40 protein-coding genes and 2 pseudogenes are annotated in these 43,224 nt (G+C 69.3%); 25 read left to right on the forward strand and 17 right to left on the reverse strand.

What is annotated here, in order from left to right; genetic code table 11:
• The 3 genes and pseudogenes from B0W88_RS34640 to B0W88_RS05650 all read right to left on the reverse strand — a co-directional run.
• Positions 1-202 (reverse strand): annotated as a pseudogene (locus tag B0W88_RS34640) (histone); the annotation flags it as partial.
• A gap of 283 nt (positions 203-485) precedes the next feature.
• Positions 486-965 carry a peroxiredoxin gene (locus B0W88_RS05645; RefSeq protein WP_077033684.1) on the reverse strand — a complete coding sequence of 160 codons (480 nt, stop codon included), beginning with the start codon at positions 963-965 and terminating at the stop codon, positions 486-488.
• 118 nt (positions 966-1,083) lie between these two features.
• Positions 1,084-1,488 (reverse strand): Mth938-like domain-containing protein, encoded by a 405-nt coding sequence (locus B0W88_RS05650; RefSeq protein WP_233151632.1) that lies wholly within the window; start codon positions 1,486-1,488, stop codon positions 1,084-1,086.
• A gap of 119 nt (positions 1,489-1,607) precedes the next feature.
• Between B0W88_RS05650 and B0W88_RS05655 the strand changes: the two genes are divergently transcribed.
• The 6 genes from B0W88_RS05655 to B0W88_RS05680 are packed head-to-tail and all read left to right on the forward strand — an operon-like array spanning position 1,608 to position 7,408.
• Positions 1,608-2,834 carry a pyridoxal phosphate-dependent aminotransferase gene (locus B0W88_RS05655; RefSeq protein WP_077033686.1) on the forward strand — a complete coding sequence of 409 codons (1,227 nt, stop codon included), beginning with the start codon at positions 1,608-1,610 and terminating at the stop codon, positions 2,832-2,834.
• Between the two features lie 34 nt (positions 2,835-2,868).
• Complete coding sequence (locus B0W88_RS05660; RefSeq protein WP_077033687.1) at positions 2,869-4,179, forward strand: homoserine dehydrogenase; 1,311 nt, start codon at positions 2,869-2,871, stop codon at positions 4,177-4,179.
• The gene (thrC, locus tag B0W88_RS05665) at positions 4,179-5,570 is read left to right on the forward strand and encodes a threonine synthase (RefSeq protein WP_077033688.1); all 1,392 of its coding nucleotides are present in this window, start codon (positions 4,179-4,181) and stop codon (positions 5,568-5,570) included. The genes B0W88_RS05660 and thrC overlap by 1 nt, the downstream gene beginning before the upstream one ends.
• Entirely contained in the window at positions 5,563-6,777 is a 1,215-nt protein-coding gene (gene glp / locus B0W88_RS05670; protein ID WP_077033689.1) for a gephyrin-like molybdotransferase Glp, read from the forward strand. The genes thrC and glp overlap by 8 nt, the downstream gene beginning before the upstream one ends.
• Positions 6,774-7,025, forward strand: a complete 252-nt coding sequence (locus B0W88_RS05675; protein WP_077033690.1) for a MoaD/ThiS family protein — start codon at positions 6,774-6,776, stop codon at positions 7,023-7,025. The genes glp and B0W88_RS05675 overlap by 4 nt, the downstream gene beginning before the upstream one ends.
• Before the next feature lie 8 nt (positions 7,026-7,033).
• Positions 7,034-7,408 carry an S-adenosylmethionine decarboxylase family protein gene (locus B0W88_RS05680; protein WP_077033691.1) on the forward strand — a complete coding sequence of 125 codons (375 nt, stop codon included), beginning with the start codon at positions 7,034-7,036 and terminating at the stop codon, positions 7,406-7,408.
• Between the two features lies 1 nt (position 7,409).
• On the opposite strand, the gene soxR is transcribed toward B0W88_RS05680, so the two are convergent.
• Positions 7,410-7,880: a redox-sensitive transcriptional activator SoxR gene (gene soxR, locus B0W88_RS05685; protein WP_077033692.1), complete on the reverse strand. Its 471-nt coding sequence runs from the start codon at positions 7,878-7,880 to the stop codon at positions 7,410-7,412.
• Between the two features lie 75 nt (positions 7,881-7,955).
• On the opposite strand from soxR, the gene B0W88_RS05690 reads away from it, so the two are divergent.
• On the forward strand, positions 7,956-8,972 hold the full coding sequence (locus B0W88_RS05690; protein ID WP_077033693.1) for a questin oxidase family protein: 1,017 nt from the start codon (positions 7,956-7,958) through the stop codon (positions 8,970-8,972).
• Here the strand turns inward: B0W88_RS05690 and B0W88_RS05695 are convergent.
• The 5 genes from B0W88_RS05695 to B0W88_RS05715 form a co-directional block, all read right to left on the reverse strand.
• A complete protein-coding gene (locus B0W88_RS05695; protein WP_233151633.1) occupies positions 8,933-10,396 on the reverse strand; it encodes an FAD-dependent oxidoreductase in 1,464 nt (487 codons plus the stop codon). The two genes, B0W88_RS05690 and B0W88_RS05695, sit on opposite strands and share 40 nt — an antisense overlap.
• Positions 10,397-10,500: 104 nt before the next feature.
• On the reverse strand, positions 10,501-12,060 hold the full coding sequence (locus tag B0W88_RS05700; protein ID WP_077033694.1) for a polyamine aminopropyltransferase: 1,560 nt from the start codon (positions 12,058-12,060) through the stop codon (positions 10,501-10,503).
• A gap of 158 nt (positions 12,061-12,218) precedes the next feature.
• Entirely contained in the window at positions 12,219-12,443 is a 225-nt protein-coding gene (locus B0W88_RS05705; RefSeq protein ID WP_077033695.1) for a DUF350 domain-containing protein, read from the reverse strand.
• A 33-nt stretch (positions 12,444-12,476) separates the two neighbouring features.
• Entirely contained in the window at positions 12,477-14,072 is a 1,596-nt protein-coding gene (locus B0W88_RS05710) for a DUF4178 domain-containing protein (RefSeq protein ID WP_077033696.1), read from the reverse strand.
• A gap of 4 nt (positions 14,073-14,076) precedes the next feature.
• Positions 14,077-15,120, reverse strand: a complete 1,044-nt coding sequence (locus B0W88_RS05715) for an SPFH domain-containing protein (RefSeq protein ID WP_077033697.1) — start codon at positions 15,118-15,120, stop codon at positions 14,077-14,079.
• Between the two features lie 153 nt (positions 15,121-15,273).
• On the opposite strand from B0W88_RS05715, the gene B0W88_RS05720 reads away from it, so the two are divergent.
• The 8 genes from B0W88_RS05720 to nadB all read left to right on the forward strand — a co-directional run bounded on the left by B0W88_RS05720 (position 15,274) and on the right by nadB (position 22,001).
• Positions 15,274-15,753, forward strand: a complete 480-nt coding sequence (locus tag B0W88_RS05720) for a molybdenum cofactor biosynthesis protein MoaE (RefSeq protein WP_077033698.1) — start codon at positions 15,274-15,276, stop codon at positions 15,751-15,753.
• Positions 15,750-16,136, forward strand: a complete 387-nt coding sequence (gene crcB, locus B0W88_RS05725; RefSeq protein ID WP_144006624.1) for a fluoride efflux transporter CrcB — start codon at positions 15,750-15,752, stop codon at positions 16,134-16,136. Before B0W88_RS05720 ends, crcB begins: the two co-directional genes overlap by 4 nt.
• Positions 16,133-16,489, forward strand: coding sequence for a hypothetical protein (locus B0W88_RS05730; RefSeq protein WP_077033699.1), 357 nt, complete (start codon positions 16,133-16,135; stop codon positions 16,487-16,489). The genes crcB and B0W88_RS05730 overlap by 4 nt, the downstream gene beginning before the upstream one ends.
• A gap of 93 nt (positions 16,490-16,582) precedes the next feature.
• Entirely contained in the window at positions 16,583-19,180 is a 2,598-nt protein-coding gene (gene clpB, locus B0W88_RS05735; RefSeq protein WP_077033700.1) for an ATP-dependent chaperone ClpB, read from the forward strand.
• A gap of 4 nt (positions 19,181-19,184) precedes the next feature.
• Positions 19,185-19,553 carry a glyoxalase superfamily protein gene (locus B0W88_RS05740; protein WP_077033701.1) on the forward strand — a complete coding sequence of 123 codons (369 nt, stop codon included), beginning with the start codon at positions 19,185-19,187 and terminating at the stop codon, positions 19,551-19,553.
• 41 nt (positions 19,554-19,594) lie between these two features.
• Positions 19,595-19,831 carry a hypothetical protein gene (locus B0W88_RS05745; protein WP_077033702.1) on the forward strand — a complete coding sequence of 79 codons (237 nt, stop codon included), beginning with the start codon at positions 19,595-19,597 and terminating at the stop codon, positions 19,829-19,831.
• A complete protein-coding gene (locus B0W88_RS05750) occupies positions 19,828-20,331 on the forward strand; it encodes a TA system VapC family ribonuclease toxin (protein ID WP_077033703.1) in 504 nt (167 codons plus the stop codon). The genes B0W88_RS05745 and B0W88_RS05750 overlap by 4 nt, the downstream gene beginning before the upstream one ends.
• A 14-nt stretch (positions 20,332-20,345) precedes the next feature.
• A complete protein-coding gene (gene nadB, locus B0W88_RS05755; protein WP_077033704.1) occupies positions 20,346-22,001 on the forward strand; it encodes an L-aspartate oxidase in 1,656 nt (551 codons plus the stop codon).
• Here nadB and B0W88_RS05760 read toward each other — a convergent pair.
• Genes B0W88_RS05760 through B0W88_RS05775 form a run of 4 tightly spaced genes read right to left on the reverse strand, consistent with a single transcriptional unit; the run spans position 21,947 to position 25,211 of the window.
• Positions 21,947-22,243: a late competence development ComFB family protein gene (locus tag B0W88_RS05760; RefSeq protein WP_077033705.1), complete on the reverse strand. Its 297-nt coding sequence runs from the start codon at positions 22,241-22,243 to the stop codon at positions 21,947-21,949. The genes nadB and B0W88_RS05760 overlap by 55 nt on opposite strands.
• 49 nt (positions 22,244-22,292) lie before the next feature.
• Positions 22,293-23,396 (reverse strand): quinolinate synthase NadA, encoded by a 1,104-nt coding sequence (gene nadA / locus B0W88_RS05765; RefSeq protein ID WP_077033706.1) that lies wholly within the window; start codon positions 23,394-23,396, stop codon positions 22,293-22,295.
• 25 nt (positions 23,397-23,421) lie between these two features.
• Positions 23,422-24,156 carry a LytTR family DNA-binding domain-containing protein gene (locus B0W88_RS05770; RefSeq protein ID WP_077033707.1) on the reverse strand — a complete coding sequence of 245 codons (735 nt, stop codon included), beginning with the start codon at positions 24,154-24,156 and terminating at the stop codon, positions 23,422-23,424.
• Positions 24,153-25,211, reverse strand: coding sequence for a sensor histidine kinase (locus tag B0W88_RS05775; protein WP_083748606.1), 1,059 nt, complete (start codon positions 25,209-25,211; stop codon positions 24,153-24,155). Before B0W88_RS05775 ends, B0W88_RS05770 begins: the two co-directional genes overlap by 4 nt.
• 77 nt (positions 25,212-25,288) lie before the next feature.
• Here B0W88_RS05775 and B0W88_RS05780 point away from each other — a divergent pair, with 77 nt between their 5' ends.
• The 8 genes from B0W88_RS05780 (at position 25,289) to B0W88_RS05815 (ending at position 33,702) form a co-directional block, all read left to right on the forward strand.
• The gene (locus tag B0W88_RS05780) at positions 25,289-25,687 is read left to right on the forward strand and encodes a DUF1761 domain-containing protein (protein WP_077033708.1); all 399 of its coding nucleotides are present in this window, start codon (positions 25,289-25,291) and stop codon (positions 25,685-25,687) included.
• Positions 25,688-25,716: 29 nt separating this feature from the next.
• Positions 25,717-26,970, forward strand: a complete 1,254-nt coding sequence (locus B0W88_RS05785; RefSeq protein WP_077033709.1) for an MFS transporter — start codon at positions 25,717-25,719, stop codon at positions 26,968-26,970.
• Positions 26,967-27,749 carry a SapC family protein gene (locus tag B0W88_RS05790; protein WP_077033710.1) on the forward strand — a complete coding sequence of 261 codons (783 nt, stop codon included), beginning with the start codon at positions 26,967-26,969 and terminating at the stop codon, positions 27,747-27,749. The genes B0W88_RS05785 and B0W88_RS05790 overlap by 4 nt, the downstream gene beginning before the upstream one ends.
• Before the next feature lie 231 nt (positions 27,750-27,980).
• The gene (locus tag B0W88_RS05795) at positions 27,981-29,204 is read left to right on the forward strand and encodes a cyclopropane-fatty-acyl-phospholipid synthase family protein (RefSeq protein ID WP_144006625.1); all 1,224 of its coding nucleotides are present in this window, start codon (positions 27,981-27,983) and stop codon (positions 29,202-29,204) included.
• A gap of 97 nt (positions 29,205-29,301) precedes the next feature.
• On the forward strand, positions 29,302-30,543 hold the full coding sequence (locus B0W88_RS05800) for a sorbosone dehydrogenase family protein (protein WP_083748607.1): 1,242 nt from the start codon (positions 29,302-29,304) through the stop codon (positions 30,541-30,543).
• A 26-nt stretch (positions 30,544-30,569) separates the two neighbouring features.
• The gene (locus B0W88_RS05805; protein WP_077033713.1) at positions 30,570-31,796 is read left to right on the forward strand and encodes a cation:proton antiporter; all 1,227 of its coding nucleotides are present in this window, start codon (positions 30,570-30,572) and stop codon (positions 31,794-31,796) included.
• Entirely contained in the window at positions 31,793-32,917 is a 1,125-nt protein-coding gene (locus tag B0W88_RS05810; protein WP_077033714.1) for a YbdK family carboxylate-amine ligase, read from the forward strand. The genes B0W88_RS05805 and B0W88_RS05810 overlap by 4 nt, the downstream gene beginning before the upstream one ends.
• A gap of 44 nt (positions 32,918-32,961) precedes the next feature.
• Positions 32,962-33,702, forward strand: coding sequence for a gamma-glutamyl-gamma-aminobutyrate hydrolase family protein (locus B0W88_RS05815; protein ID WP_233151634.1), 741 nt, complete (start codon positions 32,962-32,964; stop codon positions 33,700-33,702).
• On the opposite strand, the gene B0W88_RS05820 is transcribed toward B0W88_RS05815, so the two are convergent.
• Complete coding sequence (locus B0W88_RS05820) at positions 33,691-34,983, reverse strand: MFS transporter (RefSeq protein ID WP_077033715.1); 1,293 nt, start codon at positions 34,981-34,983, stop codon at positions 33,691-33,693. The two genes, B0W88_RS05815 and B0W88_RS05820, sit on opposite strands and share 12 nt — an antisense overlap.
• A 41-nt stretch (positions 34,984-35,024) precedes the next feature.
• Positions 35,025-36,251 carry an alanine--glyoxylate aminotransferase family protein gene (locus B0W88_RS05825; protein WP_077033716.1) on the reverse strand — a complete coding sequence of 409 codons (1,227 nt, stop codon included), beginning with the start codon at positions 36,249-36,251 and terminating at the stop codon, positions 35,025-35,027.
• 140 nt (positions 36,252-36,391) lie between these two features.
• Between B0W88_RS05825 and B0W88_RS05830 the strand changes: the two genes are divergently transcribed.
• Together B0W88_RS05830 and B0W88_RS05835 are read left to right on the forward strand one after the other, a co-directional pair.
• A complete protein-coding gene (locus tag B0W88_RS05830; protein ID WP_077033717.1) occupies positions 36,392-39,463 on the forward strand; it encodes an FAD-binding and (Fe-S)-binding domain-containing protein in 3,072 nt (1,023 codons plus the stop codon).
• Between the two features lie 35 nt (positions 39,464-39,498).
• Positions 39,499-40,188, forward strand: a complete 690-nt coding sequence (locus B0W88_RS05835; protein ID WP_077033718.1) for a GntR family transcriptional regulator — start codon at positions 39,499-39,501, stop codon at positions 40,186-40,188.
• 4 nt (positions 40,189-40,192) lie between these two features.
• Here the strand turns inward: B0W88_RS05835 and B0W88_RS05840 are convergent, their stop codons facing one another.
• On the reverse strand, positions 40,193-41,590 hold the full coding sequence (locus B0W88_RS05840; RefSeq protein WP_077033719.1) for a caspase family protein: 1,398 nt from the start codon (positions 41,588-41,590) through the stop codon (positions 40,193-40,195).
• A 31-nt stretch (positions 41,591-41,621) separates the two neighbouring features.
• A pseudogene (locus B0W88_RS33480) lies at positions 41,622-43,224 on the reverse strand (hypothetical protein); the annotation flags it as partial.

Genomic DNA, 43,224 nt, shown 5'->3' on the forward strand with positions numbered 1-43,224 from the left:
GGGCGGGGGGCTGCGGCGCCGGGACTGCTGCGGGCTGCACGGCCAGTTTCAGGACCGGGGCTGGCTTGGCCTCGGGGCTGGCGGCGACTGCGGAGACCGGTTTTCGGGCGGCGGGGTCCGGTTTGCTGACCGCCAGATTGGTTTCAAAGGCGGTGGCTTCGAGGCGGCTGGCGCGTTTGGTCGGGGCTTTTGGCAGTGGCATGTGTGGGGTCGAAGCGGTCGGTGACAGCGAAGGCCTGCCCGGGCGCCTGAAAGCAAAGAGCCGCACAGTCGCCTGTGCGGCTCTTTGGGGCGATCAGGTTTCCAGCAACTGCGTGGGGCTCGGGCATGAAACCCATTATGCACACCGCGGCGGGGGCCAAATTGCCCGCGGTGCCGACACAACAAAGCCGGCGTGAAATCCTTCAGCGCCGGCTTTTGGAGGATACTGGACGGCTGACGTCGAGATTCGACGTTAGGGCCCTATCCGAGAGGGATCCGGATGGTCAGGCCGCGGCCTTCTGCAGGCCCTTGACGGCCTTCAGCACTTCCTCGACGTGGCCGGCGACCTTGATGCCGCGCCATTCTTCGCGCAGCACGCCGCTGGCGTCGATCAGGAAGGTGGAGCGCTCGATGCCCTTGACCTTCTTGCCGTACATGATCTTGTTCTTGACCACGCCGAACATGTGGCAGAGCTTCTCTTCGGTGTCGGCGATCAGTTCGAAGGGCAGTTCCAGGTTCTGCTTGAACTTGTCGTGCGAGGCCATGTTGTCGCGGGACACGCCCAGGACGACGGCGCCGGCCTTGACGAATTCCTTGTGATGGTCGCGGAACTGCATCGCTTCGGTCGTGCAACCGGGCGTGTTGTCCTTCGGGTAGAAATACAGGACGACGGCGCGGCCGAGGTAGGTGCTGGGCGTGAACTTCACGCCGCCGGTTGCAAGGGCTTCAATTTCCGGGAGGGGTTTGTTGAGCGCTGGCGTCATGTGTCGTTCTGAGATATGTTGTAACCAGGGGACCCCTGGTAAGCAATAGCCTGCAATTATACGTGGATCGGCGCCCGGTCGCCCGAAGGGGTGCTCGGATCCCCCTTGCTTGGCCGTCTCATTCACATTCCAGCAACAAGGCGGCCAGCACGGCACGCCCCTCGCTTGCCAGGACGTTGTAGGTGCGGCAGGCCGCCGCCAGGTCCATCGTCTCGATGCCGATGCGGGCTTCGATGAGGCTCCGGTACAGCGCGGGGCGGGGGAAGCGGATCTTCGCGCCGCTGCCGAAGATCACCAGTTCCGGCTTGAGCGCCAGGATCTGCGCGAAATGGGCCTCGGTCAAGTCCTCAAAACGCGCCACCGGCCAGGCCTGCACCACCCCGGCCCAGGGCACCAGCAGGCTCTGCTTGTGCGGCTCGCCGTTGACCCAGACACACTGGCCGTCGTGCCGGGAAATCGTGTTGCCGCCCTGCGGCTGATCGAGTTGGAACTTCATGGATTCGCTTGGTTCGTGAAACGCCATGGCCCGCTTCGCGGACCGGCGAGGCTGGGGCCTGCGTCGCCTCAGATTGGGTGCTAACCCTGTGTTTAAATGCCAGATCCTGCCTGACGCCCCCGCATTTTCTCCAGAGGAGTTGCCTGTTGAAGCCGATCGCCAAGTCCAGCAAGCTGGCCAATGTCTCCTACGACATCCGTGGACCCGTGCTCGACAAGGCGCGAGCGATGGAGGAGGAAGGCCAGAAGATCATCAAGCTGAACATCGGCAACGTGGCCGCGTTCGGGCTGGAGCCGCCGGACGAGATTGTGCAGGACATGATCCGCAATCTGTCCTCGGCCTCGGGCTATACCGACTCCAAGGGCCTGTTCGCCCCGCGCAAGGCGGTCGTCCACTACTGCCAGGAGAAGGGCATCAAGGGCGTCAGCGTCGATGACGTCTACCTCGGCAACGGCGCCTCGGAGCTGATCCAGATGGCGATCAACGCGCTGGTCAACGACGGCGACGAGATCCTGATCCCGGCGCCCGACTTCCCGCTGTACACGGCGGTCGTGGGCCTCTCCGGCGGCCGCCCGGTGCACTACATCTGCGACGAGCAATCCGGCTGGCTGCCCGACATCGAGGACATCCGCGCCAAGATCACGCCGCGGACGCGCGGGATCATGGTTTGCAACCCGAACAACCCGACCGGCGCGCTGTACCCCACGCCGCTGCTGCTCGAGATCATCGAGCTGGCCCGCCAGCACCAGCTGATCGTCTTCGCCGACGAGATCTACGACAAGACGCTGTACGACGGCAACGTCCACACCAGCATGGCCTCGCTGGCCGACGACGTGCTGTTCGTGACCTTCAACGGCCTGTCCAAGAACTACCGCAGCTGCGGCTACCGCGCCGGCTGGATGATCGTTTCCGGCGAGAAACGCCATGCCCGCGACTACATCGAGGGCCTGAACATGCTGGCCTCGCTGCGCCTGTGCTCGAACACGCCGGGCCAGCTCGCGATCCAGACCGCGCTGGGCGGCTACCAGAGCATCAAGGATCTTGTCGCGCCGAGCGGCCGCCTGTGCCGCCAGCGCGACCTGGCCTACGAGCTGCTGACGCAGATCCCGGGCGTGTCGGTGGTCAAGCCCAAGGCCGCGCTGTACATGTTCCCGCGCCTGGATCCCAAGATCTACCCGATCGAGGACGACCAGCAGTTCGCCTACGAGCTGCTGGCCGAGGAGAAGGTGCTGATCGTCCAGGGCACCGGCTTCAACTGGATCGCGCCGGACCATTTCCGCCTGGTCTTCCTGCCCAATGTCGACGACCTGACCGAAGCGGTCGGCCGCATCGACCGCTTCCTCTCGCACTACCGCCGGCGCTTCAGCCGCTGAACGAATCCATCCTGTTGTCTCAAGAGAAACTCCCATGAAAGCGATCAAAGTCGGCCTGCTCGGCATCGGCACCGTCGGCGGCGGCACCTTCCAGGTGCTGCGCCGCAACCAGGAGGAGATCCGCGGCCGCGCGGGCCGCGGCATCGAGATTGCGATGGTGGCCGACCTGGACGTCGAACGCGCCCGCGGCATCGTCGGCGACAGCGTGCCGGTGGTGAACGATGCCCGCCAGGTGATCGCCAACCCGGAGATCGACATCGTCGTCGAGCTGATCGGCGGCTACGGCATCGCCCGCGCGCTGGTGCTGGAGGCGATCGCCGCCGGCAAGCATGTGGTCACTGCAAACAAGGCCTTGCTTGCGGTGCATGGCACCGAGATCTTTGCTGCGGCGCGCGAGAAGGGCGTCGTCGTCGCCTTCGAGGCGGCGGTGGCCGGCGGCATCCCGATCATCAAGGCGCTGCGCGAGGGCCTGACCGCCAACCGCATCGAATGGATCGCCGGCATCATCAACGGCACCACCAACTTCATCCTCTCGGAGATGCGTGGCAAGGGCCTGGACTTCGCCACCGTGCTGAAGGAAGCCCAGCGCCTGGGCTATGCCGAGGCCGACCCGACCTTCGACATCGAGGGCGTGGACGCCGCCCACAAGCTGACGCTGATGAGCGCCATCGCCTTCGGCGTGCCGGTGCAGTTCGACAAGGCCCATGTCGAGGGCATCACCCAGCTGCAGGCCGCCGACATCAAGTACGCCGAACAGCTCGGCTACCGCATCAAGCTGCTGGGCGTGACCCGCCGCCGTGACAAGGGCATCGAGCTGCGCGTACATCCGACGCTGATCCCTGCAGCCCGGCTGATCGCCAACGTCGAAGGCGCGATGAACGCGGTCGTCGTCCAGGGCGACGCCGTCGGCACCACGCTCTACTACGGCAAGGGCGCGGGCGCCGAGCCCACGGCCTCGGCCGTCATCGCCGACCTGGTGGACATCACCCGCCTGGCCACCGCCGACCCCGACCACCGCGTGCCCCACCTGGCCTTCCAGCCGGAGGCGATGAGCAGCACGCCGATCCTGCCGATCGCCGAGGTGCAGACCTCCTTCTACCTGCGCCTGCGCGTGGCCGACCAGGCCGGCGTGCTGTCGCGCGTGACGACCATCCTGGCCGAGCACGACATCTCGATCGACGCGATGCTGCAGCGCGAAGCCGCCGAGGGCGAGAGCCAGACCGACCTGGTCATCCTGACGCACCAGACCAGCGAAGGCCGCATGAACACCGCGCTGGCGCAGATGCAGGCGCTGCCGACCGTGCTGGCCAACATCGTCAAGCTGCGCAAGGAAGAGCTGGCCTGATGCGTTACGTTTCCACCCGCGGCGATCGGACCGAACGCCGCTTCTGCGACATCCTGCTCGAGGGCCTCGCGCCGGACGGCGGCCTCTACATGCCCGTCAGCTACCCGCAGGTCGACGACGCGACGCTGACGAAGTGGCGCGGCCTCAGCTACGCCGAGCTGGCCTTCGAGATCCTGTCGCTGTACATCGACGACATCCCGGCCGAGGACCTGCGCGCGCTGGTGAACCGCACCTACACAGAGAAGGTGTTCGGCACGCCCGAGATCACGCCGCTGAAGACGCTTGAGCCCGGCCTGGCTCTGGAAGCCCTGTCCAACGGCCCGACGCTGGCCTTCAAGGACATGGCGATGCAGCTGCTCGGTGGCCTGTTCGAGTACGAGCTGGGCCGCCGCGGCGAGACGCTGAACATTCTCGGCGCTACCTCGGGCGATACCGGCAGCGCCGCCGAGTACGCGATGCGCGGCAAGGCCGGCGTCAACGTCTTCATGCTGAGCCCGCACGGCCGCATGAGCCCCTTCCAGCAGGCGCAGATGTTCAGCCTGCAGGACGCCAACATCCACAACATCGCCGTCACCGGGGTGTTCGACGACTGCCAGGACATCGTCAAGGCCGTCTCCAACGATCTCGACTTCAAGCGCAAGTACAAGATCGGCACCGTCAACTCGATCAACTGGGCACGCCTGCTGGCCCAGGTCGTCTACTACTTCGCCGGCTGGCTGCAGGCCACGAAGACCAACGACGAGAAGGTCGCCTTCACCGTGCCCTCGGGCAATTTCGGCAATGTCTGCGCCGGCCACGTGGCGCGGATGATGGGCCTGCCGATCGAGAAGCTGGTCGTCGCCACCAACGAGAACGACGTGCTCGACGAGTTCTTCCGCACCGGCCACTACCGGGTGCGCGGTGCGGCGGACACCTTCGAGACGTCCAGCCCTTCGATGGACATCTCCAAGGCCAGCAACTTCGAGCGCTTCGTGTTCGACCTGCTGGGGCGGGATGGCGCGCGAGTCAAGGCGCTGTTCGGCAACGCCGAATTCAAGCTGACCGAGGCCGAGCATGCGCACATCGCGCAATTCGGCTTCGTCTCGGGCGCCAGCACTCACGCCGACCGCGTGTCGACGATCCGCTGGTGCTACGAGGCCTTCGGCCAGCTCATCGACACCCACACGGCCGACGGCCTGAAAGTGGCCTTGCAGTACCGGCAAGCGGATGTGCCGATGCTGGTGCTGGAGACCGCACTGCCTGCCAAGTTCGCATCGACCATCGTCGAGGCGCTGGGCATCGAGCCGCCGCGGCCCGCGGGGCTGGAGCACATCGAGTCGCTGCCCAAGCGGGTCACCGTGATGCCGGTGGATGCCGGCGCGATCAAGGACTTCATCGCCAGCCATGTCTGAGCCCCGCAAGCCGCTGCTGAGCCTGGACGACGCGCTGGCTGCGCTGCTGGCGGCCGTGGGGCCGCTGGGTCGCGGTGAGAGCGTCTCGACCTTCGATGCGCTGGGCCGCGTGCTGGCGGCCGACGTCGTCTCGCAACTCGACGTGCCGCCCGCCGACAACACCGCGATGGACGGCTATGCGCTGCGTGCCGCCGACGTGGCGCCGGGCCGCGTGCTGAGCGTCAGCCAGCGCATCCCGGCCGGCAGCGTGCCCGTCGCGCTCGTCCCCGGGACGGCTGCGCGGATCTTCACCGGCGCACAGATTCCCGCCGGTGCCGACAGCGTCGTGATGCAGGAGGACTGCGAAGCGGTCGACGGTGGCGGCGTGCGCGTCAAGGGCGAGGTCCGGCTGGGCCAGCACATCCGCCGCCGCGGCGAGGACGTGCAGCAGGGCGCCACCGTGCTGGCCGCCGGCGCGCGGCTGAATGCCGCCTCGCTGGGCCTGGCCGCCTCGGTCGGCGCCGCCTGGCTGCAGGTGGCCGTTCGGCCGCGGGTGGCGCTGTTCTCCACCGGCGACGAACTGGTGATGCCCGGCGAGCCGCTGAAGCCCGGCGCCATCTACAACTCCAACCGCTTCACGCTGCGCGGCCTGCTGCAGGCGCTGGGCTGCGAGGTGGTGGACCTGGGCATCGTGCCCGACAAGCTCGACGCCACCCGTGCCGCGCTGCGCGAGGCTGCCGCGCGGGCCGACCTGATCGTCACCAGCGGCGGCGTGTCCGTCGGCGAGGAGGATCACCTGCGCCCCGCCGTGCAAGCCGAGGGCCGGCTGGACCTGTGGCAGATCGCGCTCAAGCCCGGCAAGCCGCTCGCCTTCGGGCAGGTGGCCGAGGCCTTCTTCATCGGCCTGCCGGGCAACCCGGTGTCCAGCCTCGTGACCTTCCTGATGCTGGTGCGGCCGGTGATCCTGCGCCTGCAGGGCGCGGCGGTGCTGGCGCCGAGACGCTACGGCATGCGCGCCGATTTCCACTGGCCGAAGCCGGACCGCCGCCGCGAGTTCCTGCGCGCGCGCATCAACGAGGCCGGCGGCCTGGATCTGTTCCCGAACCAGAGCTCCGGCGTGCTGACCTCGGCCGTCTGGGGCGACGGGCTGGTGGACAACCCGCCCGGCCAGGCGATTGCCGCAGGCGATGTCGTGCAGTTCATTCCGTTCACCGAGTTGCTGGCATGAGCGTCACCATCCGCTATTTCGCCTCGCTGCGCGAGGCGCTCGGCAGCAGCGAAACCTTCGACTGGACGCCGGGCCTGACCGTGGGCAGCGTGCGCGATCGCCTGCTGGCCCGCGGCGAGCCCCACGCCTCGGCGCTGGCGCGCACGCGCGCGGTCCGCTGCGCGCTGAACCAGCAACTGGCCCGCGAGGAAGCGGCCGTCGCGGACGGCGCCGAGCTGGCCTTCTTCCCGCCCGTCACCGGCGGCTGAAGCCTGCCATGCAGGGCCTGCTGCTGACGGCCGATCTCAGCGGAGTCGATCCCGCGCTGCCCGCGATGCGCGATGTGCAGGCGCTGCGTGCGCTGTGTGTCGACGCCGTCGCTGCCGCGGGCCTGGCTGGCGTGGCGGAACTCTTCCATCGCTTCACCCCGGCGCCGGGCTTCGAGCAGAGCGGCGTCACCGGCGTCGTGCTGCTGGCCGAGTCGCACCTCGCGGTGCACACCTGGCCCGAACTCGGCGGGGTGACCCTGGACGTCCACGTCTGCAATTTCGGGCAGGACAACAGCGCCAGGGCCGAGGCCTTGATGGCCCGCCTGGTGGCCGCTTTCGCGCCTGCCAGCGTCTCCACGCAGCGGGTGGCGCGGGGCGCTTAGGCTAGTCCTGGGTCTGCGGCTTGTCGCCCAGCAGGTAGCGCGGCCCGCTGCCCTTGGCGGCGGCCTGGTCGCCGGCGTTGTAAAGCGCGCATTTGGTGAGCGAGAGGCAGCCGCAGCCGATGCAGGAGCCCAGCCGGTCACGCAGCCGCGTCAGCGCGGCGATGCGCTCGTCCAGCAGCGGCTGCCAGCCGCGCGCCAGGCGCTGCCAGTCGGCCTGGGTGGGCGTGCGCGCGTCGGGCAGGGTGGCCAGCGCGGCGCGGATCTCGTCCAGTGTCAGCCCTACGGCCTGGGCCGCGCGGATGAAGGCCACGCGCCGCAGTACGCTGCGTGGATAGCGGCGCCGGCCCGAGTCGCTGCGGCCGCTGGTCAGCAGGCCAGCTTCCTCGTAGAAGCGCAGCGCGCTGGCGGCCACGCCGCTGCGGGTGGCCAGCTCGCCGATGGCGATCCAGGGGTCCGCGTTCCTTGCCGGCATGCTCGATCTCCTGTTGACATCAAGTTAGGTTTAACTTGAATTATGCGGGCTCGAACAACGAACGAGAGGAACCCGATGATCGCCGCCACCCTCGACCGCGACCCGCAAACCCTTGCCGCCCATGATGCGGTGCTGCACCACCTGCTGGACGAACGCCTGCCGCCCGAGTTCGGCGGCGGCCTGACCACCCATCTGCCGATGGCCCTGCACGCGCTGCATGCGCTGGGCGCCAGCGAGGCGCAGATGCGGGGCTTCCGTGCCCGCTATGTCCTTCGCTACGAGAGCCGGGCGGCGCTCGAGGCCGCGCCGGCCGAGGACTGGCTGGCGTTGCGTGGCAGCGGGGGCGAGGACACCCATGCGGCCCTGGCCGCCCGTTTCGCGGCGGACCTGGCGCGTGAAGGCCGGACGGCCGTGCTGCGCCGCGTGCTGCCCGACCTGCTGACCGGCGTGGCCGCTGGCGCCTTCCACGGCGTGATCCGGGTCGCCCACGCCGTGCAGGCCGGGCACGACGGCGAACTGGCCGAAGGACTGGCCTACTGGGCCTGGCGCTGGCAGCCGCTGCCCAGGGCCAAGGCGCCGCCGGTGCTGCTGGACGTGCAGGCCTGGTCGCGGCAGCTGATCGAGGCGGCCGAGGGGGCGCTCTTCGTGGCGCCGCTGATCTCGCAACGGATCGAACTGGCATCGCAATCGCCCGCCTATCAGCACCTCGCCGCCGCGCTGGCGCCGCAACCGCGCCTGCTGCCGCAACTGGCCGGCCTGGCGCTGACGCTCTACCTGCAGACCCGCAACCTGACGGCGTTGCACATGATCACCAGCCTGCGTGCGCTGCGGGTGCTGCAGCCCTTCATCGTCACCGGGGCGTCGGTGCAGCCGCTGCTGGTGGCGGCGTTCACGGCCGCCTTCCTGGCCAGCCAGCGGCGCATGCCGCCGCGCACCGTGCCGCGGCTCGACTGGGTGCAGGCGATGGCCGCGGCCTGCGAGGCCGACGACGACCATGCGATCAAGCTCGTCCATGCCTGCCTGGAGGAGTTCGCCGCCTATGGCGACCGGCGCTACCTGGATGCTGCGTGCCTGGCCTTGGCCAGCAACTGAGCCGCCGCCCGCGTGCCCTGCGTGTAGGCCTCCTCGAACACCGAGTAGGCCGACAGGTCCGCGTGGGCGAACAGGAGCCGCCCCGGCAACTGCTGCTGCAGGGCAGCCAGCGCAGGCGACGAGCGGCGGCCGGGCACCGGGATGCTCATGCCGTGGCCCCAGCGCATCAGGTCCGCGCGCTGCAGTTGCTCCGGCAGGTCGGGATGCACCGGCTGCAACTCGGCCAGCACGCGCTGCAGCCAGGCGCGCCAGTCCTCGCGCAGCAGGCCGGCGCGCTGCTTGCGCGGCACCGCACGGTAGGCGCTCAGCACCCGGGCGCCGTCGAGCGGCGCCAGCCCCTGGTGGCCCGCATCCACGTAGCCCAGCGCACTGCCGCCGAAGACGACGTTGTCCCAGGACAGCGGAGCGCCCAGCCGCTGCAACAGCGGGCCGCGCAGTTGCAGGTTGGCGACCAGCCAGGGCGCGTACTGGGCGCCCGCGGCGGCCTCGTGCAGCGCGGGCAGGGCGCCGCCGGTCAGCCGGTCTGCGATGAACAGCGGCGTGGCCATCACCACCTGGCTGGCGATCCAGCGCTCCGGCGCATCGGCGCGCTCGTTCCAGGCCTGCACCGTCACCTCGTGCCGGCCTTCGTCCACGCGCAGCACGGTGCGTGCCGCGTGGATGCGGGCCGGGTCGGCCAGGCGCCGGGCCAGCCAGGCATTGCCCTCGGGCCAGGTCAGCACCGCCTCGCGCTCGCCTGAATCGGCGCCGGGCGGGTGGAAGCCGTGGCGGCTGGCGAAGTAGTGCAGGCCGGCCCAGGCCGAAACCTCGGCTGCGCCGGCGCCGTAGTCGTCGCGGCAGCAGTAGTCGAGATACCAGCGCAGGCGCGGGTCGGTGAGCTGGTGGCCGTCGAGCCAGGCGGCGAAGGTCTGCGCGTCCAGCGCGGCGTGGGCGGGCGTCCAGACGGCGCGCGACGTGGGCATCGCGAAGCCGAGCTCGCGCTGGGCCTCGTCGACGGCGGCGGCCAGCCGCAGGTACTGTCGCGCGGCGGTCGCATCGGCGGGCGCGGGCAGCAGGCCGTCCTGCCATTGGCCATCGATGAAGAGGCGTTCCTGCGGGCTGTGGCAGAGATGCCGCTCGTCGTAGACGGCGCGGCCGAACTGCTGGCGCACCAGGCCCAATTCTTCCAGCAACTGGTAGATCTCGGGCGCGGCCAGGCCCGGCAGCGGCAGGTAGTGGGCGCCCAGCGGGCAGGCCATGCCGCCCATCGAATGGCCGCGGCTGTTGCCGCCGGCCTCGTCTTCCAGTTCCAGCAGGGCGAAGTCGTCCAGGCCGGCCCGCCCCAGCGCCCGCGCGCAGGCCAGGCCGGCGATGCCGCCGCCGACGATCAGCACGCCGGTGCGTCGCAGGGCGCCGGCGGTGCGCTCGGGTAATGCGTTACGCAAGCGGTGTCCGCGCCCGTGGCTGGTGCCGACCCAGCCCCCCGTCACCTCCCGTGTGCTGCAGCCGGCGAGCGCCAGAGGGCTCAGCAGCAGCTCGCGCCGCCCGATCAATGCACCTTGCCCCATTCGGCCTCGAACTCGTGCACCAGCACCTGGTTGGAGAGGCGGTTCACCTCGGTCGGTACCCGCGCCATGTCCAGCGGGAAGTCGAACAGCGCCGGCAGGGTGGCCGGGCTCAGGAAGCGCAGGCCCGCCGGCAGCGCCTGCGGCAGGTGCCAGGGCCGGCGGCTGGCCAGCACGAAGCCCCATTCGCCGAAGCTGGGCACATGGGCGTGGTAGGGCGTGGCGGTGAGGCCGGTGGACTCGATCGTCGTCACCACGGTCCAGAAGCTGCGCCGCGCGATCAGCGGCGAGGTGGTCTGCACGACCGCGTAGCCCGAGGCTGCCAGATGCTGGTCCACCAGCGCGTAGAAGCTGGCGGTGTAGAGCTTGCCGAGCGCGAAGTTGCTGGGGTCGGGGAAGTCGATGACGATCACGTCGAACATCTCGGCCGGGTGCTGCTCCAGCCAGCCGAAGGCGTCGGCGTTGACGATCCGCAGCTTGGGGCTGAGCAAGGCGTCGTGGTTGAGCCCGCGCAGCAGCGGCAGCGTCGAGAACAGCGTGCTCATGTGCGGGTCCAGCTCGACCAGCGTGACCTGTTCGACCGAGGGGTGGCGCAGGATCTCGCGCACCGCCATGCCGTCGCCGCCGCCCAGTACCAGCACCCGCTTCGGCGCGCCCTGCGCCGCCATGGCGGGCTGCACCAGGGCCTCGTGGTAGCGGTACTCGTCGCGCGAGTCGAACTGCAGGTTGCCGTTGAGGAACAGCCGCGTGCCGGCATGCCCCGACGTGACCACGACCCGCTGGTAGGCGCTGCTCTCGCGCACGATGATGTTCTCGCCGTAGAAGCGGTCTTCGGCCCAGGTGCTGAGGCGGTCGGCACCGGCCAGCGCGGCGGCCAGCGCGGCCAGCGTGAGCCCGCAGGCCCACGCGTGCCGCTGCCAGGCGCGCAGCTCGGCGCGGAACATGAACAGCGCCCACACGGCCACCAGCGCGTTCAGCAGGCCGAAGACGATGCCGGTGCGCACCAGGCCCAGCTGCGGCACCAGCAGCAGCGGGAAGGCCAGCGCCACGACCAGGGCGCCCAGGTAGTCGAAGGTGAGCACCTGCGAGACCAGGTCTTTCAATCCCAGACGCTGGTACTTCTTCAGAATCCGCATCACCAGCGGGATCTCCAGGCCCACCAGCGCGCCGACCAGCAGCACCAGGCCGTACAGCAGCGCGCGGAACGGCACCAGCTGTCCCGGCGGCAGCAGGCTGTGCGAGAGGAAAAGCGCCGCCGGCATCAGCCCGCCGACCAGGCCCACCAGCAGCTCCACCGTCAGGAACTGCGCCACCAACTGCCGCTCGACGAAGCGCGACAGCCAGGAACCCAGGCCCATCGCGAACAGGTAGGTGCCGATGACGGTGGAGAACTGCAGCACCGAGTCGCCCAGCAGGTAGCTGGCCAGCGCGCCTGCGGCGAGCTCGTAGACCAGCCCGCAGGCGGCTACGACGAAGACGCTGGCCAGCAGCAGCAGCTCGGCTGGCGCGATGCGGGTGTCGGTGTGTTCTGTGGCGCCGTCCATGTCAGGCGCGGCGTCTGCGGGCCGAGCGCCGGGCCGCCCCAAGCCGGCCCTGCTGGCGATGTGCTCGCGGCTCGATGCCGCGAGCATCGCCGTCCCCTTGGGGGACCGCCCAGTCCCGCCCGCGTTCAGCGCGGCGGGACTGGGCGAGGGGCTCCATTTCACCCATGGATGGCGGCGGAGACGATCATCCCGATCGAGATGCACATGGCGGCCACGACGACCGCCAGCGCCAGGTTCTTCTTTTCGACGATCTCGTCCCAGAGCTTGTAGGGCGTGATCCAGTCGATCAGCACGAAGCAGATCCAGAAGATCGCCACGCCGATCAGCGCGTAGAGGATGGAGCCGGCGACGATCGCGGGCTTGAGCCATTCGATGCCGTTCATGGGTGATGTCTCCCGGTCAGATCAGGTCATGCGTTACTTGTGGCCGCCGCCGCCGCTGCTGTAGCCGCCGTAGGAGCCGCCGCTGCCGCCGCCGTAGTAGGCACCGCCGCCACTGCTGCGGCGGCACTGCAGGTATTCGGCGCTATTGGAGCCGAAGCTGTCGGCATAGGCCTGGCAATCATCGCGGCTGCAGGCCCGCACCAGCACCAGCAGCAGGGGCAACACGACGAAGATCACGATCATCCAGCGCAGGATGCGGCCGGGGCTCAGCGTCGGTGCGGCGTCGCGCTGCAGCGCGGGGATGCGATCGACGGCCAGGCCGAAAGCCCGCGCCACGTCAGCCGCGTCCAGCGCGCCGCCCTGGCTCCAGGTCACCTCCTGCGCGGTCTGCTCGCGGCTGAGCAGCAGCTTGCGGCCGCCGCCGGTGGATTCGTAGTCGACCACCTGGGCGCGTTCGTCGCGCTGCAGCTGCCAGTAGAACTCGCCCAGCACATAGGTCGTCTTCGCCGCGTAGGCGTACTTGCGCCGGTAGCTGCGGGCCTGCCACTGCACCGTGGCACCGCTGCCGGTGGGCGCGCCGGTCAGCGGGCGCACGAGGCTCCAGCCGTCCTCGGCATCGACCAGGAAGACGAAGCCCTCGCTGGCGTTGTAGAGCAGGTACTCGCGCCAGAAGGTGGTCTCCTCGTCGTCGCCGGGCGCGGGGATGTCGCAGCGCTCCTGGTAGCCGACCACCTGCCAGGCAAGGGCGGCGCCGCCGCCATAGGCCAGCGAGCCGATGCTGCCCAGCGCGATCTGCGGCTCGCCGCCATGGGCCTGGGCGAAGTGCTTCAGCTCCGCGCCGACGCCCTGGCTCAGGTCGACGACATGCTGGCATTGCGGGCAGACGATGCTGACGGTGGTGCCGAGGCGCGGCTCCAGCGAGGCGCCGCAGTTGGGGCAGGAGAGGGCGCGCGAGCCGGCCACCGCCTTGGCGCCGCCCGCCTCGCGCAGGCCGCTCATGCGCAGGTCGGCGATGTGCACGGGGCGGCCGATGGACCATTGCGGCGACTGCGGCTGGCTGTAGTCCAGCGTGCCGACCTCGTCGCGCTCGTTGCGCAGCTCGGCGACCAGGAATTCCTGGCCCAGCGCGGGTGGGCGCGGCAGCTCGCCTTGCGCGGCGGCCAGCGAGGCGGTGGTCAGCGCAGCCACGCTCCAATTGCTGCCGGCCAGGGCCAGGCCGGCGCCCAGGCGCAGGCTCTCGGGCGAGGGCGCCGCCTGCCCCAGCGGCGCATCGAAGGCCATCACGAAGCTGCCGTTGTCCTCCGACAGCCAGGCGCTGCGCCCGCCAGCATCGAACAGGGCATGCCACTCGTTCCAACCGCCGTCCGCATAGCGGTACTGCAGCCGGCCGACGATGGTGAAGGCCTCGCCGGCGTAGTGGCCTGCGGCGCCGAGCTGCAGCGGCGAGTAGTCCTCGATCAGCTCGGCGGAGTTGCCGATCTTGCGCAGCGACTCACCGTCGCGCAGCAGCGTGCTGCGGCAGAAGCTGCAGACGGCGCAGGCCGAGGCGGCCGAGGCGAACTCGACCGGGGCTCCGCAGTTGGGGCACAGCGCCTGCCAGCGGCGCTGCGGCGCTGGCGTGGTGGCCAAGTGCTCAGGCCAGCTTCTTCAGCAGCTCGGTCTTCTTGGCGCTGAATTCCTCGTCGGTGAGGATGCCCTTGGCCTTGAGGTCGCCGAGGCGTTCGAGCAGGGCCATGATGGAGTCGGAGGTTTCGGTCGGCGCGCCGGTGACGGCGGCTGCAGGCGCAGCCTGCGCCGGATGGGCGAGGCCCTGGCCCAGTTGCTGCGCCAGCACTTGGCCCAGCGCCACGCCGGCGCCCAGGCCCATCGCGTCGCCGGCGATGCCGCCGCCCTGGCCCACACCCTGGGCCAGCTGCGGGATCGCCTGGGCCGTCTGGTACTGCATGAACTGGCCCATGTTCTGGCCGATCATGCCCATGCCGATGCGCTGGTCCAGGATCTTCTGCAATTCCTCGGGCAGCGAGACGTTCTGCAGCGTGACCGCCTCCAGCTTCAGGCCCAGCTTCTCGAACGAGGGCGAGGTGGCTGCCTGCAGCTGCGCGGCGAACTCAACCTGGTTGGCGGCCAAGTCCAGGAAGGCCAGGCCGGAGCCCGCCACCGCATCGCTGATGTGCTGCAGCATCAGGCCGCGCAGCTGGCCGTCCAGGTCCTGCGTGGTGTAGCGCTCGCGGGTGCCGGAGACTTCCTTGTGAAAGGTCTTGGCGTCGGCGATGCGGTAGCTGAAGTTGCCGAAGCCGCGCAGGCGCACGGCGCCGAAGTCCTTGTCGCGGATGGTGACCGGCTGGGCCGTGCCCCAGCGCTGGTCGACCTGCTGGCGGGTGCTGAAGAAGTAGACGTCGCTCTTGAACGGGGACTCGAATAGCTTGTCCCAGTTCTTCAGGTAGGTGAGGACGGGCAGGGTCTGCGTCGTGAGCTTGTAGGTGCCGGGGGCGAAGACGTCGGCCACGGTGCCTTCGTTGACAAACACGGCGACCTGGGACTCGCGCACCGTCAGCGAGGCGCCGTTCTGGATTTCCATCTCGGCCATCGGGAAGCGCCAGGCCAGGGTGCCGTCGCCGTCCTCGGTCCATTGGATGATGTCAATGAACTGTTTCTTGATGAAGTCCATCAGTCCCATGTCTCAACTCCTGCATGTGGTGCGGCGTCGTGGCCGCAGGGGCGCAGTATCCGACAGTTGACTTAAAGCGGGCTTGGGTCGAGGGGTGAAGATTTCCGGCCCGTGACAAGGTGTCATCCCGAGCCTTGGGGACGCGATGCCACAATGCCGGACATGAGTCGCGTGAGCATCCAGACCCAGGATTTCGACCTCGCCGCCGAGAGCGCCGCGCTGCGCGCCGAGGACGGTGGCATCGGTGCGGTGGTGGCCTTCGTGGGCACCGTGAGGGAAGTGGCCGGCGAGGGGCAGGATGTCTCCGCGATGGAGCTGGAGCACTACCCGGGCATGACCGAGAGCGCCATCGAGGCGATGGTGGACGCGACCTTCGCCCGCTTCGACATCCGCGCCGCCCGCGTGGTCCACCGGGTGGGCCTGCTGCAGGCGCGCGAGCAGATCGTGCTGGTGCTGGTGGCATCCCGGCATCGTGGCCAGGCCTTCCAGGCCTGCGAGTTCCTGATGGACTACCTGAAGACGCAGGCGCCGTTCTGGAAGAAGGAATACACGCCGGATGGTGCGCACTGGGTGGATGCCCGCGTGACCGACGACGAGGCGCTGGCCCGCTGGGGCATCGAGGCAACGGGGAACGCGGGATGATGATGGTGCTGATGCAGGTGCTGGCGGTCTCGGTCGGCGCCTCGATGGGGGCCTTGTCGCGCTGGGGCGCGGGCCTGTGGCTCAACACGAGCTGGCGGGGCTTTCCGCTGGGGACCCTGCTGGTCAATGTGGTCGGCGGGCTGCTGATCGGCATGGCGCTCGAATGGTTCGGCCGCCAGCCCAACGAGTTGCTCAAGCTGCTGCTGGTGACCGGTTTCCTGGGCGGGCTGACGACGTTTTCGTCCTTTTCCGGCGAGTCGCTGTCGCTGCTGCAGCGCGGTGAATTCGGGCTGGCGCTGGCGCACACGACGGTCCATGTGGTGGGCTCGCTGGCCGCGGCCGCGCTGGGCCTGCGGCTGATGCGCCTGGCGCTCGGCGAATGACCGCCCGGCAACTGCGCCGCACCGGCATCGGCATCCTGCTCGCCGGCCTGCTGGCGGCGGGGCTGGTGGCATGGCGGGCTTCGGGCGAGAGCGATCTCTCGCATGGCTATGAGATCGTTGGCGGCCAGGTGTTCGCGAGCGAGCAGTCCGATGCCGCACGCCAGCAGCAGCTGGAGCACATCGGCGGCAAGGCGGCGGTCTGGGCGGTCGAGTTCAACGAATGGATGGGCTCGCTCTGGCATGGCAAGCGGCTTGCCGCGACGGTGGCGGTGCTGGCCGCGGTGGCGATGCTCGCCTGCTTCCATGTGGCCGGCCTGATGGACGATCACCCTGAGGGCGACGCGGACTCTTGAAATTGCCGCGGCGGTGCCTAACTGACGTGGAATCAAGGAGTTAGCAAGATGCGCCCGGAGCACGAAGTGCCGGGGCCTAGCTGAGGTAGCCATATGCGTCCCGACAAGTTCACCACCCGCCTTCAAGAAGCCATCGCCGAGGCCCAGAGCCTGGCCATCGCGCGCGACAACCCGTACATCGAACCGGCCCATCTGCTGGCGGCGATGCTCGTGCAGGAAGACGGGCCCAAGGCGCTGCTCGAGCGTGCGGGCGTCAAGGTCGCCGCGCTGAAGACAGCGGCCGACACCATCATCGCCGGCCTGCCCAGCGTACAGGGCCAGGGCCAGCAGGTGATGCCCGGCCGCGACCTGATCAGCCTGCTGCAGGCGGCCGAGAAGGAAGCCGGCAAGCGCGGCGACCAGTTCATCGCCAGCGAGATGTTCCTGCTCGCCCTGGCCGACGCCAAGACCGACCTGGCCGGCGTGGCCCGCGGCCACGGGCTGACCCGCAAGGCACTGGAGGCCGCGATCGAGGCGGTGCGCGGCGGCGAGAAGGTGGACTCCGCCGATTCCGAAGGCCAGCGCGAGGCGCTGAAGAAATACACGCTGGACCTGACCGAGCGCGCCAGGAGCGGCAAGCTCGATCCGGTGATCGGTCGCGACGACGAGATCCGCCGGACCATCCAGGTGCTGCAGCGCCGCAGCAAGAACAACCCGGTGCTGATCGGCGAGCCGGGTGTCGGCAAGACGGCCATCGTCGAAGGCCTGGCGCAGCGCATCGTCAACGGCGAGGTGCCCGACAGCCTGAAGAACAAGCGCGTGCTGGTGCTGGACATGGCCCTGCTGCTGGCCGGCGCCAAGTTCCGCGGCGAGTTCGAGGAGCGGCTCAAGGGCGTGCTGAAGGAAGTGGCCAAGGACGAAGGCCAGACCATCATCTTCATCGACGAGATCCACACGATGGTCGGCGCCGGCAAGGCCGATGGCGCCATCGACGCCGGCAATATGCTCAAGCCCGCGCTGGCGCGCGGCGAGCTGCACTGCATCGGCGCGACGACGCTGGACGAATACCGCAAGTACGTTGAGAAGGATGCCGCGCTGGAGCGGCGCTTCCAGAAGGTGCTGGTCGACGAGCCGACGGTGGAGGCCACCATCGCCATCCTGCGCGGCCTGCAGGAGAAGTACGAGGTGCACCACGGGGTGGAGATCACCGACCCGGCGATCATCGCCGCGGCCGAGCTGAGCCACCGCTACATCACCGACCGCTTCCTGCCCGACAAGGCGATCGACCTGATCGACGAGGCGGCGGCCAAGATCAAGATCGAGATCGATTCCAAGCCTGAGGTGATGGACCGGCTCGACCGCCGCATGATCCAGCTGAAGATCGAGCGCGAGGCGGTGCGCCGCGAGAAGGACGAGGCTTCGCTGAAGCGCTTCGAGCTGATCGAGGAAGAGCTGCTGCGCCTGCAGCGCGAGTACGAGGACCTGGAGGAGATCTGGCTGTCCGAGAAGGCCCAGGCCCAGGGCTCGGCCCACGTCAAGGAAGAGATCGATCGCATCCGCCAGCAGATCGAGGACCTGAAGCGCAAGGGCGATTTCAACAAGGTCGCCGAGCTGCAGTACGGCAAGCTGCCGGAGCTGGAGAAGAGCCTCAAGGAGGCGCAGGCCAAGGAAGCCGGCAAGGCCGGCGGCACGGCCGCGCGCCCGCAACTGCTCCGCACGCTGGTCGGCGCCGAGGAGATCGCCGAGGTCGTGGCGCGCGCCACCGGCATCCCGGTCGCCAAGCTGATGCAGGGCGAGCGCGACAAGCTGCTGCAGATGGAAGCGAAGCTGCACGAGCGCGTGGTCGGCCAGGACGAGGCGATCACCGCCGTGGCCGACGCGATCCGTCGCTCGCGCGCGGGCCTGTCGGACCCGAACCGCCCGACCGGCTCCTTCCTGTTCCTGGGCCCCACCGGCGTCGGCAAGACCGAGCTGTGCAAGGCGCTGGCCGGCTTCCTGTTCGACAGCGCCGACCACATGATCCGCATCGACATGAGCGAGTTCATGGAGAAGCATTCGGTGAGCCGCCTGATCGGGGCGCCGCCGGGCTACGTGGGCTACGAGGAAGGCGGCGTGCTGACCGAGGCCGTGCGGCGCAAGCCCTACAGCGTGATCCTGCTGGACGAGGTCGAGAAGGCGCATCCGGACGTGTTCAACGTGCTGCTGCAGGTGCTGGACGACGGCCGCCTGACCGACGGCCAGGGCCGCACCGTGGACTTCAAGAACACGGTGATCGTGATGACCTCCAACCTCGGCTCGCAGCAGATCATGGCGCTGGCCGGCGAGCCGTCCTCGGTGATCAAGGACGCGGTGTGGGGCGAGATCAAGACCCACTTCCGGCCCGAGTTCCTGAACCGCATCGACGAGGTGGTCGTGTTCCACGCGCTGGACAACAAGAACATCGCGTCGATCGCGAAGATCCAGCTGCACACGCTGGAGCAGCGGCTCGAGAAGCTGGACATGAAGCTGGACGTCTCGGATGCGGCGCTGGCCGAGCTGGCCAAGGTGGGCTTCGACCCGGCCTTCGGTGCGCGGCCGCTGAAGCGGGCGATCCAGCAGCGGGTGGAGAACCCGCTGTCCAGGCTGATCCTGGAAGGGAAGTTCGGCCCGAAGGACGTGATCCCGGTGGACGTGGCGGAGGGTGAATTCACCTTCGGTCGTGTGGTCCACTGAGGGCATGAACCTTCAAGCCCCGACGCCCGTGCTTCGCATCTTCGACGAGGCGCTGGCACGGGCGTTCTACGTCGACTTCCTTGGCTTCAGCGTGGACTGGGAGCATCGCTTCGGCGACAACTTCCCGCTGTACATGCAGGTCTCGCAGGGCGCGTGCTCCCTGCACCTGACCGGCCATCACGGCGACTGCTGCCCGGGCGCCTCGCTGCGTATCGCCACGCCGCAGCTCGACGCACTGCATCAGCGGCTCGTCGGGGCCGACTACAAGCACGCCAAGCCTGGCATCGAGCTGAAGCCCTGGGGCAGCCGCGAGATGACGGTGACCGACCCCTTCGGCAACCGGCTGACATTCGTCGAGGGGACGGATGCGTAGGTCGCTACGCACATTGATGCATTTGTGCTACTGTGCGCCTCATGAGAACCACGCTGGACCTCCCCGACGAGTTGCTGCGGCACCTCAAGGCCCGCGCGGCCCTGGAAGGTCGCAGCCTGAGGGACCTGACGCTGCAGTTGATCGAGCGCGGCTTGCAGGTGTCTCTCGCGCCGCCGGCGCCTGCCGCCGAACTGCCGACACTTGCCTTCGGTCGGAATATCCCGGCCAAGTACCTGTCCAACGCAGGCCTGTTTGAGCTTCTCGACGAGGAAGAATGAGCCGTGCGGGTCTGCGCGTGGCCGAGCCACCGGCCACCTGGCTGGCCAGCGGCGATCTGGTCGACCTGAACGTCTGGATCGCGCTGCTCGGCAGGCACCATATCCACCACGCGGCGGCGCGGCGCTACTGGGACGCCTGCGCGCCGATCCGTGCCAAGGGCCTTGCCCATTTTTTCTGCCGCAGCACCATGCTCGGCTTGCTGCGCATGCTTTGCCAGCCAGCGCTGATGGGCGAGGCTGTACTGAAGCCACCACAGGCCCATGCCCTCTATCGCAGCCTGCGCACGACCCCGGGCGTCGGCTTCCAGGTCGACCATGAAACGGCCGACGCCTTGCTGGATCAGTGGTTGGCCGGCGACCTCGCCTCACTTCCTGCGAAGCACCTCACCGACGCCTGGCTGGCCGCAGTCGCCGAGACGTCCGGCCGCCGCCTCGTCACTTTCGACAATGACTTCAAGCGCTTCCCCCTGACGCGCCTCCTGCTGCTCGACGCAGCCTAGAGAGAATCCACCGTATGCCTTCCACCGCTCCCGTCGTCATCGTCGGCGCCGGCCTCGCCGGGCTCACCGTCGCCCTCCACCTCGCCGACACCGTCCCCGTGGTGGTCCTCGCCAAGCGCGAACTGAACGAGGCTGCCACGGCCTGGGCGCAGGGCGGCATCGTCGGCGTGCTGGGGCAGGACGACAGCATCGAGAGCCACGTCCGCGACACGCAGGACGCCGGCGCCGGCCTGGTGGACGAGGCCACCGCCCGCTTCATCGCCGAGCGCAGCGCGGCGGCGGTCGAATGGCTGGTGCAGCAGGGCGTGCCCTTCACGCCCGACGACGACGGCCCGCTGGGCCTGCACCTCACGCGCGAAGGCGGCCACGCGGTGCGCCGCATCGCCCATGCGGCCGACGCCACCGGCAAGGCCATCCACGACCAGTTGCTGGACGCCGCGCGCAAGCACCCGAACATCACGCTGCGCGAGCGCTCGATGGCGCTGGACCTGATCACCTCGCGCCACCTGCAGCGCGACGAACTGCCGCGCTGCTACGGCATCTACGCGCTGGACATCGACGCCCAGAAGGTCGAGACGCTCCCGGCCCGCGCGGTGGTGATGGCCACCGGCGGCGCCGGCAAGGTCTACCGCTACACGACCAACCCCGACACCTCCACCGGCGACGGGATCGCGATGGCCTGGCGCGCCGGCTGCCGCGTGGCGAACATGGAGTTCATCCAGTTCCACCCGACCTGCCTCTACCACCCGCAGGAACGCAGCTTCCTGATCACCGAGGCGCTGCGCGGCGAGGGCGGGCATCTCAAGCTGCCGGACGGCACCCGCTTCATGGCCGCACATGACGCTCGCATGGAACTGGCGCCGCGCGACATCGTCGCCCGCGCGATCGACTTCGAGATGAAGAAGCACGGCCTGGATCACGTCTGGCTGGACGCCACCCATCTCGGCGAGGCCTTCCTGAAGGAACACTTCCCGACCATCCATGCCCGCTGCCTGGCGCTGGGCATCGACATCGCGAAGGACCCGATCCCGGTGGTGCCGGCGGTGCACTTCACCTGCGGTGGCGTGGTGACCGACCTGAGCGGCAAGTGCGACCTGCCGGGCCTGTACGCGGTGGGCGAGACCACCTACACCGGCCTGCACGGCGCCAATCGCCTGGCCAGCAACTCGCTGCTGGAATGCGTGGTGCTGGGCCAGACCTGCGCCACCGACATCCTGGCCCTGCCGGAGCCGGCGGCCGAGCCGCTGCCCGACTGGGACGAGAGCCAGGTCGAGAACGCCGACGAGCAGGTCGTCATCGCCCACAACTGGGACGAGTTGCGCCTCTTGATGTGGAACTACGTCGGCATCGTGCGCACCACCAAGCGGCTGGAGCGCGCGCTGCACCGGATCGAGCTGCTGCGCACCGAGATCGACGACTACTACGCCAACTTCCGCGTCAACCGCGACCTGCTGGAACTGCGCAACCTGGTCGAGTGCGCGGAGCTGATCGTGCGCTCCGCGCTGCTGCGCCACGAAAGCCGCGGCCTGCACTTCAGCCGCGACTACCCGCGCACGCTGCCGGCCAGCTTCCCGACGATCCTGATCGCCGATTCGGACGCCGCCAACAAATGGCGTTATGAGTTGCGCGAGCGCAGGGCCGTTCGGGCCTCGACGAAGTTGAACGCGTAGGTGACGGCCTCGTGGACCGCGGCGCTGATTTCCTGGCGCTCGCGCTCGGTGAGGTAGAAGGAGAAGTCCACCTCGTGGCGGATGTAGCGCGGCGGCAGCCGGTTCAGCGCCACGCAGGCGACGTCGCACAGCGTGTCGGCGTCCAGGGCGATATTGCCCTCGTACTGGGGCGCCATCGCCATCACGGTGGCGAAGACCTCGCGTTCGTGATGATTGAAAAGCGAGCTGAAGTCTTGCGCCATGGTCCGTCCTCCGGTGTTGTTCTGTCTCAGCCCGCTGTTATAGCCCCAATCAGGCGGCGCCGATCCCGGGCGTCATGCCGGATTTCACACCGGCCTTCAGTGCCGCGGTGAAGTCCAGCATGCGCTCGATGCAGCCGGCCGCCTGCGTGCGGATCGGCTCCTCCACGAAGATCTCGCCGCTGCCGGTCTCCAGGCAGTCGACCAGGTTCTGCAGGCCGTTCATGGCCATCCAGGGGCAGTGCGCGCAGCTCTTGCAGGTGGCGCTGTTGCCGGCGGTGGGCGCCTCGATCAGCGTCTTGCCGGGCGCCAGCTGGCGCATGCGGTGCAGGATGCCGTTGTCGGTGGCGACGATGTACTCCTGCGCCGCGCCCTCGACCACCGCCTTGATCAGCGCCGAGGTGGAGCCGACCACGTCGGCCATCTCCACGACCTTCTTCGGCGATTCGGGGTGGACCAGGATCATCGCGTCCGGATGCTGCTCGCGCAGCAGCTCCAGCTCCAGGCCCTTGAACTCGTCGTGGACGATGCAGGCGCCGTTCCACATCAGCATGTCGGCGCCGGTCTGTTCCTGAATGTAGCGGCCGAGGTGTCGGTCGGGCGCCCACAGGATCTTCTCGCCGCGTGCGTGCATGGCCGAGACGATGTCCAGCGCGCAGGAGCTGGTGACCATCCAGTCGGCGCGGGCCTTCACCGCGGCGCTGGTGTTGGCGTAGACGACGACCTTGCGGTCGGGGTGTGCGTCGCAGAAGGCGGCGAATTCGTCGGCCGGGCAGCCCAGGTCGAGCGAGCAGGTGGCGTCGAGATCCGGCATCAGCACCCGCTTCTCGGGCGACAGGATCTTGGCCGATTCGCCCATGAAGCGAACACCGGCGACGACCAGCGTCTGCGCCGCGTGGTCGCGCCCGAAGCGGGCCATCTCGAGCGAATCCGACACGATGCCGCCGGTCTCCAGCGCCAGGTCCTGCAGGTCGCCGTCCACGTAGTAGTGGGCCACCAGCACGGCGTTCTTGGCCTTCAGCAGCGCGGCGGCGCGTGCCTTCAGCGCGGTGCGCTCATCCTGCTTCAGCGGCGCCGGCACCTTGGCCCAGGCGTGGGCGGTGCAGCTCTGGCCCTCGGCGTCCTGCCTGGTGTAGTCGAAGAGAACTTGTTCCATGGATGAATTGTCGCCCAGTGCGCGATCAGCCTTCGAGCCAGGCGCGGAAGGCCCCAGCCCGTTCCTGGCTGATCGTCAGCTCGCCGTCCAGCGCGGGATGCATCAGCTCCAGCTTCAGCCGGCCCTTGCCCGCGGGCGCGAAGCGGCGTACCGCCTCGGCGGCCACGATCAGCTGCCGGTTGGCGCGGAAGAAGCGGCGCGGGTCCAGCGTGGCCTCCAGCTCGGCCAGCGTGGTCTCGAGCTGGTAGCGCTGGCCCTCGCGGTCGATCGCGTAGGCCAGCTTGTCCACCGAGACGAAGCAGGCAATAACGCCCAGTTCAAGCGCATGGAACTGCGCCCCTCGCCGGCCGACCAGGCGCTGGCGCGGGGCGGACAGGCGTCGCAGCAGCTGCTCGGCCAGGTCGCCCTGGCACCAGGCGGCCTTGTCCAGCGCGCGGGCCAGCGCGGCATCCGAGACCGGCTTGAGCAGGTAGTCCACGGCCAGCGCGTCGAAGGCCTGCAGCGCGAACTGGTCGTAGGCGGTGGTGAAGATCGTCGGCAACTGCAGGCGGCGCCCGCGGAAGAGCTCCAGCGAGAGCCCGTCGGCCAGCTGGATGTCCATCAGCAGCAGCTGCGGCGCGGGGTTGGCCGCCAGCCAGGCGAGCGTGCCCTGCACGGTGTCGCTGTGGCCCACGACGCGGGCCAGCGGCGCCACGCGGGCGAGGGCCTCGACCAGGCGTTCGCGGGCTGGCGGTTCGTCTTCGGCAATGAAGAGGTTCATGGCTTGAGAAGGGGGATGAGGATCTCGAAGCGGCCGTCGCCTTCGTGGCGCTCGAGGCCGCGGCCGGACAGCAGCCGCAGCCGCTCGTCCAGGTTCAGCAGGCCGAGACCGGAGGAGGGCAGGGCGCTGCGACGCGGCTGCAGCGGGTTGGTGACGCGGATCGCGTCGCCGTCGAGCTTGACCGTTATGGCCAGCGGCAGCGCTGCGCTGGCTTCGTTGTGCTTGACCGCGTTCTCCAGCAGGGCCTGCAGCGCGGTGGGCGGCAGCAGGCCGGACCTTGCGGCCAGCGCGGGGTCCAGTTCCAGGCGGATCGCCGCCGCGCCGAAGCGCAGCGCCAGCAGGCGGTGATAGCTTGCCAGGAAGGCCAGTTCGTCGGACAGCGGCACCAGGTCGCGCGCCGCCAGCAGGTAGCGGTAGACCTCGGCCAGCGTGTCGTTGAATTCGCGGGCCCGCGCGGCATCGCTGCCGATCAGGTGGCCCAGTGCGTTGAGGCTGTTGAACAGGAAGTGCGGGTCCACCTGGGCCTTCAGCGCGGCCAGCTCGGCCTGCGCGCGGGCGCGCTGCAGGCGCTCCACCTGCAGCATGTCGGATTCGCGCTCGCGGATCAGGAACATGGTTTCGTAGGCGTGGGTCACGAACAGCACGCAGATCACGTTGGTGGCGATCACCAGCTTCAGCGCATCGGCATCCACCGGCAGCCCGGCCGAGCGGAACCAGGCCCACAGCACCAGCGCGGTCAGCGGCGCGGTGTAGAGCACGTTGGCGCTGACCAGCATCACCAGCTTGCGCAGCGGCTGGCCGAACCAGCTCCACTGCTCGCGCTGGCGGAACAGCAGCCAGCGGTTGCCGAGCCAGATCGCGGCGGCCAGCGCGACGACGAGCACGAAGCCGAGCCAGAACATCGGCCGGGCCGGCGTCAGCGGCCCGTACAGGCCGGTCAGGAAGGGGATGGCAATGCCGAAGGCGGGAATGCCGCAGGCCATCAGCGCCCGGTCGTCGAAACGCACGGCCGCCGGGTTCGGCAGCGTGGCGTCGGCGTTCGGCAGGCTGGGCATGGGTTTCGGTCGAGTGCGGCTTGTCGTTGGGGGCGCGGATGACGAACATCGCGGCACCCGACAAAGAGAGGCTCGCGATGGACGACATGCACCTGAACATTCCCGCCGTCATTGTGGCGGCGCTCCTGAACTTCGCCATCGGCGGCGTCTGGTATTCGCCGCTGCTGTTCGCCAAGGCCTGGGCGCGCGAGGCCGGCGTCGATGAATCGCGGGTGCCGAACCTGGCGCGCACCTTCGGCCTCTCGGCGCTGGCGCAGCTGGTGATGGCCTTCAACCTGGCTGCCTTCCTCGGGGCCAAGGCGACGCTGCAGTTCGGCCTGTTCGCCGGCTTCGCCACGGGCCTGGGCTGGGTGGCGATGAGCCTGGGCGTGATCTACCTGTTCGAGCAGCGCTCGCTGAAGCTGTGGCTGATCAATGCCGGCTACCAGGTGGTCGCGTACACGGTGATGGGCGCCGTGCTCGGCGCGTGGCATTGAGCCGGCCCGAATGAGTACAGTCGGAGCCCATGAATGGCACCGACACCTCGACCCCGGCGAGCAGGGACTTCGCCACCATCGGCCTGATCGGCCTGGCCCACGGCTGCTCGCACTTCTTCCACATGCTGCTGCCGCCGCTGTTCCCGGCCTTCATCCGGGACTTCGGGCTCAGCTACTCGGAGCTGGGCCTGCTGGTGACGGTGTTCTTCCTGGTGTCGGGCATCGGGCAGGCGCTGGCCGGCTTCGTGGTGGACCGCACCGGGGCGCGGCCGGTGTTGTTCGCCTCGATGGCCTGCTTCATCGCGGCCTCGGCGGCAGCGGGAATGGCCCAGGGCATGAACGGCCTGGTGCTGGCGGCGATGCTGGCGGGCCTGGGCAACTGCGCCTTCCATCCGGTGGACTTCACGATCCTGAACCAGCGCGTCTCGGCGCCGCGGCTGGGCCATGCCTTCTCGGTGCACGGCGTCAGCGGTAACCTGGGCTGGGCGGCGGCGCCGGTGCTGACGATCGCCATCGCCGAGTCCACGGGGAACTGGCGTTATGCCTATCTCGGCACCGGCCTGGTGGCGGCCGTGGTGCTGGCCATGCTGGTGTGGCAGCGCGCACATCTCGATGACCGCCAGGGTGCGCGCCGGCAGCAGCGCGAAGTGGCCGCGGCCACGGCCCACCCGCTGGCCTTCCTGCGACTGCCCAGCATCTGGCTGTGCTTCTCCTTCTTCTTTTTCAGCACCGCGGCGCTGGCGGCGATGCAGAGCTTCGCCAGCCCCGCCCTGGGCCGCATGTACGGCCTGCCGCTGGCGGTGACCGCCTCGGTGGTGACGGGCTTCCTGCTCTGCGGCGCAGCCGGCACCTTCGTCGGTGGCTTCCTGGTGGCGCGGGTGCAGCGGCTGGAGCGCACGATCGCGCTGGCGATGGCGCTGGCCGCCGGCGCACTGCTGCTGACCGCCAGCGGCTGGCTGCCAGCCCAGGCCGCGGCGGTGGTGGCTGCGCTGGCCGGCTTCGGCACGGGCCTGGCCGGGCCCTCGCGCGACATGCTGATCAAGCGCGCCGCTCCGCCCGGCGCCACCGGCCGGGTCTACGGCACCGTCTACTCGGGGCTGGATGCCGGCTTCGCCGTCGCCGCGCCGGTCTTCGGCGCGCTGCTGGACCAGGGCCGGCCCGCCGCCATCTTCAGCGGCGCAGCGCTGGCGCTGCTGCTGGGCATCGCCTCGGCCGGCATCGTCGGGCTGAAGCTGGGCCGTCCGGAATCGCAACTACCCACGCCGCAAGGAGGCCGAGCATGAGCAAGACCCTGCTGATCTACGACAAGCTCGTCGCGCTGCACCGCGAGCGCCACCGCAAGCTGCGGCTCAAGGGCGGCGAGCACCGCTTCGGCTTCGCCCGCGAGACCAACTCGGTGCTGCTGGCCGCCAGCGAGCTGCCGCAGGCCTGCCTGGACTATCCCTGCGTGTTCATCACCACGGCGCAGGGTCATGCGATGGCGGCGCTGGTGGGCCTGCGCGACCGCGAGAACCTGTTCGTCGATGCGCAGGGGCACTGGGCGACGAACCACTACGTGCCGGCCTTCATCCGCCGCTATCCCTTCGTGCTGTCCGAGAACGGGCCGCACGACTCCCAGTACACCGTCTGCGTGGACGAGAGCTATGCGGGCCTCAACGAGACCGAGGGCGAGCCGCTGTTCGCCGAGGACGGCAGCGACAGCGCCTGGCTGAAGAACGCGCAGGACTTCCTGCTGCAGTTCCGCCAGCAGATGGCGGCCAGCCACCAGTTCGCCGAGCGCCTGCATGCGCTGGGCCTGCTGGTCGAGCGCCAGATCAACTACGAGCTGCAGGGTCGGCCCTACAAGCTCAGCGGCTTCAAGCTGATCGACGAGCAGAAGCTGCTGGCGCTGCCGCCCGACGTGGTGCAGGAGCTGTTTGCCACCGGCTGGTTGGGCCTGGCCTACGCGAGCCTGCTGTCGCAGGCGCAGGTGCCACGTCTTGCCGCCCGGCTGACGGCTGAACTGGAGGCCCAGGCCGCGGCGGCGGCGGCGCAGATCCCGCCGGTGCAGGTGGTTCACTGATCGCACGCTTTACCTGGGGAAACGTGCGAAAAACCCACATGGCGGCATATGGCTTGCCAGTGTGTTTTCATGGACCAAGAATCAAGCTTCTTCACCACTTCGCCCCTGCGTACCGTGGACTCCAGCCGCTCGATTGCTTCCTCCGCCGATGCCGCTGTCCGGCCCGTCGATCCGGGTCTGGGTGACTGGGCCGATCTGGCCCGCCGTCTGTTCGAACCTTATCCCGGCACCATGGGCCTGCGCATCGGCCACGGGCAGGGCAGCGTGGGTGGCGTCTTCGGCCGCGGCGCGGCCCAGGGTCGCAGCCCCGACTTCACGCTGACGCTGGCCGACGGCGAGGTGCTGCGCCGGCTGATCGTCGGTCGTGATCCGCTGCGTTTTGCCGACTCCTACTTCCGCGGCGACGTCGATATCGAGGGCGACTTCTTCGCCGCGCTGACGCTCAAGGACCACCTGCGCGAGTTGCACCTGCCGCCGATGCAGCGGGTCAAGGTGCTGATGCGCATCCTGGGCCTGTCCGGCGCGCTGCCGGGCAGCCATTCGGTGCTGCCGCAGCTGGCCGTGCGCGAGCACAGCCGCCAGGAGAACCGCCAGGCGATCGCCTTCCACTACGACGTCTCCAACGACTTCTATGCGCTGTGGCTGGACGCGAAGATGGTCTATTCCTGCGCCTACTTCGAGACCGAGGACACGGCGCTGGCCGATGCCCAGACCGCCAAGCTGGAGCACATCTGCCGCAAGCTGCGCCTGAAGCCCGGCGAGCGCTTCCTGGACATCGGCTGCGGCTGGGGCGCACTGGCGATCCATGCGGCGAAGCACCACGGCGTGCAGGCCCACGGCATCACGCTGAGCCAGCGGCAGCTGGCGCTGGCCCAGGAGCGCATCGCCGCGGCGGGCCTGGGCGATCGCATCACCGTCGAGCTGCGCGACTACCGTGACATGCAGGGCCAGTTCGACAAGGTCTCCAGCGTCGGCATGTTCGAGCACGTCGGGCTGAAGAACCTGCCGCAATATTTCGCCAAGGTGCACGAGCTGCTGAAGCCCGGCGGCCTGTTCCTGAACCACGGCATCACGCACGACGAGGAGGGCTGGGGTCAGGCCTTGTCCTCGGTCTTCATCAACCGCTATGTGTTCCCCGACGGCGAGCTGGACCTGCTCAGCAACGTGCAGCGCCAGATGGAGTTCAAGCGCTTCGAGATCCTCGACGTCGAGTGCCTGCGCGCCCACTACGCGAAGACCCTGCGCCATTGGGTGGACGGGCTGGAGCGCCACCACGACGAGGCGGTGGCGCATGTCGGCGAGGCGACCTACCGCGTCTGGCGCCTGTACATGGCGGCCTGCGCACTGGAGTTCGAATCGGGCGAGCTGGGCATCTACCAGATCCTCGGCAGCCGCCGCCCCGAGCGGGGCGGCCCGGCCGACCAGCCGCTGACGCGGCGCTACATGTATCCGTAGGCGTTCTCCTACAAGCCGCCGCGTTCCCGGCCTGCATGGGCCGGGCGTGCCCTGCGCGTACCGTCAGCGCATGTAAAGCCAACCTCGGAGACAAGCCATGATGCCGACGCGTCCGTCACGCCTGGCAGCCTTGCTGCTGGCGGCGTTCTCCACCGTCCCGGCCCTGGCCATCGACGCCACCGTGGTCACGAGCGGCCTGGATGTGCCCTTGATGCTGACCGCGCCGGCCGGCGACAGCCGCTCCTTCATCGTGGAGAAGGGCGGCCTGGTGAAGGTGCTGGTGGGCGGCGTGGTGCAGCCGACGCCCTTCCTGGACCTGTCCGCCCAGGTGGCCACCGACGGCGAGCGCGGGCTGCTGGGCCTGAGCTTCGACCCCAACTACGCCACCAACGGCCGCTTCTACGTGGACTACGTGGACAAGACGACGCTGAACACCGTGATCGCCCGCTACCAGGTGGCCTCGCCGGGCGCGAGCGTGGCCGATGCCGGCTCGGCCCAGCAGATCATGACGATCGCGCAGCCCGCGGGCCGCAACAACCACAAGGCCGGCTGGATCGGCTTCCGGCCCGGCGACACGAACAACCTCTACATCGCCACCGGCGACGGCGGCTCCGGCTACGACCCCGACAACAACGCGCAGAACCCGCAGAGCCTGCTTGGCAAGATCCTGCGGGTGGACGTCAGCGGCACCGGCGCCGGCTATGCAGTCCCGGCGGACAACCCCTTCTCGGCCAGCGCGACCACGCGCCCCGAGATCTGGGCGCTGGGCCTGCGCAACCCCTTCCGCGCCAGCTTCGACCGGGCCAGCGGGGCCTTCTGGATCGGCGACGTCGGCCAGTCGACCCGCGAGGAACTGGACCTCGAGCTCGCCGGCGATCCAGGCGGCCACAACTACGGCTGGCGCCTGCGCGAGGGCACGATCCAGTCGCCCACCAACGGCGGCAATGCCCCCGGGCTCACCGGCCCGGTCTACGACTACGGCCGCGACATGGGCGGCACGGTCATCGGCGGCTTCGTCTATCGCGGCCCGTCCATCGCCGATGCCGATGGCCGCTACTTCTTCGGCGACTACGTCGCCAACAAGGTCTGGTCCTTCGCCGTCGGTGCCGGCGGCGCCTTGAGCGACCTGCGCGACGACACCGCGGCCCTGCTGGGCGGCACCGGCCTCAGCGGCCTGGATGCCTTCGGCGAGGACAGCCAGGGCCGGCTCTATGCGATGGGAACCAACGGCGTGCTGGTCGTCGTCGTCGATGAGCCGGCCACCGCGATGAGCCTGGCCGGCGGCCTGGCCGTGCTGGCGGGCTTTCTTTTCAGGCGACGCGGTCGCGGCAGGGCCTGAACGGCCAGGAGATTAATATCGTACAAATGGAGTCCCTTGCCGCTTATTTCCACTTCGCCCACTGGCCCCCTCGACCTGACCTGCTGTTCTGGATCGCGCTGATCCTGCTGGCCGGCGCACTGCTCGGCGGCGTGGTCCAGGGGCGCCTGCAACTGCCCCGCATCGTCGGCTATGCCGGCGCCGGCATGCTGGTGGCCGGCTTCGGCAAGGGCATCGGCGATGGCCTGCTGCTGGGCACCGACCGGCTGCTGGTCGACCTGGCGCTGGGCCTGCTGCTGTTCGAGCTCGGCGCCCGCGTCTCGCTGCGCTGGCTGCGCGCCAACCCGAGCCTGCTGCTGACCAGCCTGCTGGAGTCGCTGCTGGGCTTCTGGGCGGTGTTCGCGGTGCTGAGCGGGTTCGGGCTGGAGCCGCGGGTGGCGCTGGCCGGTTCGGCGCTGCTGGGCGTGAGTGCCGCCGCCGTGATCGGCCGCGTGGCCACCGAGCTGAAGTCGGCCGGCCAGGTCACCGAGCGGATGCTGGTGCTCAGCGCGCTGAACACGCTCTACGCCGTCCTGCTGCTGAAGCTGGTGGCCGGCTGGCTGCACCTGGACTCGCGGGGCGACTGGATCCAGGGCGTCGCCCAGCCGCTCTACACCTTCGCCGGTTCGCTGGGCGTGGCGGCGCTGCTGGCCGGCGCGGTGGCCCTCGTGCTGCGCCGCTTCGAGCTGCGCGACGAGAACACCGTGCTGCTGCTGCTGGGCCTGGTGCTGCTGGCGGTCACGCTGGCGCGGCTGTTGATGCTGTCCACGCTGCTGGTGCCGCTGCTGGCCGGCGTGCTGCTGCGCAACACCAGCGAGCGGCCGTGCATCTGGCCGCGCCACTTCGGCACCGCCGGCGGCGTGCTGGTGCTGATGCTGTTCGTGATCGCCGGGGCGGCCTGGTCGGCGGCGGCGCTGAGCGCGGGCGTCGTGATCGCCGGCGTGGCGCTGGCGGCGCGGGCGCTGGTGCGCGGCGCGGTGCTGACCGGCATGGCGCACTACAGCGGCATCAGCCTGCGCCAGGGCCTGGGGCTGGCGATGACGGCGCTGCCGATCTCGGCGACCTCGCTGGTGCTGCTGGCGGAGCTGCGCCAGTCGCACCCGGCGCTGGCGCAAGACCTGACCCCCATCGTGCTGTCGGCGATGGCCATCATGGCGCTGCCGGGGCCCGCGCTGGTCCAGGCCGGCCTGTGGATTGCCGGTGAATACCACCGGCGTGCGGAGAAGAACCGATGAGCCTCGAACCCTTTGCCGACTCGCGCTCGCTGACGTTGGGCGTCGAGCTGGAGCTGCAGATCGTGAACCATCACGACTACGACCTCGCCCCGTCCTCGCGCGACCTGCTGCGGCTGATGGAGAAGGTCAAGCTGCCCGGCAACGTCATGCCCGAGATCACCGAGAGCATGATCGAGCTGTGCACCGGCGTCTGCGTGGACCATGCCGAGGTACTGGCCCAACTGACCGAGACGCGCGACGCGCTGGTAGCCGCGGCCGATCGGCTCAACGTGGGCCTTTGCGGCGGCGGCACGCACCCGTTCCAGGACTGGAGCCAGCGCCGCATCTTCGACAAGCCGCGCTTCCACGAGATCTCGGCGCTGTACGGCTACCTGTCCAAGCAGTTCACGATCTTCGGCCAGCATGTGCACGTCGGCTGCGCCGGGCCGGACCAGGCGCTGGTGCTGCTGCACGGGCTCTCGCGCTTCATCCCGCACCTGATCGCGCTGTCGGCCTCCTCACCCTTCGTTCAGGGCACGGACACCGGCTTCGACTCGGCGCGGCTGAACTCGGTGTTCGCCTTCCCGCTGTCGGGCCGGGCGCCCTTCGTGACGCGCTGGGAGGACTTCGGCACCTACTTCGACAAGATGGCCCGCACGGGGGTCGTCAAGAGCATGAAGGACTTCTACTGGGACATCCGGCCCAAGCCGGAGTACGGGACCATCGAGGTGCGGGTGCTGGACACGCCGCTGACGATCGAGAAGGCCGCCGCGCTGGCCGCCTATGTGCAGTGCCTGGCCCGCTGGCTGCGCATCGAGCGGCCTTTCGAGCCCGCCGAGGACGATTACCTGCCCTACACCTTCAATCGCTTTCAGGCTTGCCGCTTCGGGCTGGACGGCACCTTCGTCGACCCGAAGAGTGGCGTGCACCGCACGCTGCGCGAGGATATCGAGGCCACCTTCGCCGCCATCGAGATCCATGCGATGGAGCTGAAGGCGGAGGACGGCATCCGGCTGCTGCGCGGGGAACTGGCCGGCACCGGCAACGACGCGAGCTGGCTGCGCGGCCTGCATGACAGGGAGCGGCTGCTGCCGGAAGTGGTGCGGCGCCAATGCCTGCGATGGGCGGGGCGGCCTGCATGAGTCCCGAGACAGCGCCATTGCGGATTGGCCTCTCGGCGCGGCTGATGCACAAGCCGCCGGCCGAGCTGGGCTTTCGCAACAAGACGCTGCAGTACCTGGAACAGGCGATCGCCCACTGGATCATGGCCCACGGCGCGATGGCGCTGATGCTGCCCACGCTGGGTTTCGACGCCGAGGTGGACCGCCGCCGCGTCACCGTGCGGCACTACGTCGACGCGCTGGACGGCCTGGTGATGCAGGGCGGGGCGGACGTGTCGCCCACCAGCTACGGCCAGCAGCCGCTGAAGCCCGAGTGGGGCGGCGACATCGTGCGCGACCGCTACGAGATGGAGCTGCTGGAGGGCTTCCTGGCCCAGGGAAAGCCGGTGCTGGGCATCTGCCGCGGCTGCCAGTTGATCAACGTGGCCTACGGCGGCACGCTGTACCAGGACATCGCCACCCAGCTGGCCGAGGCCAAGGCCCATGTGGACGCCGAGCTCTACGACCAGCACCACCACGACATCGTCTTCGATCCCGAGTCGCGGCTGGCCAAGCTCTATGAAGGCCACAAGGGCGGCCTTGTCACCAGCATCCACCACCAGGCGGTGGACCGCCTCGGTGGCGACCTGATCGTCGAGGCCCGGGCCGTCGAGGACGGCATGGTGGAGGCGATCCGGGCCAAGGGCTCCTGCTTCGTCGCCGGCGTCCAGTGGCACCCCGAGTTCCATGCGATCAATCCGGAACTGCTCAGCGGGGAGCCCTTGATGAACGGCTTCCTCGATTGCGCGGCCGCTTCACGCGGCTGAGGAGCTGACCTCCTTGGCGCGGGCCGGCGCCTGTGGCGCGCGAGCTTCCTCGAACTTCGTCTCCGGCCGCATCCGGAACGACAGCGCGACGCCCACCGCCATCAGCAGCATGCTGCCGACGAAGGGCAGCTCCCAGCTGCCGAAGCGGTCGATCAGCCAGCCCGAGATCACCGGCGAGACGATGGCCGCGAAGGCCGAACCGGTGTTCATCATGCCGCTGGCGGTGCCGGAGTGCTCCGGCGCGATGTCCATCGGGATCGCCCACATCGGGCCGATCGTCATCTCCGCGAAGAAGAAGCCGGCGGCGAGGCTCGCCATCGACACGTAGAGGTTGTGCGTCAGCATCAGCGGAATCAGCGAGAGCAGGGTCAGCGCCATGCACACGGCCACCATCCAGCTGCGTGCCTTCTGCAGGCTGCCGGTGCGCTCGTAGAGCTTGTCGGTGACGATGCCGCCCAGCGTGTCGCCGACGACGCCGGCGAAGAACACGGCGGAGGCGAACAGGGCCGACTTCTTCAGGTCCAGGTCGTAGCTGTGCAGGAAGTACTGCGGGATCCAGCTGAGGAACAGCCACAGCGTCCAGCCGTAGCAGAAGTACACCAGCGTCACCGGCCACATGCGGCGGAACAGCTTGCCCCAGGGTACGTTCGAGACCTTGGACTTCAGCGGCGGCAGCGCGGCCAGTTCCTCCTGCGTGATGCGCGGATGGTCCTTGGGCTGCTCGGTGAACACCCGGGCCCACAGCGCGACCCAGACGAAGCTGATGCCGGCGCAGACGTAGAACGATTCGCGCCAGCCATGCGTGGCCATCACCGCCACGATCGCCGCCGGCGCCACCGCATTGCCGACCCGCGCCGCCGCATGGGTGATGCCCTGCGCGAAGCCGCGCTTCTCCTTGGCCACCCAGCGCGACATCGCCGAGGTCGCCGCCGGGAAGGTCGCTCCTTCGCCCAGGCCCAGCAGCACACGGGCCACCAGCATCGAGGCCAGGCCGCCGGCCATGCCGGTCAGCACGGTGGCGCCGGCCCACACGGCGCCGCAGAACAGCAGCGTGCGCTTGGCCCCGAAACGGTCGCTGACCCAGCCCCCGATGATCTGGAACACGAGGTACGGATAGGCGAAGGCCGAGAACACCAGGCCGATCTGCGTCTTGCTGAGCCCGAACTCGGGCCCGAAGCCGGCCGCGGCCGTGCTGACGTTGACCCGGTCCAGGTAGGTGATGAAATACATCGCGCACAGCATGGCGATGACCACGTTGGTGGCGCGGAAGATCTTCTTCATGGCTCGTTGTCTCCTTGTATGGCGAGCTCGGGAACGATCGATCAGGCTTGTTGCTGCTTGTTGGTGGCGAAGTGCTCCATCGCGGCCTGCACGCCGCTGCCCTTGAGCTTCACGCCGGCCAGCTTCAGGCCCATCTCGCAGCCGGCCACGGTGCCCAGCAGCGTCAGGTCGTTGCTGTCGCCCAGGTGGCCGATGCGGAACATGCGGCCCTTCACCTTGGACAGGCCCGTGCCCAGCGACATGTCGAAGCGCTCGTAGATCAGCTTGCGCACCGCGTCGGCATCGACCCCTTCGGGCATCAGCACGCCGGTCAGCACCGGCGAGTACACGGCCGGGTCCGCGCACTGGATCTCCAGGCCCCAGGCGTTCACCGCGGCGCGCACGCCGGCGGCCCAGCGCTGATGGCGCGCGAAGACCTGGTCCAGCCCTTCGCCCAGCAGCATGTCCAGCGCCTCCGAGAGGCCGTACAGCAGGTTGGTGTTGGGCGTATACGGCCAGTAGCCGGTGGCGTTCATCTCGACGATCTCGTCCCAGGCGAAGAAGGACTTGGGCATCTTCGAGCGCTTGCTGGCCTCGATCGCCTTCGGCGACAGCGCGTTGAAGCTGATGCCGGGCGGCAGCATCAGGCCCTTCTGCGAGCCGCTGACGGTGACGTCCACGCCCCATTCGTCATGCCGGTAGTCGGCGCTGGCCAGGCCGGAGATCGTGTCCACCAGCAGCAGGGCCGGGTGGCGCGCGGCATCGATCGCGCGGCGCACCGCGGCGATATCGCTGGTGACGCCGGTGGAGGTCTCGTTGTGGACCACGCAGACGGCCTTGATCGCATGCTGCGTGTCCTTGCGCAGGCGCTCCTCGATCAGGTCCGCCTGCACGCCGCGGCGCCAGCTCGGCGCGTGGGGCAGGGCGGCGTCGCTGCCCTGCCGGGCCAGCACCTCGGGCTCCAGCCCCAGCTTGCGGGCCATCTGCTGCCACAGCCAGGCGAAGTGGCCGGTCTCGTACATCAGCACCTGGTCGCCGGGGGAGAGCGTGTTCATCAGCGCCGCTTCCCAGGCGCCGGTGCCGGAAGCCGGGTAGATGGCGACCGGGTGCTCGGTCTTGAAGATCTGCTTGATGCCCTTGAGCACCTGCAGGCCTAAAGCGCCGAACTCGGGGCCGCGGTGGTCGATGGTCGGCAGGCTCATCGCGCGCAGGATCCGGTCGGGCACCGGGCTTGGGCCGGGGATCTGCAGGAAATGGCGGCCGGTGGGGTGGAAGTCGAGGTTCAGCATCGGCAATGTCTCCGTCGTTGGATGAATCTAGTTTTGCATGCAAAACACAATACAACACTCGCGTTTACCCTTGTATTGCTGGGTTGTTGTCCGTATTTTTTGCATGCAAAATGTTTACAACGCACAAAAGGAGACAAGCGATGAAGATCGAAGACGCCAGCCGCCTGAGCCCGGCCCGCGCCCTCGGCACCGAGCTGCCGCCCAACGAGACCTGCGAGGCGCTGGCCCGCCGGCTGCGCGCCCACACGCAGGGCGAGGTGCTGTTCGACCTGCCTTCGCGCGGCCGCTACGCCACCGACGCGTCGATCTACCAGATCGTTCCCGCCGGTGTCTTCGTGCCCCGCACCGAGGACGACATCCAGGCCGCCATCGACATCGCCCGCGAGCTGCAGGTGCCGGTGCTGCCGCGCGGCGGCGGCACCAGCCAGTGCGGCCAGACCACCGGCGCCGCGCTGGTGATCGACAACAGCAAGCACTTCCGCCGCGTGATCGAGGTCGATGCGGAGCAGCGCCGCGCGGTGGTGGAGCCCGGCCTGGTGCTGGACCACCTGAACCAGCAACTGAAGGCCCACGGCCTGTGGTTCCCGGTCGACGTGTCCACCAGCGCGCAGGCCACGCTGGGCGGCATGGCCGGCAACAACTCCTGTGGCTCGCGCTCGATCGCCTACGGCAATATGGTGCACAACGTGCTGGGCGTCGATGCGTGGCTGTCCGACGGCCAGCGCGTGGGCTTCGGGCCGGTGTCAGGTCTTGCCGGGCGGGCGGTGGAGATCGCGAACTTCGTCCGCGACCTGGCCGCGCAGCATCGCGGCGCGATCGAGGCGAACTGGCCCAAGGTGATGCGCCGCGTTGCCGGCTACAACCTCGACATCTTCCACAACCAGAGCGAGCGGCCCTACACCGGCGACGGCGGCGTCAACCTCGCCCACCTGCTGATCGGCGCCGAGGGCACGCTGGCGTACACGCGGCGGCTCACCTTGCAACTGGCCGAATTGCCGCGCGCCAAGGTGCTGGGCGTCGTCAACTTTCCGACCTTCCGCGCGGCGATGGACGCGGCCCAGCACATCGTCAAGCTGCAGCCGACGGCGGTGGAGCTGGTCGACCGCATCATGATCGAGCTGAGCCTGACCAACCCGGCCTTCCGCCCGACGATCGAGACCGCGCTGATCGGCAAGCCGGATGCGATCCTGCTGGTCGAGTTCTCCGGTGCGAACCGGGCGGAGTTGCTGCCGAAATTGAAGCAGCTTGGTGAGCTGATGGGCGACCTGGGCCTGCCCGGCTCCGTCGTCGAGATGAGCGAGGACGCGCCGCAGAAGGCGCTGTGGGAAGTGCGCAAGGCTGGCCTCAACATCATGATGAGCTTGAAGGGCGACGGCAAGCCGGTCAGCTTCATCGAGGACTGCGCGGTGCCGCTGGAGCACCTGGCCGAGTACACCGACGGGCTGACCGAGGTGTTCGCCAGGCACGGCACCCACGGTACCTGGTACGCCCACGCCTCGGTCGGCACGCTGCATGTGCGGCCCATCCTCGACATGCGGCGCGACGGTCCGGAGGGAGGCGCTGCACGCATGCGCGCCATCGCCGAGGACGCCGCAGCGCTGGTGCGCAAGTACAAGGGGGCCTTCAGCGGCGAGCATGGCGACGGTCTGTGCCGCGGCGAGTGGATCGAGTGGCAGTTCGGTTCGGAGATCAACAAGGCCTTCCGCGCGATCAAGCAGCAGCTCGATCCGATCAATCTCTTCAACCCCGGCAAGATCATCGACACGCCGCGGATGGACGACGTCTCGCTGATGCGCTTCCCGCCGCCCAGTGCGCCGCGGCCCTACAAGCGCATCGAGATCAAGCCGGCGCTGGATTGGTCCGCCTGGAACGTGCAGAACGATCCGGTCACCGAGGCCACCACCGCGCCCGGCACCGGCGGCGACAGCACCGGCGGCTTCGCCAAGGCCGTCGAGATGTGCAACAACAACGGCCACTGCCGCAAGTTCGACGCCGGCACCATGTGCCCCAGCTACCGCGTGACCCGCGACGAGCAGCACCTGACCCGTGGCCGCGCCAACACGCTGCGGCTGGCCGTCTCCGGGCAGCTCGGGCCTGATGCCTTTACCAGCGAGGCGATGCACGAGACCATGGACCTCTGCGTCGGCTGCAAAGGTTGCAAGCGCGACTGCCCGACCGGCGTGGACATGGCCAAGATGAAGATCGAATTCCTGTCGCACTACAAGGCGCGGCACGGCCACACGCTGAAGGACCGGCTGGTCGCCCGGCTGCCCGACTATGCGGCGCTGGCCAGCCGCTTCGCCTGGCTGCCCAATCTGCGCGACACGCTGCCCGGCGCCGCCTGGCTCAGCGAGAAGCTGCTGGGCTTCTCGGCCAAGCGAAGCCTCCCGAAGTGGCGCGCCGACACCTTCTGGCGCCAGCCGCGGATGGGCCTGGCCGACGGCGCGATGGCGCTGGCCGCGGCCAAAGCCGGCCAGAAGGTCGCCGTGCTCTTCGTCGACACCTTCAACGGCACCTTCGAGAGCGAGAACGCCTGGGCCGCCGCCCGCGTGCTGATCGCCGCGGGCTATGTCGTCCATGCGCTCGAACCGCAGGCCGACGGCAAGCACCATTGCTGTGGCCGCACCTTCCTCTCGTCCGGCATGGTCGATGAAGCGAAGGCGCGCGCCGGTGCGCTGGTCGACGCGCTGCTGCCCTTTGCCGAGGCGGGCATCGCTGTCGTCGGCCTGGAACCCTCATGCCTGCTGACCCTGCGCGACGAGGCCTTGGTGATGGGCCTCGGCGACAAGGCGCAGAAAGTGGCCGGCCAGGCCCTGCTGTTCGAGGAGTTCGCCGCCCGCGAAGCCAAGGCCGGCCGCTTCGCGCCGAAGCTGAAGGCCGCGGCCCAGCCGATCCTGCTGCACGGCCACTGCCACCAGAAGGCCTTCGGCGCCGTAACGCCGATCCTCGACGTGCTCAAGCTGATCCCCGACGCGAAGCCCGAGCTGATCGAAAGCTCCTGCTGCGGCATGGCAGGCAGCTTCGGCTACGAGGCTTCGCACCACGAGGTGTCGATGGCGATGGCCGAGGCCAGCCTGCTGCCGGCGGTACGCGCGAGGCCCGAGGCCATCGTCGTGGCCGATGGCACCAGCTGCCGCCACCAGATCGCCGACGGCGCCGCCCGCGAGGCCATCCATGTGGCCCGCCTGCTGGAGCAACAGCTCGCCTCGTGAATCGCATGCAAAAATCCGGCCCCGAGAGGAACCGGATGTCCACCACGACGAACAATGTGATCGAGATCTCGCGCATGGCGCTGCACGAGCAGGTCGCCGCGCGGCTGCGCACGATGCTCATCGAGGGCCGCATCAAGCCCGGCGCCAAGCTGAACGAGCGCGAGCTCTCGGAGCTGCTGCAGGTCTCGCGCACGCCGCTGCGCGAGGCGATCAAGCTGCTCGGCGCGGAGGGCCTCGTCGACCTGCTGCCCAACCGCGGCGCCGTTGCCGTCAAGCTGACCGAGACGGACGTGGTCTGCGCCTTCGAGGTGATTGCCGGCCTCGAGGCGCTGTCCGGCGAGCTGGCCGCCCAGCGCATCACCGACAAGGAGCTGGCCGAGCTGCGCGCGCTGCACTACGAGATGCTGGCCTGCTACACCCGCGAGGACCTGTCCGGCTACTACCGCATCAACGCGCAGATCCACGACCTGATCAACGAGGCGGCCAAGAACCCGCTGCTGACGAAGACCTTCCGCTCGATCAACGCCCGCATCCAGAACCTGCGCTTCCGCACCAACCAGGACGGCGCGAAATGGAAGCAGGCGGTCAAGGAGCACGAGCAGATGATCGCGGCGCTGGAAGCGCGCGATTCGGCCGCGATGCGCGCGCTGATGCTGGAGCACCTGGCCCACAAGCGCGACACCGTCCTGGCCCTGATGCGTCAGGGCCAGGTGGCGATGAAGTAAGCCGTTATTTGCGGACGTTGTCCAGGCTCGGCGGCGGGGTGTAGCCCTGCTCGCGTGCCCGGCTTTCCCACTGGCTCGACAGCAGCGGCTGGTTCTGGCTGCGGTAGTGCAGGGCCAGGTCGTAGCTCGCGATGCCGTTGCCCAGCGCCGAGGCCAGTTGCAGCCAGCCTTCGTAGCGGTTCATCCAGTTGGCGGTGTCGCGGCGGTTGCGCTGGATCTGGGCGATGCGGGCGGCGGCGTCCTTGTCGCCGCGGCCGGCGCGGTGCAGGTCGCGCTGCATGTCCTCGTCGGTGGCCAGGGCCGCCGGCAGGTCGAAGGCGGTCTTGAACAGGCGCACCTCGCGGCGGCGCAGCGCCTTCAGCGCCTCGGCGCCGCCATTCTTGGCCACCATCGCGGCGGGGGCGTGAGCGCTCTTCGGATGGGCCTTCAGGAAGGCGTCGGCGCGCTCGACCACGTCGGCCGGCCAGACCGCGTCGGTCAGCGCCTGGAAGTCCTGCTCCTCCTGCTCGGCATCGGGCAGGGCAGGGCCCGCCGCGGTGGCGATGCCGCGCGGCGCCAGCGTGCAGCTGGCGCGCGTGCTGTCGGCGATGAAGGAGTCCTGGGCCAGCCTGCGGATCGCCTCGACCGGGTGGTGCAGCATGGTCTCGCGCACATCGGTACGCACCAGCTGGAACAGGTCGCGGAACTGGGTCTGGTCGGAGGTGCTCTCCATCAGCTTGACCAGCGAGGCGGTGTAGAAGGTGCTGCGGTCGGCCACCGCCGGCGCCACGGCCGGGCGGCCCGCGCCGGTGGAGAAAGCGATCAGGCAGTCGGCCGGGGCCACCACCTGGTTCAGGCCGCCGTCGGCGCCGGCCTTCAGGCTGGTGCGGCAGGCGTCGACGATCGCGACGATGGTGCCGCCCTTGCGAGGCGGGATCTTCAGGATCACGTCGTCGATCAGCTTGACGCTGCCGCCGCGCAGCGTGTCGGGCTTGCCGGACGGGTCCAGCCCGGCGGGCAGCAGCAGGTTGCTGGCATCGACCTGGATGCCGTGGCCGGAGAAGTAGAACAGCAGCGTCGCGTCGGCCGGCGCGGCGGCGGCTTTCGCAATGAAGTCGTCCAGCGTCTTGCGCGAGGCCGGCAGGTTGCCGTTCAGCGCGTCGCTGACCACGAAGCCGCGCTGTTCCAGCACGTAGCGCAGGTCGTGCACGTTCTTCGGGATCGGGGGAAGGTCGAAGGGCGCCGGATATTCGCTGTTGCCCATGAGCAAGGCCAGGCGCACCTCACTCTGGGCCTGCAGCAGGTCGCCGGACTCCGCTGGGGCGGCGGCGCGCGCCGGAGGCAGCGCGGCCAGCAGGCTGCCGAGGCCGGCGGCCTGCAGCAGCTGGCGGCGGCCAGGATGGGAGCTGTCAGTCTTGCTCATGATGGTTCCGATCCTACAGCTTAGGGATTGCTCATGGTTGGCAATCGGCACTATCGCAGCTCGGCGGCGATTGCACACCGCCTGATCCGGTGGTGGCGGCGCGGCCGGGGCCAACCTCCGCGATCACGCCGGCACGCAGGCGCACGGTGACGTTCTCGGTGCGCACCGCCTCCTCGAAGCGGTCGCGCCGCGCCGACTCGGACACCGCCGTCACCGAGGACAAGGCGCTGGTCAGCTGCGGCACGGCCGGCAGCACGTTGTTGTAGAAGACCGGGATCTCGCCGGACTTGCCCGCGCCGTCGTGGAACAGGCTGTAGCCGGCCCCCGCGGCCAGCGACACCGGGCCGACCAGGTAGATCGCGGTGCTGCCCTGGGCGCCCAGCAGCGGGCGCACGGTCAGGAAGCCGGAGTCCGGCCCCTCGGTGCGGTTGCCGGTGGCGCGGGCGCCGATCGACACGTTGATGCCGCTGTCGCCCGCCCCGCCGAAGCTGAAGGCGGTCTGGAAGGCGCCCGGCAGCAGGTTCAGCAGCAGGCCCGGCTGCGACAGCGTGGTGCCGGCGGCGATGTTGTCATAGGGCAGGCGCACGGTGATCGCCGCAGTGTCGACGGTGGCCAGCTTGGCCGCCGAGATCTCGGCGAAGTCCGCCTCCAGCCCGGCGCCGCCGATGTTCAGCGTCTGTCCGGCCAGGCGCACCCGGGTCTGGATGCCGACCGCCCCCTGCACGTTGGCCGACCAGGCGGTGTTGTAGGCCGCACCGCTGAGCACGGCGATGCTGCCGGCCACCTCGTTTGCGGTCTGGTTCAGGTCGATGGAGCCCAGCGCGCTGACGCTCAGCGTGGCGCCGCTGGCGATGTTCAGCGTGCTGCCGTCTGCCTGGGTCAGCGTGGCCTCGGCGACGGCCAGCGGCTGGCCGGTCAGCGGGATCAGGGCGGTGGGGCTGGTCTCGGCCTTGGCGGCGTCCGGCGCCGCGCGGGCGATCAGCTTCAGCTCGCCGCCGCTCAGGGTCAGCGCGCCGGTCAGCGCCACATGCTCGGCGCTGATCTGGCCGCCGTTGGCCAGTTGCACGGCACCCAGGCTCAGATCCTGCGGGGCCAGCAGCTGCACGCTGTTGGCCGTCAGGTTCAGCACCTGGCTGCCCAGGCTGTTGGCGGCCTGGGCGCTGGCGTCCAGCAGGCCGCCGGCGCTCAGCGTGATCGGCGCCGCGGCGCTGATCGTCAGGCCGCCGCCGTAGCGCTGGTCGCCGGTGGTGGTGACGTTGCCCTGTACGGTGACCATGCCGTCGGCGCTCAGCGAGCCGATGGTCTCGTTGCCGGCCAGCGTGAGGCTGGCGCCGGCCGCGACCTGCACCGCGGAGGCATTGGGCAACTGCTCGGCGCCGCCGGTGGCGAGGCTGCCGCTGCTGACGCGGGTGGTGCCGGTCCAGGCGTTGTCGGTGCTGCTCAGCGTCAGGTGGCCCACGGTCTGCTCGACACCGCCGCTGCCGGTGATCGCGTTGCCCACGGTGACAGCGTCGCTGCGGGCGAAGCGCAGCAGGCCGCGGTCGTCGACGGCACCGCTGCCCAGCGCGCCGCTGCTGCCGCCGTTGCCGATCTGCAGCGTGCCGGTCTCGATCAGGGTGCCGCCGGTGTAGCTG

Source organism: Pelomonas sp. KK5, from assembly GCF_001984095.1.
GTDB lineage: Bacteria > Pseudomonadota > Gammaproteobacteria > Burkholderiales > Burkholderiaceae_C > KK5.

Coding starts and splice junctions, on each gene's coding strand:
- B0W88_RS05645 (WP_077033684.1), bottom strand. CDS start 965: ATGACGCCAGCGCTCAACAAACCCCTCCCGGAAATTGAAGCCCTTGCA.
- B0W88_RS05650 (WP_233151632.1), bottom strand. CDS start 1,488: ATGGCGTTTCACGAACCAAGCGAATCCATGAAGTTCCAACTCGATCAG.
- B0W88_RS05660 (WP_077033687.1), top strand. CDS start 2,869: ATGAAAGCGATCAAAGTCGGCCTGCTCGGCATCGGCACCGTCGGCGGC.
- thrC (WP_077033688.1), top strand. CDS start 4,179: ATGCGTTACGTTTCCACCCGCGGCGATCGGACCGAACGCCGCTTCTGC.
- glp (WP_077033689.1), top strand. CDS start 5,563: ATGTCTGAGCCCCGCAAGCCGCTGCTGAGCCTGGACGACGCGCTGGCT.
- B0W88_RS05675 (WP_077033690.1), top strand. CDS start 6,774: ATGAGCGTCACCATCCGCTATTTCGCCTCGCTGCGCGAGGCGCTCGGC.
- B0W88_RS05680 (WP_077033691.1), top strand. CDS start 7,034: ATGCAGGGCCTGCTGCTGACGGCCGATCTCAGCGGAGTCGATCCCGCG.
- soxR (WP_077033692.1), bottom strand. CDS start 7,880: ATGCCGGCAAGGAACGCGGACCCCTGGATCGCCATCGGCGAGCTGGCC.
- B0W88_RS05690 (WP_077033693.1), top strand. CDS start 7,956: ATGATCGCCGCCACCCTCGACCGCGACCCGCAAACCCTTGCCGCCCAT.
- B0W88_RS05700 (WP_077033694.1), bottom strand. CDS start 12,060: ATGGACGGCGCCACAGAACACACCGACACCCGCATCGCGCCAGCCGAG.
- B0W88_RS05705 (WP_077033695.1), bottom strand. CDS start 12,443: ATGAACGGCATCGAATGGCTCAAGCCCGCGATCGTCGCCGGCTCCATC.
- B0W88_RS05715 (WP_077033697.1), bottom strand. CDS start 15,120: ATGGGACTGATGGACTTCATCAAGAAACAGTTCATTGACATCATCCAA.
- B0W88_RS05720 (WP_077033698.1), top strand. CDS start 15,274: ATGAGTCGCGTGAGCATCCAGACCCAGGATTTCGACCTCGCCGCCGAG.
- crcB (WP_144006624.1), top strand. CDS start 15,750: ATGATGATGGTGCTGATGCAGGTGCTGGCGGTCTCGGTCGGCGCCTCG.
- B0W88_RS05730 (WP_077033699.1), top strand. CDS start 16,133: ATGACCGCCCGGCAACTGCGCCGCACCGGCATCGGCATCCTGCTCGCC.
- clpB (WP_077033700.1), top strand. CDS start 16,583: ATGCGTCCCGACAAGTTCACCACCCGCCTTCAAGAAGCCATCGCCGAG.
- B0W88_RS05740 (WP_077033701.1), top strand. CDS start 19,185: ATGAACCTTCAAGCCCCGACGCCCGTGCTTCGCATCTTCGACGAGGCG.
- B0W88_RS05745 (WP_077033702.1), top strand. CDS start 19,595: ATGAGAACCACGCTGGACCTCCCCGACGAGTTGCTGCGGCACCTCAAG.
- B0W88_RS05750 (WP_077033703.1), top strand. CDS start 19,828: ATGAGCCGTGCGGGTCTGCGCGTGGCCGAGCCACCGGCCACCTGGCTG.
- nadB (WP_077033704.1), top strand. CDS start 20,346: ATGCCTTCCACCGCTCCCGTCGTCATCGTCGGCGCCGGCCTCGCCGGG.
- B0W88_RS05760 (WP_077033705.1), bottom strand. CDS start 22,243: ATGGCGCAAGACTTCAGCTCGCTTTTCAATCATCACGAACGCGAGGTC.
- nadA (WP_077033706.1), bottom strand. CDS start 23,396: ATGGAACAAGTTCTCTTCGACTACACCAGGCAGGACGCCGAGGGCCAG.
- B0W88_RS05770 (WP_077033707.1), bottom strand. CDS start 24,156: ATGAACCTCTTCATTGCCGAAGACGAACCGCCAGCCCGCGAACGCCTG.
- B0W88_RS05775 (WP_083748606.1), bottom strand. CDS start 25,211: ATGCCCAGCCTGCCGAACGCCGACGCCACGCTGCCGAACCCGGCGGCC.
- B0W88_RS05780 (WP_077033708.1), top strand. CDS start 25,289: ATGGACGACATGCACCTGAACATTCCCGCCGTCATTGTGGCGGCGCTC.
- B0W88_RS05785 (WP_077033709.1), top strand. CDS start 25,717: ATGAATGGCACCGACACCTCGACCCCGGCGAGCAGGGACTTCGCCACC.
- B0W88_RS05790 (WP_077033710.1), top strand. CDS start 26,967: ATGAGCAAGACCCTGCTGATCTACGACAAGCTCGTCGCGCTGCACCGC.
- B0W88_RS05795 (WP_144006625.1), top strand. CDS start 27,981: ATGGGCCTGCGCATCGGCCACGGGCAGGGCAGCGTGGGTGGCGTCTTC.
- B0W88_RS05800 (WP_083748607.1), top strand. CDS start 29,302: ATGATGCCGACGCGTCCGTCACGCCTGGCAGCCTTGCTGCTGGCGGCG.
- B0W88_RS05805 (WP_077033713.1), top strand. CDS start 30,570: ATGGAGTCCCTTGCCGCTTATTTCCACTTCGCCCACTGGCCCCCTCGA.
- B0W88_RS05810 (WP_077033714.1), top strand. CDS start 31,793: ATGAGCCTCGAACCCTTTGCCGACTCGCGCTCGCTGACGTTGGGCGTC.
- B0W88_RS05815 (WP_233151634.1), top strand. CDS start 32,962: ATGCACAAGCCGCCGGCCGAGCTGGGCTTTCGCAACAAGACGCTGCAG.
- B0W88_RS05820 (WP_077033715.1), bottom strand. CDS start 34,983: ATGAAGAAGATCTTCCGCGCCACCAACGTGGTCATCGCCATGCTGTGC.
- B0W88_RS05825 (WP_077033716.1), bottom strand. CDS start 36,251: ATGCTGAACCTCGACTTCCACCCCACCGGCCGCCATTTCCTGCAGATC.
- B0W88_RS05830 (WP_077033717.1), top strand. CDS start 36,392: ATGAAGATCGAAGACGCCAGCCGCCTGAGCCCGGCCCGCGCCCTCGGC.
- B0W88_RS05835 (WP_077033718.1), top strand. CDS start 39,499: ATGTCCACCACGACGAACAATGTGATCGAGATCTCGCGCATGGCGCTG.
- B0W88_RS05840 (WP_077033719.1), bottom strand. CDS start 41,590: ATGAGCAAGACTGACAGCTCCCATCCTGGCCGCCGCCAGCTGCTGCAG.